The 57671-nt window shown below is 57.3% G+C and carries 51 protein-coding genes and 1 riboswitch; of the genes, 25 read left to right on the top strand and 26 right to left on the bottom strand.

Going from position 1 to position 57671, the window contains the following annotated elements:
* Both AB4Z24_RS00005 and AB4Z24_RS00010 read right to left on the bottom strand, forming a co-directional pair.
* Positions 1 to 257 (bottom strand): ArsR/SmtB family transcription factor (locus AB4Z24_RS00005; protein ID WP_441704859.1); only part of this gene is annotated, 257 nt, incomplete at its 3' end.
* A 166-nt stretch (positions 258 to 423) separates the two neighbouring features.
* Positions 424 to 984, bottom strand: a complete 561-nt coding sequence (locus tag AB4Z24_RS00010; RefSeq protein WP_441704860.1) for a manganese efflux pump MntP — start codon at positions 982 to 984, stop codon at positions 424 to 426.
* Between the two features lie 4 nt (positions 985 to 988).
* Positions 989 to 1157: riboswitch (yybP-ykoY riboswitch) on the bottom strand.
* Between the two features lie 242 nt (positions 1158 to 1399).
* Between AB4Z24_RS00010 and AB4Z24_RS00015 the strand changes: the two genes are divergently transcribed.
* The 9 genes from AB4Z24_RS00015 (at position 1400) to AB4Z24_RS00055 (ending at position 10890) form a co-directional block, all read left to right on the top strand.
* Positions 1400 to 1672 (top strand): metal/formaldehyde-sensitive transcriptional repressor, encoded by a 273-nt coding sequence (locus tag AB4Z24_RS00015; protein WP_441704862.1) that lies wholly within the window; start codon positions 1400 to 1402, stop codon positions 1670 to 1672.
* A gap of 17 nt (positions 1673 to 1689) precedes the next feature.
* The gene (gene dmeF / locus AB4Z24_RS00020) at positions 1690 to 2628 is read left to right on the top strand and encodes a CDF family Co(II)/Ni(II) efflux transporter DmeF (protein WP_441704864.1); all 939 of its coding nucleotides are present in this window, start codon (positions 1690 to 1692) and stop codon (positions 2626 to 2628) included.
* A gap of 190 nt (positions 2629 to 2818) precedes the next feature.
* A complete protein-coding gene (locus AB4Z24_RS00025) occupies positions 2819 to 3640 on the top strand; it encodes a chromate resistance protein ChrB domain-containing protein (RefSeq protein WP_441704866.1) in 822 nt (273 codons plus the stop codon).
* Positions 3640 to 4953, top strand: coding sequence for a chromate efflux transporter (gene chrA, locus AB4Z24_RS00030; RefSeq protein ID WP_441704867.1), 1314 nt, complete (start codon positions 3640 to 3642; stop codon positions 4951 to 4953). The genes AB4Z24_RS00025 and chrA overlap by 1 nt, the downstream gene beginning before the upstream one ends.
* Positions 4954 to 5051: 98 nt before the next feature.
* Positions 5052 to 5429, top strand: coding sequence for a hypothetical protein (locus AB4Z24_RS00035; RefSeq protein ID WP_441704869.1), 378 nt, complete (start codon positions 5052 to 5054; stop codon positions 5427 to 5429).
* 109 nt (positions 5430 to 5538) lie between these two features.
* Positions 5539 to 5934: a FixH family protein gene (locus AB4Z24_RS00040; RefSeq protein WP_441704870.1), complete on the top strand. Its 396-nt coding sequence runs from the start codon at positions 5539 to 5541 to the stop codon at positions 5932 to 5934.
* Between the two features lie 8 nt (positions 5935 to 5942).
* Positions 5943 to 7367, top strand: coding sequence for an efflux RND transporter periplasmic adaptor subunit (locus AB4Z24_RS00045; protein ID WP_441704872.1), 1425 nt, complete (start codon positions 5943 to 5945; stop codon positions 7365 to 7367).
* Positions 7364 to 10525, top strand: a complete 3162-nt coding sequence (locus tag AB4Z24_RS00050) for an efflux RND transporter permease subunit (RefSeq protein ID WP_441704874.1) — start codon at positions 7364 to 7366, stop codon at positions 10523 to 10525. The genes AB4Z24_RS00045 and AB4Z24_RS00050 overlap by 4 nt, the downstream gene beginning before the upstream one ends.
* Positions 10513 to 10890 (top strand): hypothetical protein, encoded by a 378-nt coding sequence (locus AB4Z24_RS00055; RefSeq protein ID WP_441704875.1) that lies wholly within the window; start codon positions 10513 to 10515, stop codon positions 10888 to 10890. The genes AB4Z24_RS00050 and AB4Z24_RS00055 overlap by 13 nt, the downstream gene beginning before the upstream one ends.
* A gap of 69 nt (positions 10891 to 10959) precedes the next feature.
* On the opposite strand, the gene AB4Z24_RS00060 is transcribed toward AB4Z24_RS00055, so the two are convergent.
* Positions 10960 to 11424, bottom strand: a complete 465-nt coding sequence (locus AB4Z24_RS00060) for an Lrp/AsnC family transcriptional regulator (RefSeq protein ID WP_441704877.1) — start codon at positions 11422 to 11424, stop codon at positions 10960 to 10962.
* Between the two features lie 129 nt (positions 11425 to 11553).
* On the opposite strand from AB4Z24_RS00060, the gene AB4Z24_RS00065 reads away from it, so the two are divergent.
* Together AB4Z24_RS00065 and AB4Z24_RS00070 are read left to right on the top strand one after the other, a co-directional pair.
* A complete protein-coding gene (locus AB4Z24_RS00065) occupies positions 11554 to 12294 on the top strand; it encodes an AzlC family ABC transporter permease (RefSeq protein ID WP_441704879.1) in 741 nt (246 codons plus the stop codon).
* The gene (locus AB4Z24_RS00070; RefSeq protein WP_441704880.1) at positions 12291 to 12590 is read left to right on the top strand and encodes an AzlD family protein; all 300 of its coding nucleotides are present in this window, start codon (positions 12291 to 12293) and stop codon (positions 12588 to 12590) included. Before AB4Z24_RS00065 ends, AB4Z24_RS00070 begins: the two co-directional genes overlap by 4 nt.
* 87 nt (positions 12591 to 12677) lie before the next feature.
* Here AB4Z24_RS00070 and AB4Z24_RS00075 read toward each other — a convergent pair whose 3' ends face one another.
* From AB4Z24_RS00075 to AB4Z24_RS00085, 3 genes are all read right to left on the bottom strand, one after another.
* Positions 12678 to 13379: a lysophospholipid acyltransferase family protein gene (locus AB4Z24_RS00075; protein ID WP_441704882.1), complete on the bottom strand. Its 702-nt coding sequence runs from the start codon at positions 13377 to 13379 to the stop codon at positions 12678 to 12680.
* Positions 13380 to 13383: 4 nt separating this feature from the next.
* Complete coding sequence (locus tag AB4Z24_RS00080) at positions 13384 to 14604, bottom strand: patatin-like phospholipase family protein (protein WP_441704884.1); 1221 nt, start codon at positions 14602 to 14604, stop codon at positions 13384 to 13386.
* Positions 14605 to 14798: 194 nt separating this feature from the next.
* Entirely contained in the window at positions 14799 to 15764 is a 966-nt protein-coding gene (locus AB4Z24_RS00085; protein ID WP_441704885.1) for a DUF3313 domain-containing protein, read from the bottom strand.
* 132 nt (positions 15765 to 15896) lie between these two features.
* Between AB4Z24_RS00085 and AB4Z24_RS00090 the strand changes: the two genes are divergently transcribed.
* The 3 genes from AB4Z24_RS00090 to AB4Z24_RS00100 all read left to right on the top strand — a co-directional run bounded on the left by AB4Z24_RS00090 (position 15897) and on the right by AB4Z24_RS00100 (position 18224).
* On the top strand, positions 15897 to 16541 hold the full coding sequence (locus AB4Z24_RS00090) for a TetR/AcrR family transcriptional regulator (RefSeq protein ID WP_441704887.1): 645 nt from the start codon (positions 15897 to 15899) through the stop codon (positions 16539 to 16541).
* A complete protein-coding gene (locus AB4Z24_RS00095; RefSeq protein WP_441704888.1) occupies positions 16531 to 16683 on the top strand; it encodes a hypothetical protein in 153 nt (50 codons plus the stop codon). Before AB4Z24_RS00090 ends, AB4Z24_RS00095 begins: the two co-directional genes overlap by 11 nt.
* Positions 16684 to 17153: 470 nt before the next feature.
* The gene (locus AB4Z24_RS00100; protein WP_441704889.1) at positions 17154 to 18224 is read left to right on the top strand and encodes a glycosyltransferase; all 1071 of its coding nucleotides are present in this window, start codon (positions 17154 to 17156) and stop codon (positions 18222 to 18224) included.
* 57 nt (positions 18225 to 18281) lie between these two features.
* Here AB4Z24_RS00100 and gmd read toward each other — a convergent pair whose 3' ends face one another.
* Together gmd and AB4Z24_RS00110 are read right to left on the bottom strand one after the other, a co-directional pair.
* Positions 18282 to 19352: a GDP-mannose 4,6-dehydratase gene (gene gmd, locus AB4Z24_RS00105; protein WP_441704891.1), complete on the bottom strand. Its 1071-nt coding sequence runs from the start codon at positions 19350 to 19352 to the stop codon at positions 18282 to 18284.
* A 73-nt stretch (positions 19353 to 19425) separates the two neighbouring features.
* Positions 19426 to 20358, bottom strand: coding sequence for an NAD-dependent epimerase/dehydratase family protein (locus AB4Z24_RS00110; RefSeq protein ID WP_441704893.1), 933 nt, complete (start codon positions 20356 to 20358; stop codon positions 19426 to 19428).
* 464 nt (positions 20359 to 20822) lie between these two features.
* On the opposite strand from AB4Z24_RS00110, the gene AB4Z24_RS00115 reads away from it, so the two are divergent.
* Positions 20823 to 22142 (top strand): hypothetical protein, encoded by a 1320-nt coding sequence (locus AB4Z24_RS00115; protein ID WP_441704894.1) that lies wholly within the window; start codon positions 20823 to 20825, stop codon positions 22140 to 22142.
* 327 nt (positions 22143 to 22469) lie between these two features.
* Here the strand turns inward: AB4Z24_RS00115 and AB4Z24_RS00120 are convergent, their stop codons facing one another.
* From AB4Z24_RS00120 to AB4Z24_RS00135, 4 genes are all read right to left on the bottom strand, one after another.
* Positions 22470 to 23891 carry an FGGY-family carbohydrate kinase gene (locus AB4Z24_RS00120; protein ID WP_441704896.1) on the bottom strand — a complete coding sequence of 474 codons (1422 nt, stop codon included), beginning with the start codon at positions 23889 to 23891 and terminating at the stop codon, positions 22470 to 22472.
* Positions 23882 to 25156, bottom strand: coding sequence for an NAD(P)/FAD-dependent oxidoreductase (locus tag AB4Z24_RS00125; RefSeq protein ID WP_441704898.1), 1275 nt, complete (start codon positions 25154 to 25156; stop codon positions 23882 to 23884). The genes AB4Z24_RS00120 and AB4Z24_RS00125 overlap by 10 nt, the downstream gene beginning before the upstream one ends.
* Positions 25156 to 26535, bottom strand: a complete 1380-nt coding sequence (locus AB4Z24_RS00130; RefSeq protein WP_441704900.1) for an NAD(P)/FAD-dependent oxidoreductase — start codon at positions 26533 to 26535, stop codon at positions 25156 to 25158. The genes AB4Z24_RS00125 and AB4Z24_RS00130 overlap by 1 nt, the downstream gene beginning before the upstream one ends.
* A gap of 102 nt (positions 26536 to 26637) precedes the next feature.
* The gene (locus AB4Z24_RS00135) at positions 26638 to 28221 is read right to left on the bottom strand and encodes an amino acid permease (protein ID WP_441704901.1); all 1584 of its coding nucleotides are present in this window, start codon (positions 28219 to 28221) and stop codon (positions 26638 to 26640) included.
* Between the two features lie 108 nt (positions 28222 to 28329).
* Between AB4Z24_RS00135 and AB4Z24_RS00140 the strand changes: the two genes are divergently transcribed.
* Positions 28330 to 29124, top strand: coding sequence for a DeoR/GlpR family DNA-binding transcription regulator (locus AB4Z24_RS00140; RefSeq protein WP_441704902.1), 795 nt, complete (start codon positions 28330 to 28332; stop codon positions 29122 to 29124).
* Positions 29125 to 29829: 705 nt separating this feature from the next.
* On the top strand, positions 29830 to 31884 hold the full coding sequence (locus AB4Z24_RS00145) for a TonB-dependent receptor (RefSeq protein ID WP_441706031.1): 2055 nt from the start codon (positions 29830 to 29832) through the stop codon (positions 31882 to 31884).
* A 48-nt stretch (positions 31885 to 31932) separates the two neighbouring features.
* On the opposite strand, the gene AB4Z24_RS00150 is transcribed toward AB4Z24_RS00145, so the two are convergent.
* The 3 genes from AB4Z24_RS00150 to AB4Z24_RS00160 form a co-directional block, all read right to left on the bottom strand.
* A complete protein-coding gene (locus tag AB4Z24_RS00150) occupies positions 31933 to 34056 on the bottom strand; it encodes a TonB-dependent receptor (RefSeq protein WP_441704904.1) in 2124 nt (707 codons plus the stop codon).
* Positions 34057 to 34398: 342 nt separating this feature from the next.
* Positions 34399 to 34713, bottom strand: coding sequence for a DUF2946 domain-containing protein (locus tag AB4Z24_RS00155; protein ID WP_441704905.1), 315 nt, complete (start codon positions 34711 to 34713; stop codon positions 34399 to 34401).
* Positions 34714 to 34913: 200 nt separating this feature from the next.
* Positions 34914 to 35369: a VOC family protein gene (locus AB4Z24_RS00160; RefSeq protein WP_441704907.1), complete on the bottom strand. Its 456-nt coding sequence runs from the start codon at positions 35367 to 35369 to the stop codon at positions 34914 to 34916.
* Positions 35370 to 35935: 566 nt separating this feature from the next.
* On the opposite strand from AB4Z24_RS00160, the gene AB4Z24_RS00165 reads away from it, so the two are divergent.
* Positions 35936 to 36538 (top strand): hypothetical protein, encoded by a 603-nt coding sequence (locus tag AB4Z24_RS00165; RefSeq protein WP_441704908.1) that lies wholly within the window; start codon positions 35936 to 35938, stop codon positions 36536 to 36538.
* Positions 36539 to 37125: 587 nt separating this feature from the next.
* Entirely contained in the window at positions 37126 to 39126 is a 2001-nt protein-coding gene (locus tag AB4Z24_RS00170; RefSeq protein WP_441704910.1) for a carbohydrate porin, read from the top strand.
* A 58-nt stretch (positions 39127 to 39184) separates the two neighbouring features.
* Here AB4Z24_RS00170 and AB4Z24_RS00175 read toward each other — a convergent pair whose 3' ends face one another.
* Entirely contained in the window at positions 39185 to 40777 is a 1593-nt protein-coding gene (locus AB4Z24_RS00175) for a sensor histidine kinase (RefSeq protein ID WP_441704912.1), read from the bottom strand.
* An 83-nt stretch (positions 40778 to 40860) separates the two neighbouring features.
* Here AB4Z24_RS00175 and AB4Z24_RS00180 point away from each other — a divergent pair, with 83 nt between their 5' ends.
* Complete coding sequence (locus AB4Z24_RS00180; protein ID WP_441704914.1) at positions 40861 to 41466, top strand: response regulator transcription factor; 606 nt, start codon at positions 40861 to 40863, stop codon at positions 41464 to 41466.
* A 471-nt stretch (positions 41467 to 41937) separates the two neighbouring features.
* Here the strand turns inward: AB4Z24_RS00180 and AB4Z24_RS00185 are convergent, their stop codons facing one another.
* Genes AB4Z24_RS00185 through AB4Z24_RS00195 form a run of 3 tightly spaced genes read right to left on the bottom strand, consistent with a single transcriptional unit; the run spans position 41938 to position 46970 of the window.
* The gene (locus AB4Z24_RS00185) at positions 41938 to 42645 is read right to left on the bottom strand and encodes a hypothetical protein (RefSeq protein WP_441704916.1); all 708 of its coding nucleotides are present in this window, start codon (positions 42643 to 42645) and stop codon (positions 41938 to 41940) included.
* A 15-nt stretch (positions 42646 to 42660) separates the two neighbouring features.
* Positions 42661 to 45879, bottom strand: coding sequence for an efflux RND transporter permease subunit (locus tag AB4Z24_RS00190; protein WP_441704918.1), 3219 nt, complete (start codon positions 45877 to 45879; stop codon positions 42661 to 42663).
* A 38-nt stretch (positions 45880 to 45917) separates the two neighbouring features.
* Complete coding sequence (locus AB4Z24_RS00195; RefSeq protein ID WP_441704920.1) at positions 45918 to 46970, bottom strand: efflux RND transporter periplasmic adaptor subunit; 1053 nt, start codon at positions 46968 to 46970, stop codon at positions 45918 to 45920.
* Between the two features lie 550 nt (positions 46971 to 47520).
* Here AB4Z24_RS00195 and AB4Z24_RS00200 point away from each other — a divergent pair.
* A complete protein-coding gene (locus AB4Z24_RS00200) occupies positions 47521 to 49449 on the top strand; it encodes an efflux transporter outer membrane subunit (RefSeq protein WP_441704922.1) in 1929 nt (642 codons plus the stop codon).
* Between the two features lie 725 nt (positions 49450 to 50174).
* On the opposite strand, the gene AB4Z24_RS00205 is transcribed toward AB4Z24_RS00200, so the two are convergent.
* Complete coding sequence (locus AB4Z24_RS00205; RefSeq protein ID WP_441704924.1) at positions 50175 to 51125, bottom strand: LysR family transcriptional regulator; 951 nt, start codon at positions 51123 to 51125, stop codon at positions 50175 to 50177.
* 96 nt (positions 51126 to 51221) lie between these two features.
* On the opposite strand from AB4Z24_RS00205, the gene AB4Z24_RS00210 reads away from it, so the two are divergent.
* The gene (locus AB4Z24_RS00210) at positions 51222 to 51875 is read left to right on the top strand and encodes an SDR family NAD(P)-dependent oxidoreductase (protein ID WP_441704926.1); all 654 of its coding nucleotides are present in this window, start codon (positions 51222 to 51224) and stop codon (positions 51873 to 51875) included.
* Between the two features lie 135 nt (positions 51876 to 52010).
* Here the strand turns inward: AB4Z24_RS00210 and AB4Z24_RS00215 are convergent, their stop codons facing one another.
* On the bottom strand, positions 52011 to 52505 hold the full coding sequence (locus AB4Z24_RS00215; protein WP_441704927.1) for a hypothetical protein: 495 nt from the start codon (positions 52503 to 52505) through the stop codon (positions 52011 to 52013).
* A 23-nt stretch (positions 52506 to 52528) separates the two neighbouring features.
* On the opposite strand from AB4Z24_RS00215, the gene AB4Z24_RS00220 reads away from it, so the two are divergent.
* The gene (locus AB4Z24_RS00220) at positions 52529 to 52705 is read left to right on the top strand and encodes a hypothetical protein (protein WP_441704929.1); all 177 of its coding nucleotides are present in this window, start codon (positions 52529 to 52531) and stop codon (positions 52703 to 52705) included.
* A gap of 93 nt (positions 52706 to 52798) precedes the next feature.
* Positions 52799 to 53098 carry a hypothetical protein gene (locus AB4Z24_RS00225; protein WP_441704931.1) on the top strand — a complete coding sequence of 100 codons (300 nt, stop codon included), beginning with the start codon at positions 52799 to 52801 and terminating at the stop codon, positions 53096 to 53098.
* A gap of 21 nt (positions 53099 to 53119) precedes the next feature.
* On the opposite strand, the gene AB4Z24_RS00230 is transcribed toward AB4Z24_RS00225, so the two are convergent.
* The 4 genes from AB4Z24_RS00230 to AB4Z24_RS00245 all read right to left on the bottom strand — a co-directional run bounded on the left by AB4Z24_RS00230 (position 53120) and on the right by AB4Z24_RS00245 (position 55938).
* Complete coding sequence (locus AB4Z24_RS00230; protein WP_441704933.1) at positions 53120 to 53416, bottom strand: hypothetical protein; 297 nt, start codon at positions 53414 to 53416, stop codon at positions 53120 to 53122.
* Between the two features lie 160 nt (positions 53417 to 53576).
* Positions 53577 to 53717 (bottom strand): hypothetical protein, encoded by a 141-nt coding sequence (locus AB4Z24_RS00235; protein ID WP_441704935.1) that lies wholly within the window; start codon positions 53715 to 53717, stop codon positions 53577 to 53579.
* A gap of 92 nt (positions 53718 to 53809) precedes the next feature.
* A complete protein-coding gene (locus AB4Z24_RS00240; RefSeq protein ID WP_441704937.1) occupies positions 53810 to 54622 on the bottom strand; it encodes a hypothetical protein in 813 nt (270 codons plus the stop codon).
* Between the two features lie 5 nt (positions 54623 to 54627).
* Positions 54628 to 55938, bottom strand: coding sequence for a hypothetical protein (locus AB4Z24_RS00245; RefSeq protein WP_441704939.1), 1311 nt, complete (start codon positions 55936 to 55938; stop codon positions 54628 to 54630).
* A gap of 229 nt (positions 55939 to 56167) precedes the next feature.
* Between AB4Z24_RS00245 and AB4Z24_RS00250 the strand changes: the two genes are divergently transcribed.
* Complete coding sequence (locus AB4Z24_RS00250; RefSeq protein WP_441704941.1) at positions 56168 to 56470, top strand: polyhydroxyalkanoic acid system family protein; 303 nt, start codon at positions 56168 to 56170, stop codon at positions 56468 to 56470.
* Between the two features lie 523 nt (positions 56471 to 56993).
* Here AB4Z24_RS00250 and AB4Z24_RS00255 read toward each other — a convergent pair.
* Entirely contained in the window at positions 56994 to 57647 is a 654-nt protein-coding gene (locus AB4Z24_RS00255) for a DUF1236 domain-containing protein (RefSeq protein ID WP_441704943.1), read from the bottom strand.
* Between the last annotated feature and the right edge of the window lie 24 nt (positions 57648 to 57671).

The following is a 57671-nucleotide window of genomic DNA, read 5'->3' on the forward strand; positions in this document are numbered from 1 at the left end:
AAGGTCAGAAGCTGGCGCACCTTGTCGAAGTGAACCGCGTAGCGGATGTAACGGCCGACCCGCGTGGCGTKGATGAGCCCCGCCCGATCCAGTTCCTTTAAATGAAATGACGCGCCTGTTGGCGTCGCTTCCACCGCATCGGCGATCTCTCCAGCAGGCAGGCCCGAGGGTCCCTCCCGCACCAGCAAGCGGAAGATGGCTAAGCGCTGGTCATGCGCCAGCGCGCCGAGGCAGGTGACGGCGTCTTTGCTGTTCATAAATCTATTCTACAAGGATTCTTGAAATATGCAATAATTGGGCGATGGTACGGTGACCGGGGGTCGGAGTTCAATCCGGGCCCAAACCATTAAGCCGATTGCCGCAGACTTTTACCCTCCGGCGCACCATGAATTTTGCGACAGGGCTTTTCCGCCCTCTGGATCGTCAGGCCGTCAGATGTTCGAACAGGATCGACGCGCCCAGCAGCACCAACGCGATTCCAGCGAGCGCTTCGGCGACGCGGCCCAGGCGCTCGCCAATCAGCCGACCTATCAACATGCCGCCAGACGACATCAAGAAGGTTGCAAGGCCGATGGCCACGGCAACGACGATGATGTTGACGTCTAGAAATGCCAGCGAGACGCCGACCGCCATGGCATCGAGGCTTGTACCAATAGCCGTCGCCAGAAGCACGGCTAAGGAACGGTCTGTGGCGGCGATATCCTCTTCCTTCTTACTAAGGGCCGAAAACAGCATGTGAACACCCACCGCCGCGAGCAACCCAAATGCGATCCAATGATCAATTGCTTCTACGAAGCCGCTGGCCGCGACACCTGCTGCCCAGCCGATGAGTGGGGTGATTGCCTCCACCACACCGAAGACCGCGCCCGTGCGCAGAGTCTCGGACAAATGTGGACGACCAATGGCGGCGCCGCGTCCAACGGAGACAGCAAAAGCGTCAATCGACATGCTGACTGCCAGCACAACGATGGCAAGTGGTGACATAGCGGGCACCCGAACGGACGAAGAGCCGGGCACGCATCACCTGTCCGATTAACGGTGACATGCACCACGGTCTTGCCTGGCCGATGCTCGGCTGAACGCGCCATGCGCTTCTGCGCAAGCTTGTTGACGCGCTCCCGTTTCTCAAACGGTGGCTACTCCCCGATGCGAAGGCGATAGCTGGCGAAGGAATTAAAGTCAACAATTACAGAGACTTGACCGCTTTTAATTGTCATTTGCAACTGGCAGAAAGCCCGATCGGCCAATTTGGAGCCTTCGCTGGCAGCGTTCGAACGAAAAGGCCCGCCCAGCGTCACCGCGCTGGCGGCCCATTTGTCTGGTTCCCGTGGATGTTGGCCGGCTGCGGCGCAAAGGATACGGTAGCCAACTCTCCCTATATAGGGTACACCCCTATGCTATGGGACACACGATCAAACAGAAAGCCAAACTCCAATCTCGCGTTCGCCGGCTTAAGGGCCAGCTTGAGGCTGTCGAACGAGCACTCGAAGCGGAACAACCTTGCGCGGAAGTTTTGAACCTAGTCGCATCTATACGCGGCGCCATCACCGGACTGACGGCTGAACTCATCGAAGATCACATTCGCGAACACGTCATCGCCGCAGCTGATACCCGGACCCGTTCAGCGGGCGCCGAGGAACTGATTGACGTCATAAGGACCTATTTCAAATGAGTGGCGTACACGAACAAATGGCTGGGCCCACAGGGCACTCCCACGTTTTCCTCGGCGACGATCACGAACGCAATGAGCGGCGAACCCGATTGGTCATCGCGTTGACCGTGACCATGATGGCCGGCGAGATCATCGCGGGCACGGTTTATGGGTCGATGGCGCTGGTGGCTGACGGTTGGCACATGGCCACTCACGCGTCGGCGATGCTGATTACCGCCTTTGCCTACTTTTATGCACGGCGCAACGCGCACAATCCGCGCTTCACGTTCGGCACGGGCAAAATGGGCGATCTTGCGGCGTTTGCCAGCGCAATCGTATTGGCGCTCATCGCGCTGATGATCGGGTGGCAAAGCCTTGTACGCCTCGAAAACCCTATCCCCATTCACTTCGCTGAAGCCATTGCGGTCGCGGTCCTCGGCCTCGTCGTCAATATCGCGAGCGCGTGGTTGCTGCGGGACGATCATGGTCATCACGGCCACGACCATCATCACGAGCATCACCACGACCACGATCACCACATTAAGGGGCGCGATCATAATCTACGCGCCGCCTATATCCACGTCATTGCCGACGCGCTGACCTCCGTACTTGCGATCATCGCACTGACGGCCGGAAGCCTCTACGGTTGGGTGTGGCTAGACCCCGCAATTGGCATCATCGGTGCGCTGGTCATCGCCAACTGGTCATGGGGTCTCATCCGCGATGCAGGTCGGATACTGCTGGATTACGTGCCGTCGAGCGAGGACCTCCCTGATGAGATCCGCGCTGCGGTGGAGACCGATAAGGATCGCATCACCGACCTGCACGTTTGGCAGCTCGGCCCGGGTCATCATGGAGCCATCGTTGCCATCGTATCCGATGCGCCGATATCGCCGTCCGGCTACCGGCAAAAGCTTGCCCACCTGCGGGAACTCTCCCACGTGACGATTGAGGTCGAACCGAAGAGAGCTGCTTAGCGCGAGCGCCATTATAACGGAGCGGAGCCGCCAAATTGCTGGCTCGCGCACGCCGAGTGCTCGTGGATCGGAGTTGACAACACGTCCCAGCCGCAGTGGAATAATCGTAAGGGGTCCCGCGACGTCCCCGTGAGGCGACAGCCCAAAGCTCGCGTCCGATCAACCTTCGTTATGAGGGGAAGGACGTGTCATGCCGTCACCCACAGAAATCACCGTTTCTCAACTTGCCCGCCTCGTCGGCCTGCCCAACAGTCCGCTGCTCGTCGACGTGCGGCCGGACGATGCTCTTGTCCATGATCCGCACCTTATACCGGGCTCTATTCCGCGACCGGAGGCTAAGACCGACCATTTGATCGCCGCTATCGGCAAAAGATCCGCCGTTGTCGTTTGTGCAGATGGCGGCGCCTTGAGCCAGGGCATCGCAGCTTGGCTGCGTCATGCTGGCGTCGTGGCTGAAACGCTCGAGGGCGGCTACGCCGCGTGGCAGAAGGCGGGCCAACCACTCGTCACCACCAAGAACTTGCCGCCGCGCGACGCTCAGGGACGCACCGTGTGGGTAACGCGTGCGCGCCCCAAGGTTGACCGCATCGCGTGCCCTTGGCTAATCCGGCGCTTCGTCGACCCAGAGGCAGTGTTTTTGTTCGTGGCGTCAAGTGAAGTGCTGGACGCTGCCAAGCGGTTCTCCGCCACGCCTTTCGATATTCCCGATGTGTTTTGGAGCCACCGCTGCGAGAGGTGTTCCTTCGACACGATGCTTGAGGAATTCGGACTCGCGATTCCGGCGCTCGACCGCGTTGCCACAATCGTGCGCGGGGCTGACACGGCAAGGCCAGACCTCGCGCCTGAAGCCGCCGGACTTTTGGCTGCGTCCTTGGGGTTTTCGCGCATGTACCGCGACGACCTCGAACAACTCACCGCCGCGATGGCGCTTTACGACGCGTTCTACCGCTGGGCCCGCGACGCCACCGAGGAAACTCACACATGGTCTGAGGCCACAGGAGCCAAGGCCTGATGGACAAGGTGGTTTCTGAACGCCCCGAAGCGGCATCCTCCCCGGATGTGAGCTTCAGAGAAGCCCTTTCGACGTTCGCGCGTATTGGCGTGCTGTCGTTCGGCGGCCCAACGGCGCAAATCGCCCTCATGCACAAGATCATCGTTGAGGAGAAGAAGTGGCTCGACGAGCAGCATTACCTCAATGCCCTGAGCTTCTGCATGTTGTTGCCGGGACCCGAAGCCATGCAGCTCGCGACTTACGTCGGCTGGCGGCTCCACGGTCTCAAAGGCGGCCTCACGGGGGGACTGCTGTTCGTGCTTCCGGGCGCCGCCGTGGTTCTGGCGTTGTCCATGATCTACGCCTACTTCGGCAATCTGCCTCTAGTCGATGCACTGTTCCTCGGCATCAAGGCGGCGGTGCTGGTCATCGTCGTCGAGGCATTGCTGCGGATCTCCAAACGCGCGCTGAAGCTCCCGGAGCACTGGCTGATTGCAGCGGTGTCCTTTGTCTCGATCTTTTTCCTGGCAGCGCCGTTTCCGCTGATCGTGTTTGCCGCTGCTCTCTTCGGCTACGTTCGCGCACAAGGGCAAGCGCAGCTGTATTCCATCTCCGTCGGGCCGGCGGACACCGCTAAGACCGTAGCCGTATGGGCGGTGGTGTGGTTTGCGCCATTGCTGGCGATCGCAGCATTCTTAGGCCGCGATCATGTGTTGTCTCAGCTCAGCGTCTTCTTTTCCAAGCTCGCCGTGGTGACATTCGGCGGTGCCTACGCGGTGCTCGCCTACATGGCGCAGGACGTGGTGACGCGTTACGGTTGGCTCGATGCCGGCGCGATGATGGACGGTCTCGGTCTCGCCGAGACAACTCCTGGTCCCTTGATTCTCGTGACCGAATTCGTCGGCTTTCTCACCGCATTCCGTCACGCGGGCGACCCCGCGTTGCTGCAAGGTTTGCTCGGCGCCTTCGTGGCGTTATGGGCGACCTTCACACCCTGCTTCCTCTGGATCTTTGCAGGCGCGCCTTACATCGTCTGGATGACGCATCAGCCGCGCCTCAAGGGCGCGCTCGCCGCCATCACTGCAGCGGTGGTTGGCGTCATCCTCAACCTCGCGATCTGGTTCGCGCTCCACGTCTTCTTTCACGACGTCAGCTTGCGCCACCTCGGGCCGGTTCAGCTATGGACGCCAACCTTGTCCTCCATCGATTGGCGGGTGGTCGCGTTGGCAAGCGTCTCCGCATACCCGCTGCTCCGCCGTCATTGGTCCATCGCCGCGACGCTGGCCATTGCTTCAGCAGGATCGCTGGCAATGCGGGCATTGGAACTCTGGTGAATCACGGGAAAGGGGGGCGTCAGTAAGACTCACGGGTTGCGACTGAACGGATTCCACGCCGTATTGCGATGCACGGTGAGGTATGGCAGGCTGGGTTCATGACGAAGCGGTTGTTCCAGCGCTGGTTTGCGGTTCTCGGCATGATCGCCATGCTGGGAGCGGTTATGGCCATGCCGCTTACAGCCACCTACGCCTTCGCCATGTCGGGCAAGTCGGAGACGTCGGCCAAGATGGCGATGACTGCCAAGGCCGATGCAATGCCTTGCCACAAGCCTATGAAGCATTGCCCGAGCTGTCCTCAAAAGGTCTGTCCGGAGATGGGCAGTTGTTTGGTCAAGTGTTTCCAAACACTGCAGCAGCCTGTCGCAGAAGCGTGGCTGCAGCGTGATGTCATCGACCAGCGTGTCATGCCTGCGCCGACGCGGGTTACGCCGGGTTCTCTGATCCCTCCTCTCCTTCGACCTCCGAGCGTCTGAACCAAGCCCCAAGAACGGGCGTAAGCGCGGTTGCGGCCAATGCCGCGGCCTCCTCATGCGTTGGCCATGGTGGCCCGCGCACGGTTCATGACATCTGGAGAAATCGAATATGCAGCGATCATCATCGCGCGCGGCCCTCGTAGCCGTTGCGTTGCTCACGGGTATGGCCGGTTCAGCACTTGCCGATGCCAAGGACTATGAATTCCAGCTCCTCGACAAGGAAGTAAAACAGGGTCAGGCCGTCATCTCGGTCAAGCTCGTGCACAAGCCCTCTGGCCGTTCCATCCCCGGCGCGGTGATCTTTGCCAAGCGCATCGACATGGGTCCTGAATCGATGGGAGAGATGACGGCGCCGTTAGAGGCGCAGCCGTCGACCGAGCCAGGCGTCTACCGTTTCAAGACCGAACTAACGATGGAAGGCCAATGGGCCTTATCGCTCGGCGCCAAAGTGCAGGGTGAGAGCGGGACGGTCGAGAGCAAACTTATCGTCAAGGCGCTGCCGTGAATCGCGGCGTGAGATACGTGGTCCCCGCCGCAGCCATTGTCGCTGCGGCGGGAGCCGGGCTGTTGGCGGGCCAGACGGGTCTGCTCCAGCTTCCATTGGGCACGCGATTGAACATCGCTACGTCGTCCAGCCCGGCAGCAACAGGCCGGATCATTTATTATCGCGATCCAGACGGCAAACAGCTCTTTTCGGATGTGCCGAAAAAAACTGAGACCGGCAAAGCCTATTTGCCGGTCCGTGAGGGTGAAGATGTGTCGTTTGACACCGCCGCTCGAGCCGAGCCCGCAGCTGCCGGCGGCGTGAAGAAAATCAAATTCTACCGCAACCCGATGGGGCTCCCCGACACATCGCCGACACCCAGAAAGGATCAGATGGGGATGGACTACATTCCCGTCTACGAGGGCGAAGACAGCGACGACAGCACAGTCAAGGTTTCGCCCGGTAAGATACAGCGCACCGGCGTCGAGACCACTTTCGTCGGAAAGCATCCTATCTCCCGCATCATCAAGGCGCCGGGCGTGGTGCAGATCGATGAAAGGCGCATTGTCGTCGTAGCACCGCGCTTTGATGGCTACGTGCAAAGCGTCGGGCCGGTGACGACCGGCACGCACGTGAAGAAAGGCGACGTACTCGCGAAAGTCTTTGGGCAGGAGGTGCTCAACGAAGCGGCCCGCTTGCTGATCGAGCGTGAGGACGAAACGTCCGTGCGCGGCGGTGTCAACGGACCTGTCGGAGTCATTGGAGCGACGCGACGCCTCCAAAACCTCGGCGTTCCCGAGGAATTCATGAAACAGGTGAAGAGCGAACGCAGCGTCCCCGATACCTTTGTTTATCGCGCGCCCATTGAGGGTGACGTGCTGGAACGGAATTGGAGCGATGGCCAAGGCTTCAAGGCCGGAGATGTCGGCTTTCGCATCGCCGACCACTCGGTCGTTTGGATGATGGCGGACGTGGCCGAGAGCGACATCGCCGCAGTCAAACCCGGAGAGAGGGTGAACGTTACCACGCGCGCTCATCCCGGCCGCACCTTCAATGGAACGGTTACGGTGGTCTATCCACACTTGATGAAAGAAACGCGCACGGTGCGGGTGCGCATCGAACTGCCCAACCCGGATATGGCGCTGTTGCCTGACATGTACGGCGACGTCGATATCGCTACCGGCTCGAAGGCCGACGTTGTGGCAATTCCCGCGAGCGCGGTGATCGACAGCGGCAGCCGTCAGATCGCGCTGGTCGACCTCGGTGATGGCCGTTACGACCCGCGTGAAGTCAAACTCGGCCGCGCCGGTGGCGGGTTTCGTGAGGTGCTGAGCGGCGTCTCGGAGGGCGACAAGGTCGTCGTCAACGGGAACTTCCTCATCGACGCGGAAAGTAATCTTCAGGCTGCACTAAAAGGCTTCTCGGCTCCCTCGACGACGGGGACCGGCCAATGATCGCCCGCCTCATCGCCTGGTCCGCTAAAAATTTGATGCTGGTGTTCATCGCCACCGCATTTGCGGTAGTGGCGGGAGTGTGGGCAGTGCGGACTCTTCCGCTCGACGCCATCCCCGACCTCTCTGATACTCAAGTCATCGTCTACACCGAATTCCCGGGTCAAGCGCCGCAGGTCGTCGAGGATCAGGTCACCTATCCGCTCACCACCGCCATGCTGACAGTGCCGCGCTCTAAGGTGGTGCGGGGCTTTTCTTTCTTCGGCGTATCCTTCGTCTACGTCATCTTCCAGGATGGCACAGACATCTATTGGGCGCGCTCCCGCGTACTAGAGTATCTCAACGCCGCCGCTAAGCGCTTACCGGTGGGCGTCACTCCGACGCTCGGCCCCGACGCCAGTGGTGTGGGCTGGGTTTACCAGTATGCGCTCCAATCCAAGAACAAGTCTCTCGCCGACCTCCGTTCGATGCAGGACTGGGAAGTGCGCTTTGGTCTTTCCAAAGCCGAGGGCGTCGCCGAGATCGCGAGCGTCGGCGGTTTCGTCAAACAATACAGTGTGGTGATCGATCCGAGCCGGCTCCGCAGTTTCAACATTTCCCTAAAGACCGTGCGCGACGCCATCCGCAACAACAACATGGACGTGGGCGGGCGCACCCTGGAACTGGCCGAGCACGAGTTCATGGTGCGCGGTCGCGGTTACCTCAAGGGCGTTCAGGACCTGGAGAACATCGTCGTCAAAGCCGACGGCGGCACGCCCGTTCTGTTGAAAGACGTCGCGAATGTCGAGATCGCCGGCGACGAACGACGCGGCATTGCCGAACTCAATGGCGAGGGCGAAGTGGCAAGTGGCATTGCCCTGCAACGCTACGGTGCCAATGCGCTCACCGTCATCGACAACGTCAAGGCGCGGATGAAAGAGATTACTCCATCGCTACCAGCGGGCACAGAAGTGGTGCCGGTCTATGACCGTTCGGAACTGATCCACCACGCTATCGAGACCTTGAAACACACGCTTGTCGAAGAAAGTCTCGTGGTCGCCGCTGTGTGCTTCATCTTCCTGCTGCACTTCCGCAGCGCACTGGTCGCCATCTTGATGCTGCCTGTCGGCATCCTGATGGCCTTCACGGCCATGCGGTTGCTCGGCATAGGCTCCAACATCATGAGTCTCGGCGGCATCGCCATCGCCATCGGCGCGATGATCGACGCGGCGATCGTCATGATCGAGAACGCGCACAAGCATCTGGAGCGGGCACCGAAGGACAAGCCGCGTCTTGAAATCTTGATCGAGGCGGCATCCGAAGTCGGTCCGGCATTGTTCTTCTCGTTGCTGATCATAACTGTGTCGTTCCTGCCGATCTTCACGCTCGAAGCTCAGGAGGGTCGTCTCTTCGGACCGTTGGCTTTCACCAAGACGTTCGCGATGGCCTCAGCCGCGCTGTTGTCCGTGACTCTGGTGCCGGCCCTGATGGTTATCTTCGTACGCGGCCAGATCATTCCCGAAGAGAAGAATCCAATTAACCGCGCGCTGATCGCCATTTACCGCCCGATCATCGAGGGTGTGCTCAAGGCAAAGACGCTGACCATCGTACTCGCCGCCATCATCCTTGCGGTGTCGATATGGCCGGTGACCAAGGTCGGCAGCGAGTTCATGCCCAACCTCAACGAAGGCACGCTGCTCTACATGCCGACCACGCTGCCAGGGCTTTCCATCACCAAGTCGGCGGAGCTGCTGCAAACTCAGGACCGCATCATCAAGTCGTTCCCCGAGGTGGCCTCGGTTTACGGCAAGGCCGGTCGCGCGCAGACCGCGACCGATCCGGCGCCCACGGAGATGTTCGAGACCATCATCAACCTCAAGCCCAAGGAGGAGTGGCGCCCCGGCGTCACCACCGACAGCCTGGTGACGGAGATGGACAAGGCCTTGCAGTTCCCGGGTGTCTCCAACGCCTGGACGATGCCGATCAAGGCGCGCATCGACATGTTGTCCACCGGCATCCGCACCCCGGTCGGCGTCAAGGTCATCGGCAACAATCTTGCCGATATCGATGGCGTTGCCCGGCAGGTGGAATCCGTCGTGAAATCGGTGCCGGGGACATCGAGCGCCTATGCCGAACGCGTCTTGGGCGGCTACTACCTGGAGATCGTTCCTAACCGCGAACGGCTGGCCCGCTACGGCCTGATGGTCTCGGACGTACAGGACGTCATCTCGATGGCACTCGGAGCCGAGCCCATCACGACAACGGTCGAGGGACGCGAGCGCTACACGGTGGCCGTGCGCTATCCGCGCGACCTCCGATCTGACCCGCAGACCATCGCCAGGGATGTCGTGGTGTCTTTGCCCAGCGGCGCCGGCACCGTGCCGTTGGGCGAAGTCGCCGACGTCAAGCTCACGCAGGGCCCGACGACCATCCGCACCGAAAACGCCAAGCTCGCTACCTACGTCTACGTCGACATCCGCGACCGCGACCTCGGCGGCTATATCGCCGACGCCAAGCAGGCCGTGGAAACGCATGTGAAGATGCCTATCGGTACCTACCTCGTGTGGTCCGGGCAGTTCGAGTACCTCGAACGCGCCGAGGCCCGCCTGCAGATGGTCGTGCCCGTCACCCTGATGATCATCTTCCTGCTGCTCTACCTCAACTTCCAGCGACTCACGGAGACGCTGATCGTGATGTTGTCGCTGCCGTTCGCGCTGGTGGGCGGCTTTTGGCTGATGTGGTGGCTTGGCTTCAATCTGTCGGTCGCGGTGGCCGTCGGCTTCATCGCGCTCGCTGGCGTCGCTGCCGAGACCGGCGTGGTGATGCTGATCTATCTCGACAACGCCAAGCGCGAGATCCAGGCCGAGTGTTTGCTCCAGAGGCGACCTTTCACTCGGGAAGACCTCCACCATGCCATCATGGTGGGCGCGGTGGAGCGCGTCAGACCGAAGATGATGACGGTGGTTGCGATTATGGCAGGCCTGCTGCCGATCCTCTGGAGTACGGGCGCCGGCTCCGAGGTGATGCAACGCATCGCCGTGCCGATGATCGGCGGCATGGTCTCGTCAACGCTCCTGACGCTGATCGTAATTCCTGTGATCTATGCGCTGCCGGAGGGCTGGCGACTTCCTCAGAGGGATCTGTTGGGCTGCCCTCAACATGAGAACGCGTGGCAGAACTGATCGACACGGGAGCTGATGAACGCCATATCAGACGAGCACGCCGACGCAACGCTGAGCGCCGCGCCACGCTGCTGCAGGCGTTGTCGGACAGCTTCGGCAAGGCCGTGACAGTCGAAGGCTCGGATGCGGGCCTGCATGTGGTCGTTTGGTTCAATGGCGTGTCGTCGGACCAGGAGGCGCGGCTCGCAGAGGCGGCGCAAGAAGCCGGTGTGGGCATCTATCCGATATCGCCCCTATACTCAGGCGCAAAACGACGTAAGCAGCGCGGGCTTGCTGGTTTCGTCGTAGGTTACGCGGCCCTTGATGGGCGCGCGATCCGGCGTGGTGTAACGCTCCTGGCCGAGGCGTTTCCTAAACGGCGGTGATTTTGTCGTCTGCTTTTGACCCTCAGCGGCACTTGGTGCCAGCCATTTGGCAAACAAGGCGGCTAGCGTTTACAGCGGCAATTCAGAAGACAACTTGATCTTCTGCATCGGCACTTCAGTCTTGAGGCTCTGGACGCCTTTGATGCGCGTCAGATGGTCCATTTGAAATCGACGATAGGAGTCGAGATCAGCGGCCACCACACGAAGCAGGAAGTCACAGTCGCCGGCCATCAGATGGCATTCGACAATTTGCGGCAGCCGCGCCACAGCCTTCGTGAATCGATCGACGGTCTCCGAATCCTGCCCCGTGAGCCACACGCGCGCAAATAGGGTCAGACCCATTCCGATTTTGGACGCGTCAAGCAGGGCAACATAGCGCTCTATCACTCCCTCTTCCTCAAGTATGCGCACGCGTCGCAAGCACGGCGACGGCGACAACCCCACCTCCTCGGCGAGTTCGACGTTTGTCATCCGGCTGTTGCGCTGAAGAGCCCGCAGGATGCGGCGGTCGATATCATCAAGCTTGATTGGCATGTTGCGTCTCGAATAGCAATTTCCGTAGTTGTCTATGCCAAGAAGTATGGCTCTACGGGATTATTCGCAAGATAATTTCGAGAGACGGGGTTCATAATGCCAATAATTCAAGGAAAATGAGATAAACTCATGAGCACGCTGGAATCCCGTGTCCACGAAACGCGACATCCGCAAACCCGCGTTGAGGTTCTGCGGGGCCTAAGAGCAGCATTGCCGATCATGATCGGTTTTGTGCCATTCGCGTTGGTTCTCGGCGCGCAAGCCTCCCAGAAGGGGCTGAGCTTTGTGGAAGTGCCACTGATGACCGGACTGAATTTCGGTGGCGGCTCCGAGCTCGCGGCCATCGAGCTTTGGACATCGCCCCCACACGTGCTCCTGATCGCGGCGATCACGTTTCTCATCAACAGCCGCCATCTTCTCATGGGTGCGGCTTTGGCTCCGCTTATTCAGCATCTGCCGAAGCGCCAAGCGTTGCCCGCTCTATTTTTCATGTGCGACGAAAGCTGGGCGATGGCATTGGCCGATGCGCGCAAACGGAAAGCGCTCGACGCGCGCCATGCCTTCAGTCTGCCTTACTACTTGGGCGTTTCGGCGGGGCTCTATCTGACCTGGGTAATCTTCACCACGATTGGTGCGGCGGTCGGACCGATGATTGGTAATGTCCAAACCTATGGGTTCGACATGGCGTTTCCGGCCGTCTTTCTCGTCTTACTCAAGGGGATGTGGAAAGACGTGCGCACCGCGCGTCCTTGGCTTGTTAGCCTCGTCGTTGCGGGATTGACGTACCTCACTGTGCCGGGCGCCTGGTACGTCGCAGCTGGCGCGCTCTCTGGAGTTCTTTCGGCATTTCTGTTGGCCGATAACAAATGATCAATTCCACCACGCTCTTGACCATCCTCCTGATGGCGTCCGTGACGTATGTGACGCGTGTCGCGGGCTACTTGGCATTGCGCAACCGCGTGATGAGTGCACGCGTCGTCGAGGTTATGGAGGCTGCCCCTGGCTGCGTCCTGATCTCGGTCATCGCGCCTGATTTTGTGTCGGACCGTCCGGCAGATCTCGTCGCGCTCGGAATCACCCTCGCCGCCGCAACACGGCTGACTATCCTCCCAACCGTTATCATTGGCGTCGCTTCGGCAGGACTACTGCGTTACCTCATTCAGTGACGCTATGGTCCGCGTTCCGATGTCGGATAGACTGACTGCTCCTGACCCAAAGCTGGCGCTTACTTCAAAGGGTCGCTTGGTCTGATTTCAAAATGGTGAGCGGACACGCGAATTGTGGATGAGCCGATCTGCGCGGTCGTGCAAACGATTTAAAGTGGATTCTACCTCCATGCGGGCGGCTTCGAGTTCACTGGTGTCTGCGCGCCGCGCGACGTGAATCGCAGGCGACCACAGAATTGCTCCGCGGCCGAACGGAAGCACGATTTGCGTCCGATCCCAGTTTCCGAGCTCGAAGTGATGACGCGTCGCGGCAGCAAAGCAGTAGATCGGTGCGCCGGAGATTTGCGCGAGTTTGACGGGACCAAGCCCGGCAATGCGCGCGATTTTAGGAATTTCCGCCGTCATGAGGACCGCTCTTTTGTCGTCGAGGTGCGAAATCATCGAGCGGAATGCCGGTACGCCTCGTTTCTTCCGGATCTTTGATGGTATGCGGGTGCCGGAACCTCTGATGATCTTGTATCCCGCGCCCTCGGCGACGGCGCCAATGAGTTCGCCGTCGCGATGTGGGGAAACGAGCAGAGAGCACCTCGTGTGCAGGCGAAGCGCGGCATGCCCCAGGAACTGTCGTCCGTGCCAGGTCAGTGCTATAAACCCCTCACCGGAACTCCAGGGCGGGCTTGAACCATCATCGACGGCCCATCGGGTCGTTTTCTCCACGAGCCCGAGGTACCATCTCAAGCTTGTCGCCATCAGGCTGCGACGGCTGGATTCAACTCTGTCTTGCCACATCGTGCTATGGTTTCTCGATGACCTGTTTGTCGCGAGCCCCGAGGCGTTCCGTGGGTCGTGCTCGCTCGATAAATGAACTCACTTTGGCCGGGGGGACTGCCTCGGCCGCTTCCGGAGGCGCCTTCAGCCATTTCGGGTCGCGAAATCCTTCGGCGTAGCCGACGTCGAACAGAGCCCGCATGTACTTCAAGTCGAAAGGCTCAGTGCTCTGCTCTGAAAAGCTCGGAGGAATCGCTGCCAAGTTGAAGTCGGCCCCATCCCGCTTTGAGAGGTAATAGAGCCGCATCAAGTCACCCGCTCCCTGACTTTTTATCAACGTGCTGAGCGAACGCTCTGCGATGGCAAAGGTCGTAGCCTCGGTTGGCTTCCATTCCGGAACGAGTTTGTTGTTTTCGACGATATAGAAGCGGTTGCGCGGCGGCGCGCTATGCAGCGGATCGAGCTGCCGGAGCGAAAACTGAAGCGGTGTGATGAAGACCTTCTGCGTCGTACCGCCATCAACATGCATTTCTTCGTGCATCTCTCCTCCAGCTTCCACATCGATGTGCACCGGGGGAAACAGTCCAGGTATCGCTGCCGAAGCGAGAATGACCTGGCGAAAGAGCTCGACCGCGCGTGGGTTGCGACTGACCGCTATTTCGCCCATGTTCCAAACGACCGGCCGCTGGGCGTCGAGGTTTGTCGTGCCGATCAGAAGAATGCGGCCTTTGCGATATTCCGCAGCGATCGCATCGAGGAAATCCCGGTCGACGTATTTTGCGATGAGCCAGGCCAGGGGTTGCGTGTCGGCCAAAGCAGGCCCGCCAATCAAACCCGAAAATGGTTGCTTAACTATGATGTCGTCGGTGCCGTAGCGCGTCCAAATCTCCCTCAGCTGCGGATCGTGCGAAGAACCGAGAAACGCGAACGGCGCTATAAGAGCACCAGCGCTTACTCCGGTGACGACCTCGAAACGCGGCCGACGGCCCGTCTTCGTCCAGCCAACAAGCAAGCCGGCAGCAAACGCACCGTCAGTCCCGCCGCTCGACAAAGCAAGATAGTTGACCACGGGGCGCCCGCCCGTTCCGGGCGCCTCTGCGAGCCGCGGCAGGTGTGGCATTCTGAGGTGGATCTGCGCTTCGGCATCTTCAGGAACCTCGTCGCCCCAATAGCGGACGTTTCCGAGATCTGGCACCCGAGCTTTAAGGGTGAGAGACTGAGGCACAGGATTACGGGGCATCGTCATCGAGCAACCGCTACAGACGGCTGCAAGAAAGAATAAGATACCGGCCGAGACAAATCGCGTGGCGATCACGTTTCCAGCGACATGCAAAGAAACGCGGATCGTCGATCGTGTTGCGGAGAGGCTCTTGCAGACAAAGTTCGGATGGTGCCTGAGAGCGAAGCGACAGGAAGACATTTTGCGCTACCGTTATCGTTTTAGCGCGGTTCGGTGACTTGATCGGAGACCTGCGCGGTTGCACTCGCGCCGTCGTCTGTCCATTCCGGCGGCAATCCAATCCCGTTTCCGAAGATTCGTGCGAGTCCCGGGTCACGACCGAAGGCATCGCATGCCGCGTATTTCGGCGCACCGCCGAAGCTTGCCCCGATGGCGGACATCGATGGGAGGGACGGCATGGTATTGAAGGGGCTCGCGCCCGTGACAATCAGGGTGCTGAAATCGGCGCCGTATTCCTTCGCGAGATCATACGCATCACCAACCTTTGAAGCCTTCGGTGAACTCGTGATGGCGTTGGCATCACGCGCCCAAAGCATCGCGGCCTCCTGAGCGCCGTTTTGATTGAGCGCTTCGGCCTCGATCGACAAGCCTCCAAGGCCGACCGGAATGCGCGGCACGGGGACCATGGCGCCAAAAGCAGCGGGCGCTAGCTGCGCAACTTTAGAGGCACCGGCGATATTCTCATCCGTGAGATCGATGCGGGTGATCACGGAATGGACCGTTATGTCTGCGGGTTCCGAGAGCGGGACGACGTGCAGCCGCTCGCTCAAGCCAATGCACAGCGCCCTGTCGGCCACATTGGCGACGAGTTTGCGTTGCCGCTCGGGTAAGTTCAACTTCAAGGCTTCGCCGGAGAACACCGTCGGTGCGATTCGCACGGTCTTCGCAGCTAGGACATTCGCTTTGTTCACGTGAAGCCGCGACTGCGTTAAAAGGCCGTTGGCAGGCGCCAAATTGTCGTACGACGCGAGCGATCCGGTAGGCTCTAGTCGCGGTGCTCCGCACCCGACCAATGCGAGGAGAGGAATGATCGTGCAGAGGAGCCGAAAGAGATGACGGGGACGAGCTTGGTGTGCTGCGAGCGCACGCCTAGAGAGAGGAGGACGTTCAAGCGTGTGCGCGTGTGCTTCCACTTGGCTAAAAGCCAAACTTATTCTACTCCGCATGGAGCTATCCCCCCGAATGGCCAGGTGCGTGGCGTGTTCGAATAATTAGATAGATAGTTCTATCTAATTAATGGGAAGTTTCTTTGCTGGTCAACTGTGATGAAATAATGACCCACACATACGGACGAGCGCATGGCACGGACCCTTGACGTCAACAAACACCAACAAAAGTCGCAGCAGATACTGGAAGCGGCCTGGCGATGCTTCGTTCGTGATGGCTTCAGGGGAGCGAGCACGACCGACATTTGTCGGGAGGCGAAGATCAGCCCGGGTCACCTCTATCATTACTTCCCGAGCAAGGAGGCGATCGTCGAGGCGTTGATCGAGGACAAATTGCAGAGCATCGCCTCGACGTTTGCCGCCATCGGTCAAGAGGACGACATCCTTGAAGCTCTTCTTTCGAGGATTCACGAGGGCTTCGCCAAGTCTTATCGACCGAGCGTGCTTTTCAACGTCGAGATGCTGGCAGAAGCCAGCCGCAATGCGTCGATTGCACGAATTCTTGAACGCTATACGCAACGCATGCGCGATCTCTTGGCTGATCGCCTCCGTGAAGGCCAAAAGCGTGGCCAGGTTAATCAACGGATTGACCCGACCGTCGCCGCGACGCTCCTGCTCGGGCTCGCTGATGGGGTGAGAGGTATGTCGATCAAAGATTCATCGCTCGACGCGGCCAAGACTGCCGAACTCGTGAAAGTGGTGATTACGCGTTTGGTGGCTCCTGATAAGGATGCGGCTCGAGACCGATCGAAAAGGTCCGTCCAAAATGTTCGTTGATGACGGCGGCGCCGCGACGTCTCCGTTTCTGGCCCATCGCGTTGAGCAACTGCTGAACACGATCCAACATGTCTCGCTCGATAACCCGGAGCGAGCCGATGCTGAATTCGGCGTGCAAGCCATGTACCGTCTCATCGTGTGACGGCGTTCGGAAAAGTTTGAAAGCCGGCTTTTGTTCTTCGGGCTGACGCGCGACTTCGGCGCTTGAATCTTTGATTTTGGTGTAGATCAATATCAGCGATCGACATTTGCTTGCTCGAGGATAGGCGGCGTCCCAACCGATGCCCCCCCCTGCACCCGAAGCCCCGCAGCCGCGAGTTGATCCCTCTGACGGCCGGCTCTATTCCGCCACCGGCCGTGTACCGAAAAAATTCCTCGACACGCAAGAGATGCGTGCAGACCTTTGAGCGAACAATTCAATGAAGGGGGCGAAAACGGATATCCGATTCCGGTTTATGTCAACGTCAATTGCTTGCCTGCAATGTGAGCAGAATAGCGAATGCAGTGAGATGATCTGTCCAATTGCTCGGTCACACCAAAAACTATTTATGTTGGGCGGAATAACCCAGTGGAACTGGGGATTTATACATTTTCGGCATATCGAATTCTCAGATGAATTCCAAAATGTTAGATAAGTGGCTGTCTCCTCGTTGGCACAAGCAAGCCAGAAGAAGAAGAAGGCGAATAAGAAAAGGAGAGGCCCTGGCACGAACTTTCGGAAAGAGATCTGCCGTTTTTGACCCTCATTCCCCACTCCGCTTCATCGGGGATGATCATTCAAGTAATGGTTTGTCGCGCGCCTACAAATACGAAATTGCTAAGTGGACTAACATATATCAATCGACGCCTCCCCCGAATAGAGCGGTACAAACTCTTATATTGGCGCAGCCGTGGGATTATCCTCGTCTTCTTGCCGAGCCTCCCGAATGGTTTCGTGACGCTTACAGGATAGGCTTATGGGTTTGGGAGCTTGATCAGTTTCCATCGGATTGGCGATTTGCTTTGGACATCGTCCACGAGATTTGGACGCCGTCCACGTTCAGTGCGACTGCCCTGCGCCATGGAACTGATTTGCCGATTAGAGTGGTTCCTCATGCCGTCGTCAACTCGACGAAATCACCGCTTCCACGGTCTCAGTTCGGCGTACGCGACGATCAATTCCTGGGCATGGCGATCATGGATCTTGCCGCTTGCCCGGATCGCAAAAACCCGGTGGCACACGCGCGCGCCTGGGCTCGCGCTTTTGGTAACGACTCTGACGTGCACCTCCTGATGAAGGTGCGCTTTAAAAAAGCCACCGAATTCGCTCGCAACGCTCTAGTGAAAGAAATTTCAGGCGCAAAGAATATTACACTCATTGAAGAGGATTTCACAGACTCCGACATGTCCGGCTTTCAGCGCATGGCCGACGTCTACCTATCATTGCACCGCGCCGAGGGATATGGTCTCAATATACATGAGATGCTGGAACTGGGGATACCGACGATCGCCACGGGGTGGTCTGGCAATATGGATTTTATGCCTAAGTATCCAATTGCTTTCCCCGTCCCCTTCACCATGGTCCCCTGCAAAGATCGGACTTTCGCATATGTAGGCGAAAATTTGTCTTGGGCGGAGCCCGACATAAATGTGGCGTCGGAGTTCTTGAGAGAGATTCAAAACAATTGGCGGAACAATAAATAGGGCAATGCATAAATTATTCCCAATCAAACCACGCAACGAGAAGCTCAACTGAATAAATCAAATAAATATTTCCAAGTTCAAATTATTGGCCTTTATCAGTTTCTGACGCGCCATATCCGCCATCACCATATCTTTTACCAATTCTGGGAATTGGCGTTCGTGACGCCACCCAAGACGATTGAGAGCCTTGCGAGGATCCCCCAGCAGCAAGTCCACTTCGGTGGGGCGAAAGAAGGAGGGATCAATTTTCACAACAATCTCACCACTGAGCGCATCCCTTCCGATCTCATTAGTGGCCGATCCGGACCATTCAATTTTCACGCCGATGGCATCAAATGCTAAATCGACAAATTCGCGAACGCTATGTACTTCCCCAGTGGCCAAAACATAATCATCGGGCTCCGCCTGCTGCACAATGAGATGCATGCCTCGAACATAATCTCGTGCATCGCCCCAATCCCGTTTAGCGTCAAGATTGCCGAGGAATAGAATACTCCGTTCCCCGAGAGCCCAACGGGCCGCCGCCTTTGAAATCTTGCGAGTTACAAAAATCTCGCCTCGCAATTCTCCCTCGTGATTGAACAAAATACCGTTTGAGGCATGCATTCCGTAGGCCTCGCGATAATTTACGGTGATCCAGTATCCGTAAAGCTTCGCAACCCCGTAGGGACTCCTCGGATAGAACGGCGTTCGTTCTGATTGAGGGGTTTCCACGACTTTGCCGTAGAGTTCCGAGGTCGAAGCTTGATAAAATCGCGTTTTTGAAGCGAGACCATTTTGTCGAATGGCCTCGAGCAACCGCAGGGCTCCCACGCCGTCGGCGTTCGCCGTATACTCAGGCGTTTCAAAGGAAACGAGGACATGACTCTGCGCTGCGAGATTATAAAGTTCGTCAGGCGCGACATGTCCGATGACGCGATTGAGCGAGCCAGCGTCAATTAAATCGCCATAGTTGAGTCGAAGTTGCCCGGAGTTCAATTCGTCACCGCAAATGCGTGAAAGGCGATGAATGTTCGGCGAACTGGCGCGCCGGACCAACCCATGCACTTCATACTGAAGATCGAGAAGGTAACGTGCGAGCCAAGCCCCGTCCTGGCCGGTGATGCCTGTAATAAGTGCAGTCTTCATCATTTCCCCGATAACGATGCTTGTCGCTCAACCCATATTCGGCGCAGAGCCGGCAAAATTCCCGACCAATTCATCATTCCGTGCGAATATTGTCCCAATGGGTTCGGATCCATTGAACAGTCTCTCGAATACCCATTTCCAAAGTATGCTGGGATTTAAAGCCAAGCTGGCTTAACCGCGCGATGTCATAGGAGCGGCATTTTTGACCGAGCGGCTTCGACGTGTCCCAGCGATATTCAATGTCGGGAAAATGCTGTGAGATTATAGAAACGAGTTCGCGAATTGTATGCACCTTGCCTGTGGCCAGGTTGTAGGCCCCGGAACCGTGTTCCAGCATTGTGCAGAGGCCTTGCGCAACGTCGCTCGCATATATGAAATCTCGTGTGGGAGACCCATCACCCCAGACTTCAACGACGCTTCCTGACTTTTCCGCATTCGCAAATTTCCAAATGAGCGACGGCACGACATGACCATAATTCGGATCGAAACGATCATACGGCCCATAAATGTTGGTTGAAATAGCGTAGGAAAAGTCGAGCCCAAACTGTCGTTGGTAACACTCTAATTGCACAAGCATGGCGCGCTTAGCATACGCATAAGCAAACTCAGAGCCATGTGGAACATCAACAAGGGCGTCACTTTCCTGGAAGGGATGTCGCACCCGGTCGGAATAGATCGCAGTGGTTCCCATGGCGACGATCTTGCGCGCGCCACACTTTCTCGAAGCGTCGATGACGTTTGTATTTATGAGCATGTTGCGGCGAAAAATATCGCCGGGGAAGGTTATGTTGCCTCCAAGCCCATAAACTGCTGCAGCCAGATGGATGACGCAATCCGGCCGAGCGTCGTTGAATGCGTCCTGTGTGTCGGACGCGTCCTCAAGATTGCAATGTTTTTGGCCGAGCAGCGCAACCACCTCGTAACCCGAAGTCCTGAGATGTTGTAGAAGCGCAGTGCCTACGACTCCCGTCGCCCCAGTTATCAAAATTCTTTTGGCATCGCTCATCAACAGAACCATACCGTGATCATGTTTTTGGTCTCTTGCCGCACGCTCAGGTCCCTATCCTTGCTGACCCGTTGGCAGCCGATCAGGTGGCGGCTGATATCACACTCTGATCAATCATCCAAACGACGATTGGTGGACTCTAATTCGTTTTACATTGATTGAGCGTCACCCCGGAGAGATGGTGACAAATCATCACGGACGTGGGTCGCCTGCGTTTTCAAAACAGGCAAAGTCGAAAACGACTTCGACCGTTTCCACACCGTTTTCACACCGTCTCCACACCGCCTCCACACCGTTTCCGAGTCTGACCAAAACGCGAATTAGAAACGGTGTGTCGAAGTCGTGGTGCCGCCGACTTGTCGCGGTGGGCCACCGCCCACTGTACTTGCGGCCTGTGTCCCGCTTGTCCTACTACGCGTTGGCCAGCTGCAGGGCGACGGCGGCAGAGGTTTTATTTTGGCCCTATGATCGCGATGAAGGCGGGCCAAGGGGGGGGTGTTTTGGTGGGACGGAAACGACTTGCTATTATCAGCAGTTATGACGAAGGCTGTGGCAATGCCTTCTATTCACATGCGTTGAAGCTTGCTTTCCAAGAGCATGTCGATGTCGAGGTGCTGGCACTCGATTTGAACCTTCTCCAAAAGCACGGCGCATTCGTGGAGCAGGCTGCGGACAGGCATATTTACGAACTCGCGTCTCGCCTGCAGAATTTTGACTATGTAAATATTCAATTTGAAGCAGGACTGTACGGCGTGAATCGTTCCAGCATGCTCAGGCGGTTCAAGGTGCTGGCCGACTCTGCACCAAACTTAATTGTAACAATGCATCGTGTGGATCCAGCAACGACCCTCAGGCGATCGCGGGTCAATCATCTTATTTCCGTAGCGACGTCTGGGAAATATCGGAAAGGCATTCGTCACAACGGATATGCTCAGCTTTATAAGGATGTCATAGATTATTGCATGACGCTGAGTACGCAGAAAAACACCTGGATTTGCGTCCACACCAAACGTGAACTACGCCTCATTTCAGAAACCTATAAGAATAGGTACTGCTTTGACTATCCACTGGCATTCCTTTTGCCGGAAACGAGAAAAAATCTTATTGAAAAGTCTGATTCAAAATCCTTTAAGGCCAAGCATGGCTTTGGCTCAGACCAGAAAGTATTGGGAGTATTCGGCTTCTTCGGGAGTTATAAGGGGATCGAGACTGCTATCCGCGCGCTATCGCTTTTGCCGGATGAATACGTCCTTGGTATTTTTGGCGGTCAGCACCCACAAACAATAATGCCTCATAAGGAAATTGATGACTACCTACGCTCAATACTAGAGCTAATGGGCTTCGGTCAGTTTTTTTCTCCCGCTTCCATTGTGGATTCCACCGGAGATCCGAAACACATCGAACGACTGCTGCGTCGGATAAGGTTTGTTGGCTCCCTTCCTGACCCAGAGTTTATGGAGGCGCTTAGGTGCTGTGACGGGGTTCTCTTACCGTACCGGGAGGTCGGTCAGAGCATGTCAGGCGTTCTTCCCTTGGCAATCGAAATGAAGGGGCGGCTATTTTGTGCAAATAACCTATCATTCTCGGAATCGATGAGATACTTCGGGAATGTTGGCGAGATGTTTGATATAGGTAATTTCGTCGAACTTGCACAGAAGATACTCTATTCGCACCGGAATTTTGAACCAGCGCAAGACGCCAGCTACGAACAGCATAATATTCGTAAATTGGCCGAAAGATATTTGCATCATTTTGAGGTAGGTGAGCAGCTAGATCGAACGTAGAGCTGCCGCGGGTGATGGCGATCCTCGGCGTGCCGAAGCTGCTTGGGGCGATGTGAGGCCTCAGCGACCTGGTCAGGATCCTACCGCCAAGCGGCAGCTCCTGCGTTCTCACACAGCCTCTCGGCTTTGCAGACCTAAATAATGACAGTGGCTGCGGATATTTTTGCGACCTTTCTTGGAATTGCACTTGGTCTCGCAAATTTTGATGCTGCAAACATCCAAGCTACATCGGATCTCGTCCGCACGGTGGAGAGCTCGGGCAGGCGCGTCCTTGCGTTTCCACTTGATGGGCGGAAAACCACTTCGGCCGCATAGATGAGTCAACGGCTAGCCCAAATCTCGCCAGCCCCTACAGCGCGATACGGCTTCACTAAAGCGTTGACGTATCGCGGTACTGTCACCGATACGCGGGGAAAAAGTGATGGGCACAGTCTTAGGCTCCGGCAACACAACGCCCGCCCCTAGCGCCGCAAGCGACGCCGTGCCAAACGCTGTACGCTCGTCGAAGTCCGTTGCGAGAACGTCGCGCCCGATCATGTCCGCCAGGAATTGCGCAAAGTATTTGCTGCGGGCGAGGCCGCCGTCGATAGCGATCGAGCGGCCGATCGGAACATGCGCATTCATCGCCCCCACGACGTCGGCGGCGCTTAGTGCGATTCCCTCGAGCATCGCCTGGCGAAGATCCTCCTTCGTCGTCGCTGCCGACATGCCAAGAAACAGGGATGCGGCGGTCCGGTCCCAATGAGGACATGCGAGACCCGATAGTGCGGGCACGAATACGACCCCTCGCTCAATCGCTGCCGGCATGTCGAACCAATCGAGGTCTGCGGTGAGATCCGAAACGAGTCCGATGCGACGCGCCCATTCGATCGCTGAGCCCGCGTCATAGACGCCGCCGTCCACCGCATAAGTCATGCGGCCGCCGATCGACCAGGCGACCGTTGGAAGCAAACCTTTTTCAGGCGCGCGCGTGATCTCTTCACCCGTCACGGCCAAAGCGAAGGCGCCGGTTCCAAACGTGATTTTGGCGTCGCCTGGCTTCCGGCAGCCATGGCCGAAAAGAGCGGCTTGCTGATCGACCACGGCGGCCGTCACTGGGACGCCGTCGATACTGCCGTAGTTGCAGACCGTCGGCCGGATTCCCGGAAGGCACGCGATAGGGACGCCGAAGAGCTCGCAGAGCTCGGCATCCCACTGGCCGGTCTCAAGGTTCATCAGCGATGTCCGAGAGGCCGTCGTGACGTCGGTTGCAAAGTGGCCGGCGAGACGATCAAGAAAGAAAGCATCTGTCGTACCGAGACGCAGATGACCGGCTTCAAGCGCTGTTTTCGCCGCCGGAATATTGTTGATGATCCAAGCGAGCTTGGATGCCGAGAAGTATGCGTCGAGCGGCAAACCCGCTCGCGCCAATGTCAAAGTTTCGGCGCCGCTGTCTTTCAGTCGCGCAACGGCATCGGCTGTGCGATTGTCCTGCCACACGATGACGGGGGAGACTGCCGCACCCGTTCGTGCATCCCAGGCAAGGCAGCTCTCGCCCTGATTATCGAGGCCGATCGCATCGACCTGCCCCGCGGCCTTGAGGCAATGGCGAATGTTCGCCAGCAGCTCTTCCGGATCGTGCTCAACCCATCCAGCGTGTGGGTGGTTTTGCTGATGTGTGACGGCGCAGGCAATCTCGATATTGCCGTTCGTATTGGCGACCAGAACCCGAGTCGAAGTTGTCCCCTGGTCGATCGCTGCTACACGCATGTTGCATCGCTCCGGGATGTCGCTGACCGAATGTCGTCTAAACTGAAGACGACCTCGCCAACGGCCCGATCGAATGCAGGAATGGTCGCTAGGATTCGCCGCTCCGGCCCGGACGTCAACGGTTGCGTCATGATGAGCTGCCCTCGACAACGTGCCGTTAGCGCACCGGAGACATCGTCCGCCACGCGCAATTGCAGATGTGTGAGACCGCCCTTTTCCGGAACAAGGCGTTGCGGCACGACATAGCGAACACCCTCACCCGGTGTCAGCTTGACGGTACGCGCTACCGCCGGCAGCTGCCCCGCGAGATCGGCCGCAACGAACTCAGCGATCCGCCGGCCCTCGCGCCACGACCATCCGGCAGTGTCCACAGGATGCAGAACGTTGCCGGCAGCGAAAATACGGGGCTCGCTCGTGCGCCCGAACTGATCAATCATCGGGCCACCCGTGCCGCGATCGATTGCTAGTCCTGCTGCACGGGCCAGTGTCGCTTCCGGCATAAAACGGCCGGTGAGGAGCACGCCGTCGCATTCCATATCTTTTATGGTGCCATCGGCGCGACGCAGCGTAACCGCCTCGACGCGCCGTTTACCTTTGATATCCGCGACGTGTGTTCCGTATCGCACCGGCACACCGAGCAGGCGGGGTAGCAGCATGGAAATCCGCCGCACCGTCGGTCTGTCGCGATCTTCAATCATGGCGACGGGCGCTGCGCCGATCTTGCGGCACGTCAATAACCCGGACAGCGCCACCAACTCCGTGCCGACGATGACGGGCCGGCGAAACGGCGCCATGTGCTGCAGATAAGCGTAGGACTGGAGAGCGCCGGTATTGAGAACGCCGAGCGGCCGATCGCCGGAAATCAGCCGCGCCGCCCGCGATGTTTCCCTGACGCCGGTCGCGAGAATAACGCGCTTGGCCCGGATCTCAATCGGTCCTCGACTGCTGGCACAGGTGACGACAATCCCGCCGATATGATCGATCCCAACCACGGAGCATCCGAGCAAAAGTTCAACACCGGCACGTTGCGCGCGCTCTGAGAGGCGCCGCGCGTAAACGGGGCCTGTCAATACGCGCCCGAATTCACGCATGCCGAAGGGAGGGTGTCCGCAGTGCCGAGGGATACCGCCGGCCTGCTGCTCGCGGTCGACGACAATGACATTTCGGACGCCAAGGCTCTTTAGCCGTGTCGCTGCAGCGAGACCCGCTGGACCCGCGCCGATAACGAGCACCTCAGCATTGGCGACGTCAAAGGGCGCCGACATCACGCTGCGTCCCCGATCGCCAGTGGGGATGCGAAATGATCCTTGGTCAGTTCGGCAAGTCGCGCGTTACAATAAAAGCCCTGGCACCGACCCATGCCGCACCGCGTGCGACGTTTGAGGCCCCCAAGATCACCGGCTGGCAACGGGCCCGACAGGGCCTGCTCGATTTCACGCAGAGTCACCATCTCGCAATGGCAGACGATCTCGCCGTAGCCAGACGATTGCCAATCCCGCGGGCGGTCTTCTGCCAGATTGGGCACGCGCGGAGTTGCCGGTTCTGCTACCGGCGAATGACGATGGCCCATTTCTTCATAGAGGTTGTAGACGTGACGGGCGATGCCGAGTGATGCGGTCATCCCCGTCGAGCGGATGCCTCCAACTGTGATCCAGTTGCGGTCTGGATAGGTAGAGATGCGATAGCCCTTCTCTTCGGTCGCGGGTCTAAGCCCGGCATAAACGGCAGTAACGTCGACATCGGCCAGCGCCGGCATCATTTCCACAGCGCGCGCGATCAAGGCGCGTAGCGCGTTTTCTTCGACGGTCGCACGTTCGCGATCTTCCTGCTCCTCCGCCGTCGGCCCGACGAGGACGTTTCCGAACGCGGTACGGGTTAGGACGACACCCTTTGTGCGTTCGGAAGGCACCGGCAGGATGATCGTCCTCAGCAGCTTCGCCGCCGCTTTGTCGAAGACGACGAACTGGCCTTTGCGGGGCTTGATCTGAAACGACGCCGCGCCGAGAAGGCGCGCGTCAAGCCGGTCGCCATAGAGGCCGGCGCTGTTAATGACGGTTCGCGCCCGCCGCTCGCCCATGCTGGTCCGGAGGGTCCAGACCTCGCCGTCGAAGGCGCCGGACAGAACTTCTGCCGCGAACGCAATCTCCGCGCCATGCATCTTGGCTTGGAGCAAATAAGCGAGAAATGGCGACCAGGGATCGATGACGTGTTCGCCCGGCACCAGAAGAGCTTCAAGTGCGCGCGGCGAGAGTTCCGGTTCACGACTGCGGATTTCCTCTGCCGTCAGGCGCCGGACATCGCCGACGCCGCTCGCCCGGGCTTGAGCTTCAATACCTTCGAGTGCGGCTCTCTCCGATTCCGACCAGGCGACGACCATCGCGCCCGTCTCTAAGAGAGGAAGATTGAAGCTTTCGCGGATCGCCAGATACTCGGAGTATCCAGCCTGCATGCAACTCAATTCGACGCTGCCTGTCGGCGCATCGAAACCCGTGTGGAGGATGGCGCTATTCGCCTTGCTCGCGCCCGAAAGCAGATCTGTTCCCCGCTCGAGAAGAACCACCTTGGCGCCTTCGAGGGTGAACCGTCTCGCCATGGCGCAGCCAACGACGCCCGCGCCAACGATCGCGACGTCCGCAACAGACATTTTCTTTTGTCCTTTGCCATTCGGCGCGCCGACACTCACGCGCCCTAACGGAAATAAAAAAGCCGCGGGCTTTGAAGCCCACGGCTTTCGCTAGTCTCATACTTAAGCGGACTCGCCGACGGCTTTCTCGGCTGCCGCGATTTCCGCTTGCCGTCTGGCGATTTCGGCGCCGATCGGCGGACCCTTGAAGCGACGAGATTCAAGTCCGAACCACAAGACGATCAGCAGCACGATCAAGCCGATCGCATAGTTGATCAGAATGTCGAACGGCGGCTGGATGCCTGCGTACGCCAGAATAAAAGTTCCGACCACCACCAGGAAGCCCATCGGCTTCGAAAAGACACCGAGGCGGAAAGGTCCGAACTCCGTCCACGTCCTGCCCTCCGCGAAGAGACCCGCCGCAATCGGCATCGCATAGGAAACATAGAGGAAGAGCGCGCACCCGGCCGCGAGGGCGGCAAAGGCCGGTGAGTAGAGCGTGGCGGCGACCGAGAGCACCGCGCCGAGCCAAATCGCCGGAACCGGCGTGCGCCATTGCGGACTGACACGACGCCATAGGCCCGACCCTGGCAGTCCGCCGTCACGAGCGAAAGCGTAGATCATCCGCGATGTCGATGTGAGGCCCGCAAGTGCGCAGATGAAGTTCGCCACGACGATCGAGATTGCAATGAGGTCCTTCAGCCATGTCGGCGCCGGCAGATTGTTGAACATGTTGAACCATGCGGCCGCTCCGTCCTTGGCGGTCGCCGCAAGATCTGGGCTCGCAACGACGAACGAGAGCGCCATCACAAAGCCGAACACCAGCGACCAGAACACCGAATGCAGCATACCCTTCGGCACGCTGCGGCGTGCGTCGTTGGTCTCTTCGGAAGTATGCGCTGAAGCGTCGAAGCCCGTGATCGTATAAAGCGGATAGAGAAGACCAACGAGAAATGCCACAACCGCCGTCCGCGCCGCGGGCACATAGCCGCCGCCCGCATCACCCGTATTGTTGGCAAAAGTGAATGCGTGCGAGAAATTGCCGGCCCCCCAGATGAAAAACATCGCCGTCAGCACGACAGCGACGACGAGGATCAGATAGCCGGAGAAGTCTGTCAGCAGCGTTGTGAGCTTGATACCGAAGTGATTGACGAGCGCTTGCACGGCAACGATGAGGGTCACCGCCGCGACCTGCACGTAGTAGGCGTTGTTATTGATGGCGTTGACTTGGTCAAGCGTCATTCCCGCCGGAAGAGGATCGGTCGATTGTACCGTCCAATTCGTGACGTCGACATGGAACACGCCCGACACAACGAGGTCGCGGAATAGCTGCCACACGCCGACGTCAACCGACGCGACGACGAAGATCAGACCGAGCAGATTGATCCAAGCCGTTGCCCAGCCCCACCCTCGACCGCCGAGGATCGAAGACCAGTGGTAGAGCGCCCCTGCTGTCGGATAGGCCGAGGCGATCTGACCGAGACACGCCGCAACGAGAAGAGCGAATAAGCCGCCGACGATCCAACCAAAGGTCGCTTCGAAGCCGCCGCCCGTCGCCATGGCCAGTGGGAAAGACGTGATGCCACCCGCAAGAATGCAGATGATCGAAAACGAGATCGCAAAATTCGAGAACGCACCCATGCGCCGCGACAGTTCCTGCGCGTAGCCCATGGAGTGGAGGACTTTGGTGTCTTCATCGTGACCCATGCTCAACCCCCAATTGTTGACTTCGGTCGTGATTTATCGACAAATTTCGCCCAAGCGGGCACGATATCTGGCATATGCTCTGCTAGAATGACCGAACAGTCAAATAGAATGACCGAACGAACAGTGGGTATGCGCCCGGAAGCTCGCCGCGAGCGAATTGAACACATGGTCCGCGAACGCGAGCGCGTGACTGTCGATCTCTTGGCCGAACTGCTTGGAACGTCAAAGGAAACGGTCCGCCGCGACCTCACGGATCTGGCGGAGCGCGGTCGCATCCGCAAGATTCACGGCGGTGCAACACTGATCGACCCGCGCCCTCCCGAGACAGACGTAGAAGGCCCCTTTCAAGGCCGTCTTTTGCAAAATGCGGAAGCCAAGCGCGCTATCGCTCGGCGTGCCATCGAGCTTTTCGAGCCGGGCGACACCATGTTTGTCGATACCGGTACGACGACATTGCTGTTCGCGGAACAGTTGGCCTCGGCAAGCGGGTTGACCGTCATCACGAATTCCGCGGCCATCGCTGCACTCGCGGCGCGCGGCTCTTCCAACGCGACGTTTCTGATAGGCGGTGAATATCGCGCCGACGGGACGGAAAACCTCGGCCCGCTTGCGATCGAGCAGATCGGCCATTTTCATGCCACCCATGCCGTGCTGGCCGTCGGTTCGATCGAGACGGTGGGCATTCTCGATTTTGATGTGAGAGAAGCGGACGTTGCACGAGCGATGATTGCACAAGCTCGTTCGATCACGGTTCTTGCCGACGCTTCGAAGTTTGGCCGCGGCGGCTTAATAAAAGTCGCTTCGCTCGATGCCGTGAGCCGCGTCGTCACCGAAGGAGAGCCGCCTCAAGAAATCGCCGGCGCTTTGAGCGACGCCGGTGTGTCAATCGTCAAAGCTGCCTAGTCGCGATCTATGGGAGCAGTGTCTCCCTGTTTCCGAACCTTTTCCTGAATCCATCTTCGCAATTCAGGTTCTAAAGTCCGCTCGCAAAGTTCAAGCTCGTATTCATGCTGGTCATGTCCGCAGCGAGCAGCGGGCGTCTCTGCGAGGCCAAGAAGGCTCGCCGCGCGTGGCTTGGATTGCGTTGGCTTCCATCAACTCAACGACCACCGCCATTTCCCGGGCGACGTCCGAAGCTCTAGGCCATGAGGCCGATACCACATTTGTTTACTTCTACAGTATTGTTCCTCGTGGATCTGTCGGAGTTAGACCGGGGGGCCTAAGCCGACGTCTAAGTTCGAAAAGCTGGGGGCATCTATGTCGCGTTCTTGTGCGGCGCCGTCGCGCCGGACTGTGAGTATCTTTTTTGCGCTTTGCATAAATTCGTCAGCAGGCGTCCTCGCCACAAACGTGGCCGCTGAAGAGCCAAAGCCGACCGAATTGCCACCGGTTTCCGTCGACGTCGGCGATCAAGACAACAAGTCGAATGCCAAAACTGCCCGCAAACCATCTGCAGCCAAAGCGAGGAAAGCGGCGACCGCTAAATCTGCTCGGCCCGCTGACAAAGCCTCACAAGTCGGGACGGCAAACAGTGCGGCTCCCGGTATCAACGACCTCGGAGGGGCTTACGACTCCGTCGACGGAGGCGCGTCACGCGGCTTGAACCAAGTGCCCACACTCGGAAAGACCGGAACAGCGCTCGGTGACCTGCCCGCAAGCGTGCAGGTCATTCCAAAAAAGGTCCTAAACGAGCAAGGCGCGGCAACGCTTCAGCAGGCCGTGACCAACGCCAGCGGTATCAATGCCGGAGGCCAAGACTCACTAGGCTATTTCGACCACTTTCTCATCCGCGGCCTCAACGCTCAGGTCTACAGTGACGGCTTTTCCGATGGCGATCAGTTAGGAGGCCTCTCCCACTCGCTCAATGGCGTGCAAGGAATAGAAATTCAGGAGGGCCCGGGCTCCGCGCTGTTCGGGAGCGGGCCGCCCGGTGGCACCATCAACATCGTACATTACAAGCCGTCATCAGAGTTCCACTACGGCGACAGCTTGCAGGTCGGATCTTTCGGAACCATCACCAATAATTTCTTTGTGACCGGCCCTTCGACTGTTCCTGGTCTCGACTATCGGATCGACGCTACGGTTTCTCATTCGGACGGGTTTCGCGATCTGGAAAGTCAGGACTACGAGATCAGGCCGGACTTCATCTGGCACTTCGGTGATCATACGTTTGAGTTTGCGCTTGATGCCCGTCATCTCGAGCAGACGCCCGATTCCTACGGGCTCATCTATTTCAAGGGCTCGCCGATAACGGGGGTTCCCGTCGATGCGAAGTACTCGACGCCATTTGCCGACGCCACCCAGGACTTCCTTCGCCCCACGTTCACGGACACCTGGAAGGTCAACGACTTCCTCACCATCAACAACCGCTTTTCTTATCTTTATCGTACGCTTGATGCCGTCCGGAACGGCGATAGCACGAGAACTTTCGTGTGCACGAACCCCGCTACACAGAAAGACCCGGTGACCGGGAAAGCGTGCATATTGAATCAAGTGGTCGGCCGACAGCTTCGCCAACAGGACGACACCGATAATGATCTCGACTATCAATTCGAGCCGGTCTGGAAGTTTGCAACGGGTTCAGTGGGCCATACGTTGCTGACTGGGTTCGAGGTTCAGCATGAGAGACTTTCCACGAGCCGGTCGACAGCCGATCTTCCGAACATCGCCGACGCGTTTGCGCCAGTGCCTCCGGAAACATCCGCGAGCGGTCTTACGTTCAAATGCGATGCCTCGCATTCGTGCGACGATGATCACCTCGAGGCGACCTATCTTAGCGTTTACGCGACCGATCAGATCGATGTCACTGATCGGTGGAAGATCCGCGCCGGTGTTCGCAAAGACTGGTGGGATACGTCACTGGATCCGCAGATTACAGTGCCTGGCCGCTTCACGAGCGAAGGGACGCCCCTCGTCGCAGGCGTAACACAAGACAGGGACGACGCGCCGGTAAGTTGGAACGTCGGCACCCTGTACAAACTACTCCCTGGCGTGTCGCCGTATTTTGGCGTCTCGGAAAGCCATCTCACGAACTTCAACTCCGAGAATACGCAGAACGGCATCGGCGCTCCGGAATCGGCGTTCCAATACGAGGCGGGAATCAAATTCTCGATGTCAGATGACAGGGTCGTGCTGAATACCGCAGCCTTCACAATCTCTCGTGACAACGTCGCAACGGCCACCGTTATCAACGGCGTCGAAGGCGTCGTGTTCGACAGTCAAAGGACAAAAGGCGTCGAAGCGTCCCTGGACGCCAGAGTCACGGACCAATGGCACATCCTGGCAAACGTGACTGCACAGGATGCGGTCATCACCAACAATCCTCAAGGTATCACATCAGTCGGCAATCATCCTCAAGGCGTGCCGGCATACATGGCCAATCTTTGGACCACGTACCAATTCTCCATTGCTGGCGTGCGAGGCTTCCAGATTGGTGCCGGGCTGAACTACCGAGACGTGACATTCAGCGACATCACGAACAAAAACTCTGTGCCTTCCTATGTGATCGGCAATGCGATGCTCGGCTACGAGGCGCAGACTTGGGGCGTTACCCTCAACGTCGATAACATCACCGACGAACGGTATTTCGTTGCCGCTAACGGCGCCGGGGCGTTCGTCGGCAATCCATTGAGCGCCTTCGTCAACATCCACTTCAAGAGATGAAAAGCGTGGCCGACTCATTTCGATCTCCAGCCACGCTTCAACTGCTCTTCAGAATGTAATGGTTACACCCGCGTTGAACGAGCGTCCTTGCCCCGGCACCGGCGAGATCAGACCGACCTGTCCCCCCGCCGCATAGTCGGCCCAGTCGACACCGCCGAGTGGCGGGTAATAGAGCTTGTCGAATAGGTTCGCGATACCGAAGTCAAAGCGCACGTTCTGCCATTGATAGCTGGATCGCAAATCGACGAGCGCGTAGCCTGGCGTCGTCGGCTCATGACGCAACGCGTTGACGTCATCTTTGTCTTTGACGAGCGTCAGCTGCACTGCATTCGACCAGTTGCCGAGCTGGTGATTGAGCGTCAATTGCGCATTGAGCGGCATCATGTGATAGAGCGCGTCACCCGTATCGAGGTTCTCGCCGTTGACATAGCCGATAATGCCGGAGAGGCCGAACTGGCCGTATACTGGGCTTTCCCAAAGATTGAGACTTCCCGAAACGTTGACGCCATAAAGCTGCACGGCATGATTGGCAAACTCAAGGGTCACGAACTCGGATGACGGCATATCCATCATGCCCATCCCGCCCATGTCCATGCCGCCGCCCATGCTGGACTGCGACTTCAGGAAGTTCGCATCGATATAGTCCTGCACGTAGGTGTAATACGGCGTGACCTTGATCTCCCATGTGCGACGTGCGCGGTCATGCCAGCCAGCGGTGAAGCTGACCGTATTTCCGATCTCCGGTTTGAGATCGAGATTGCCGACATAGCCGTTGGCATCGCCGTACCAGCCGATCATATCTGCTGCCATGGCTCCCGTGCTCCAGGCGTACCGTTCGTAGAGGTTGGGCGAGCGAGTTTTACGGGCATAGCCGATTTCATATGTCTCGTTGGCCGACGGTTCATAGCGGGTGAGCGCCGTAACGTCGAAGTTGGCGTCGGTGCGCGCATGGCTCCGCGCGTTGAATGCCGCCGCGTCAGCTGCGTACATCGAGCTGTATCCGGTCACGTCGCCGGTATCCATCCACACCATGTCGTTGCGGACCCCGATAAGCGTGCTCCACGCGCGGTCCCAACGGTGTTCCCACTCGGCGAAGGTTCCGAGGCGCTGGCGGGTGCCATGATTGATATCGACAAACGTGTTAGGCCCCATCATTGGATCCATGCCTGCCACCGGCGGCCACCAGTCATTCAGCGTTTGGCGATGGAACTCATTGCCGATCCGCAGGACATCCACAGTCGTCAAAGGTATTTCGGCTTTTACCGAATAACCCGCGTCAGTCCCATCGACGCTCATCGGCATCGCGCCGGATTTGTCTGCCAGCATGTCCATCCGATGCTTCGTCTGATGATAGTAGGCGCGAAAGTCGAGCGTGCCCCAATCGAAGTGCGTCAGGTAACGAGTGTTGAAAAGCCAGGCGTCATTATCAACCATATCCATGCGCTGGTTGACGAACCCCTGATAGGGAACGGAGGCATAGACGCCTTGGAAGGTGAAGAGGTCGGCGCCGTTCTTAATTCCCAACGTCAAGGCATGATTGTAGGCCTGATAGAGAGTCGACCGGACGATGGGGCCGTTATCCCCTCGCGCATAATCATCGGCCTTAGCCCACGCGCCCGTATACCCTAGGCTGATGTTGTGCGTCGCGGCTTCCGCGTGCGCTGACGTCGCAATGCCGTCGCCGTTGCTGCGATAGAATGCAGAGATGCTGCCCGACGTCCGGACGCCTTCACCAAGATCGGCAAATTGCGGAGGGCGCGACTCGACGTTGATCGTCCCGCCAAGGCTGTCGCCGCCTTTGCTGACTGGTGTCACGCCCGCAATCACGTCCGCCGTGCCGATCTGAGACGGATCGATATAGGAGAGCGGTGGATTCATTTGATTGGTGCAGGCTGGCGAGATGACCATGCCGTTGACCAAAACCTTGACCCTGTCGCCGTTGAGGCCATTGATCGCCGGCAGGCTCGAAATCCCACCCGAAGAGTAGACGCTGACGCCCGGCACTTGGGTAAGAAGTTGCGCCGAGTCGCTGGTATTGGGCCGCTGCGACTGGATTGCCTGTCCGGAAAGGCGGGTGGTCGTTAGGGGTACCGCGAGCCCCTTCGCTCCAACGCCGGCAGTCGCGGATTCCGGAGATGCGTCCAGCGGTGTGGATGAAGGAGCTGCCGGCACGGCATTTTCGAAATCCGCATTCGAAGGTCCAGAAGACTGGATTTTTTTCTTAGCCGCCTTTTTGGGAGCTTGGCTTTCGTTTTCTTGTTGAACCACGACGGGTGGCAAAGGTTTGCTTGAAGTCTCTTGCGCCGCCACCGCTCTGCTTTGAAGGCCTAAGGCAACGACAGTCGTCGCAGCTGCGCCAAGCAGCTGAGTTCGCCGGTTACGATACATAGTGCATTTCCCCACGTGACCGCGATCAGCGCGCGCGAATGTATCGGGACGCCGTTTGGTCAGTTCTTGGATGATTTGATTGAGATGTACCGGATCATCCGCAGAAGCAAACGATCCAAATCGTCATCAAGCGCGCGAAGGGGGACCGCGATTTCGCGCCTTTACAAGGAAGACGATTGCTAAAAGCGCTGCTTCGCTCGCATCGATCTTCTGACCAAGCGCGGATAGCGGATTGACCGTTGGCGAGGCTGCGGTGATTGCAAGCTGAAACGCGGCAAGGCCTTTGCAGAAGGGACAATTCGATGTTTTGCCGCCCGGCTGCTCAGAGCGGGATTTGCCGCTCTCGCAGATGACATCGGCGAAACCGCCGAAATCCGCGACAAAGAGAAAGTGCCTTAGCTCGGAAATAAGATGGTTCGGAAGAAGCGCAGCAAAGTTCACGACGCCCAGCAGCGCGAACGCCGCCCAAGCGACACGAAGGTCTCTCTTTCTCCAGGTCCCCACCATAAAAAAACGGTAAGGTGAGATATGGAGGGCGTCAACCGGTTTTAATTTGATGCCATGGCGCTAAACCAACGGCTGCAAAGCCATCGGTGCAATACGCTGATCGAACTTTCACTCGGTGCTGTGCCTCGTGCAGTTTAGCCGTAAAGCACACCCGGCTTGCTTTGCCCGACTTCTATAATGTAGCCATCGGGATCACGAATGTAGCAGCGTATCTCGCCGTATTTGTCTTTCGGCTCCGTGATAAAATGAGCTCCGCGACTTCGCCATAGTTCATAGCACGCTTGAATATCTGCAACGCGGATATTCATAAAGCTGCTGAGTGAATCGGGATCAGGGGGCACGCTGAGAGTCACCGATGGCTTATCCGGTGTGGGGCCGCCCCCGACATTGACAAGGAGCCACATGTTCGCGATCTGGATGTATCCCGGCGCTCCCTTCTCATCTCCTCTGCTCAGAATGCGGCCTCCAAAGACCGTCTCATAAAATCGGGCCGATCGGTCAATATCGGCGACTGTGAGAAAGTATGCGACGGTAAAGCCTTCCTGCGGCGGCATTTGAAAGCTTTGCTGCTCGACTTGCACTTGGGTCATGGATGACTCCAATTCGGATATCCCATTCCCCCGCTCCTCAAAATATGTCGCGCAGTACACGTTTGCAATGAACCGGCATGAACTCGTGCCATGTTTCCGAACGGAATAACTTTTGAAAATTTGTCCGGATCTTGCGCATCCGGGCAAAGGGCATGACCTCCGCCGGTCAAAGCTGTTACCCGCGCGACAGCCCGATTTCTAAATTCCAAGCAAGATTTGGCTAACAGAAGTGCAGACAATGCCATAGCTTTCCAGCTTGCATTCACGCACGCGGGCAACATCAGAACTACGGCTGTAGCGAGGGTCCCTTGTCGAATTTCATCTTTCGGAATTGGCGCGGCGAAAGTCCTTTCTGGACGAGCTTTCTTGCTTGGACGATTGCTCTTCCTCTGCTCATTTTTTTCGTTGTGACCCTTTGGTTGACGCAATGGTCGATGCAAGACACGCCCGTTTCAAGGATGCTGCAGGGAGCCGTTGGATTCCTACTCATCGGGATTGTCAGCATCTGGCAACTTGTTGGCATGTGGCGCGCGAGCGCGCCGGATAGAAGCGCCGGCAGGTGGTGGATGACTCGCTGGCTTGCTCGTACAGTCTCGGTGATCGTGGGAATAGCGGGCCTGCTTATGCTCACGCCTTTTTCGAGCGGCATGGTATCGCTCTATCAAGAAGCGACAGACCAGGATTGGATCGGCCAGCAGGGTCACACCGTCTCGGTGGACGACACCAATCTTCAGATCAACGGTTACTTGGCCTGGGGTGTTCTTGGCGAGGTTTCGCGTGCGCTCGCATCCAACCCCGCCATTCAAACGGTTGTTCTGAATAGTCCAGGCGGTCATGTCGGCGTTGGTACGCGTCTATATGACGAAATTAGATCGCGCAACCTGGACACCTACGCCGAGGAGTTGTGTGCGAGCGCCTGCACGCTCGCCTTTCTCGGTGGTGCGCATCGTTACGTGCGCATCGGCGCCAAGCTCGGTTTTCACGCGGTCGGCGGCGAGGGTGCCAATTCCATCGGCGCCGGAACCGATAAAATCCGATCGTTATTCCAGGAGATCGACGTCCCGGAGACATTCGTCGAGCACGTATTCGCGACGCCATCCGACAGTGTCTGGTACCCAAGTCGAAAGGAACTGCTTGGTGCACACATTGTAACGGACGTCATAAATTGAAGTGCGATGTCTGCCGAGGTCGATCTGTAGTCTGAATGTAATCGGCAGAGGTCACCGCTGACGCGTCAAAGAATCCTCGCGAAGGCCGGCGCTCCGAGCGAAGCCTCCGCAGTCTCAGCCGGGGCTTTGACGGCACGTCGCCTCGGCTGACCCTGGTGTCACGCAAAACGCCGGATCATTGATGGCAGGCACAATGCCGGCGCATGTAGCCTCTCGCCGAGCCCAACATGGCAAATTCCACACGTCCCAAGCGAAATCCAACGATGAAACAGTTATGATCTCGAGTCGCAGCACGAGCTTTAGGCGGAGTGATTCTTTCCGACGCGAATCCAGCTACAAACACATTAGTCTGGCCGCACTAGGCGATCCAGCCGAGTAGTTTACGACAACTGTAAACATAATGAGTTGCGAAGAGGTCAGATGGCGTTGATCCATCTGGTATTTTGGGGCGACTTCTCTCGGGGAAATATTCGGTGCGCACAAGCAATTGTGTCTCGCGGGAGATATTGCGCTGCTTCACGACGAGGCACGCGCTTGCTGAACGGTTGGCAAGCAGTGCCACGGTTTGCCTACTGATTGTAGGGCCTTTGAGTGGGCAGGCTTATGCTCAGTCGGCAGATACCAAATCTCCCGGCTGGAATGGCTTTTACGCAGGCGCCTACATCGGGCAGGCTTGGGGCAAAACCGATTGGAATGCTTCAGCAGGGGCAAGCGGACCCGCGGAATCAGGATCCTTCGGCCTATATAACGCTTTCGATGCGTTCAACGAGACGGGAAGCTGGTTCGAAGGACTAGAAATCGGCTTCAATCACAATCTTGGGAACCAGATGGTGGTTGGCATCGAGGCCGACATGACCGCCCCCGCTTTTCCGAACGTCAATGGCATTTCCATCGGTGGAAGCTCTACCTTCCCCCTTTCCGGTGCGGGCAACGCGACGTATAGCGAGAGCACGCTCTGGGCCGGCAGTCTTCGCGGACGCATCGGCTACACGCTGTCCGATTGGCTCTTCTACGGCACCGGCGGGTTTGCTTGGACCTATAACCAGACGACACTCGCAACCGACTCGGGCACGAACGAACGGCACACTGTATGGCGGCCCGGATGGACGGTGGGCGGCGGCGTCGAAGTGCCGCTTTTGCCCTCTTGGACGGGCAAGATCGAATATCTCTACACCAGCTTCGACAAATCGGACGCTACCTTCTCATCTATCGGACAGCGTGTGGAAGCGAGCTCGGCAGTCCAGCAAGTTCGCGTCGGTTTGAACTATCAATTTGGTGATCTCTCGGGAACATCGGATAAAAAGTTGCAACCGCCGCCGCTCTTGGATTCGGATAACTTTTCGATCCACGGCCAAACGACGTATGTCGAGCAATTTCATCCGGGGTTCCATTCGGCCTTTTCAGGGCCCAACAGCATTCTCGGCGTCGCCGATGCAGAAGAGACTTGGGACGCTGGATTTTTTATCGGCGCTCGGTTGTGGAAAGGCGCGGAGCTCTGGTTCGACCCGGAAATCAATCAGGGCTTCGGCTTTGCCAATACGCACGGTGCCGCGGGTTTTTCGAGTGCAGAGGCCTTCAAGCAGGGACATGCCGAGCCCTATGCTCGAATACAGCGCCTGTTCGTTCGTCAAAACATTGATCTCGGAGGAGAGTCCGAAAAGGTCGACGCCGACATCAATCAATTTGCAGGCACGCATACTGCGAACCGGCTTGTGCTTACATTCGGAAAATTCTCCATTGCCGACATCTTTGATACCAACAGCTACGCGAACAATCCAAAAAGCGATTTCCTGAACTGGTCAGTCGTAAATGCTGGCACGTTCGACTACGCTAGCGACGGTTGGGGCTTCACGTATGGCGCCGCTGCCGAATGGTATTGGGACCGCTGGACACTGCGCGGCGGCATTTTCGATCTTTCCGTTACTCCGGCCGGCGGCAACAGCCCGTTTGGAGGTGATCTCGATCCGAATTTCAGCCAATTACAATACGTGGCCGAGCTTGAGGAACGCCATAAGCTCTGGGGCCAACCTGGCAAGCTGAAGGTCACGGCATTTTTAAGCAATGGCAAGGCCGGGCGCTTCGCCGACGCGATTGCTTTATCTGAAGCGACAGGGCAACCCGCGGACATAGGAGCCGTCCGCCATGATTTTACCAACCGTCCGGGCGTAAGCGTCAATTTCGAACAACAAATCAGCGACACTGTGGGGATGTTTGCGCGTGCGGGATGGGCGGACGGAAACATCGAACCCTGGGATTTCACCGATATCGATACGACCTTTTCCGGCGGCGTTCAGGTTGTCGGCAAGGCTTGGGGCCGGCCCAACGATACGTTTGGCTTGGCTGGTGTCATCAACGACATCTCAGGGATCCATCAGGAATTCCTCAATGATGGTGGCCTCGGCATCCTCGTTGGAGACGGGCAACTGCCGCATCCTTCTTGGGAAAAGATTCTGGAGACCTACTATAGCTACGCGGTTTGCACATCCACGAAGCTCTCCGCCGATTATCAGTTCATCGCCGATCCCGCCTATAACAGCGACCGCGGTCCGATCTCCGTATTCTCCGGCAGGGTCCACACTCAGTTCTGAAGTAGACCAACAATAGAAAGCGGTGATTCCGATCTGCACGGGCAACGCCGGAATCGGCTCAACTTTGATGTGGCGGCGCTAACAAAATTTCTCCAGCAGCCGTCGGCGGATCAGCTCCGAGAGCCTTCGGAAGATTGACCACCACTTTCGTACCCTTGCCAACTTCGCTTTCCACCTCGACGGTGCCGCCGTGGCGATCCACGACCATTTTGACGAGATACAAACCGACGCCAGTGCCAACTATGCCCGAGACATTGCTTCCGCGATGATAGCGTTCGAATAACCGCTTTTGATCCGGCTCTGGAATCCCGATGCCCTCATCGACCACGATTATTTGCACGTGATCATTAAGGTCTTTCGCAGCGACGTTGACCGCCGAACCATCCGGGGAATACTTCACTGAATTGGAGATGATGTTGCTGAACACCTGATGCAGCAATCGCTCGTCTCCAATAATATTGACGTGAGCAACTGCAAAACTTTCGCTGATGGGTGTGTACGAGCTCACCTCTCGATGGAGTTGGCAGACGTCGTGCAGCAGCGAGATAATATCGAATTCGCTGGGCTCGAATGGGGGTGATGCCTCGGCGAGACGCGCAGACTCGAGCAGATTTTGAGTAACATAAGACATCCTCCGCACCGCCGATCGAATCTTCGAAAGTCGGTCGATGAGCTCTTCCCCCGAAATCTTGCCTTTCATCTTCTCCAATCGCCGCGCATGACCATCAATGATCGTCAGCGGCGTTCTAAATTCGTGTGACGCCATTGAGACGAAATTTCTTTGTGAAATGGCAAGTTGTTGCTCATGGGCCAACTGCTCCTCAAGCTTGTTTGCTTGATCGGCGAGCAGGGCTTTACTACGCATGAGATCGACGGCGTTGTTTTGGAAAACGACCGCTGCACGCGCCATTTTACTGATCTCGGTCCTGTGCGAAATGTTGCCGATCTCCACGTCGACGTCGTTGGCCGCGAGGCGGAGCATGGAATCCGTCAAATGCGCAAGGGGCTTGGAAACGGAGTGTCTGATATAGACGAGCGCCACCGCCACAAGCATGCCGGCAATCGATATCGCGGCGCAAATGAGCCAGAATGCATTTGTGTACGCATCGGCCAAACGGTTTTTTGCCGTCTGAGCACTCGAGACGATCTGGTCGGTCAGCGCTCCGAGCGTGTCGCTCGCGGCATCATAGGACATTCGCGAGCTATTTTTGTAATTCATGACAGCAGTCCCCGTGTCGCCACGTTCAACCAACCCCATATGGCGGTCGACAATCTCCCGATAGCCAATCCATTGCCGTTTGAAGTCGGCATAGAGTTTCGCCTCTTTGGAGTTATGACGTATGGCCTCGAACCGGGTTTCGGCTTCGGAAATCGAGCGGTCTAACCCTTCCATCTCCTTGAGGATCGGATCGATCTCGGAAGAACTTGTCGCGAGCAGATAACTGCCTTCGATTGCTCGAAAATCTGAAGTAAAGTTGTTTAGGTCGCCGATCACACGCGTGCTTGGCAGCCAAACATCAGAAACGTCAGCGGAGAGATCATTGAAACCGCTGAGTCGCCAAATGCTGAACGAACCGACAAGCACGACAAGGAAAAGTATGCATAGGAAAATGAAGGTGAGCTGAAAACGAATGGAGTCTCGCCAGTGCATCAGTGAGCTGCCACGCAGAGGTTTTGCCGCATTTTCATTGACTTATCGTTGGTAGCTATCGCTGAAAGCAGTATAATCCTTCAATGTCCGATACCCGCAAGAGAATCCTTTGTGTCGAAGATGATCGCGAAACGGCGGTGCTGATCGCCGAGGAACTTCGCGATTTGGGCTACGAGGTCGAACTGGCCTACGACGGTCATCAGGCCTTCGCGTCTATCTTGCGAGACCCTCCCGATCTCGTCCTATCGGATATCAACATGCCCGTAATGTCGGGCTTTGAGCTATTGGAGAAGCTCGTCGGGCTGACGTCTCGGTTTTCCGAAATGCCTGTTATCTTTCTTACCGCCCTGGCGGACCGCGCGAATGAACTCAAAGGACGTCAGCTTGGCGCCGACGATTATGTCACCAAACCCATCGACTATGAAATACTTCAGACCATCTTGACTGCCCGTCTCGCTGGCATCGCGCGCAAGGCCTATTGGCCTCAGAACGTCGTCTTGAGCGACCGGGAAAGCGAGATTCTGACGTGGATCGCGCGAGGCAAGACGTCGGCAGAAATTGCCTCCATTCTCGGCCTCACGAAACGCACGATCGATTTTCACGCGGATAGTGCGCGAACGAAACTCGGCGTCGCCACCCGGACCGAAGCGGCCGTCAGGGCGGTTGCTGAAAAGCTTATAAAGACGTGAGGCCTTGGCCCGACGCCTCAGATTGGCTTGCAGGCGTTTGTAATCCTACCACACAGCAAGAATGCATATGATCGCAAACGGAAGGACGATCATTCCCAAATAGACCCACGTCCGGCATGCCTCGTTGTTCGGCGCCCCCACGAACATTTGGGCGCCAACAAATATGCATACGGACATTCCAAGAACGAGCCGCAAGAGATCCAAGGGCGCTTCGTACGCGGACCACAGTGTCTTGCTTTGTGGAGCGCTAACCCGGGCGGTAAGGACGAGCAACGCCAAAATGATCAGAAAACGTAAGCCCAGCCCCACGATGCGTACACCCGGGGAAACCGGCCGTCCTACCTGGTTTACCTCACGGAAGAGAGCCATACTCCCAACCTCAGAGCCAAGAATACACAAACAAAAATAATCTTGTCGTCGCGATCCCGCAATACCGGCGCGTCGAAAGCACGACGATTTAGATGGTAAATTTTATCGGAATTTGCGGCGCATCTGGGTTCCGTTGATCGCCGCCTGCGTGTGCGGAATGGCTCCGGTCACGATTGCCGGGCCCCGCCCGAGTTCTTTCTGTCTGGAAATCTGCGGATTTGGAGCGTTGAGCTTTGTCGCCGGACGAACTTGGACGTGCTGGGGCGCGGTCGGTCCACCTGGAATGCGAACGCCGATGGTATTTCTGGTGCCATCGATGGGAGTTCGGCGAAGAGCGGGAGATGCCGATGAGTTGTTGACCGCCGGTTTTTTCGATCGGCCGATCGCACCTGCGAGATCATCGATGCGCTTTCGAACGAGCGTCTCATCCTCCTTCAGCATGTGGTCAACTCCTGGCACCCCATCTCCCTGCGGCGGTTGGGAGACAACGTTCTTGTCATTGTCCACTTTGTCATTGTCCACTTTGCCTTTGGCGTCCACATTGCCCTTGGCGGGCTCCGGCGTCTCCGCCTTGCCGGACGGATTAGGGCGCCTCAAGAAGATGCGAGTCTGCGCGGGCTTTGCGCGGTCGGAATTGTCGGTTCCGTCCGGCGCCTGCGTTCTTGGCCGGCCCTTCGATTGTGGCGCCGCCTTCCCAATTTCGGACGGCTTTTCAGACGATTTCGCCTGCGACCCCTCCGCCGCCCAAACCGCATGCAAGGGGCAGGCAGCAAGCAACACGAACATCGAAAGGCGGCGTCTGAACGTCATCAGATCCTCCCATCGTCAAGTTGAACCTTCGCCCGTAGCTGGCGGCTCATCCCTCTCGAGGAAGAATGTCAGAACGGCCGGCACCGCAATGAGTAGAACGATGGGGCCGATGAACATTCCACCCACCACTACCGTCGCTAGAGGACGCTGGACCTGGCTACCGATACCGGTCGAAATGGCGGCAGGCAAAAGGCCGATGCAGGCGGAAAGCGCCGTCATCAACATTGGGCGCATGCGCTGCTCAGCGGCGTGGAACATCGCGTCGATAGTCCTCATACCGCTGTCTCTCACTTCGTGGAAGTAAGTCATGATCAATATTCCGTTCATCACCGACACGCCGAAAAGCGATACGAACCCGACCGCGGCTGAAACGCTGAAAGCAAGTCCGCTGAAATAGAGCGCGAGGATGCCGCCGCAAGCCGCGAAGGGGATTCCGGCAAGCACCAAAAGGCTATCTCTGAGTGAATTGAACAAGCCGTAGAGGAGAACCAAGATCAGCAAGACACTGAGCGGGACTATGATTTCGAGACGCCGCTTAGCAACTTGGAGCTCCTCGAACTCGCCCGCCCAAACGACACGATAGCCTTGTGGCAGTTTAACGTGCTCTGCGATCCGTTGTTGAGCCTCCGCGACGGTGCTGCCGAGATCTCTTCCGCGAATGCTGAATTTGACGGGGATGTATCGCTGCGTCGCCTCGCGATAAATGAATGAGGCCCCGCTCTCGATTTTAACATCAGCAAGCTCGCTCAACGGAACATAGGCGTTCCTGCCCGAGGGCGTCATGTAGCCGACTTTGATCCTCTTGATCGCTTCCAAATCGCTCCGGTCGGCCGAAGCGAGACGAACGACAACACCGAATTGACGATCTGCTTCGAGAAGTGTCGTAGCTTGGGTGCCGCCCAACGCCGCCTGCACGACAGTATTGACGTCGCCGACGTTCAGGCCATAACGCGCAGCACGTTGCCGATCAATTTTTATGTTCAGGTTCGGCTGTCCAAGAACCCAGAAGACCGCGAGGTCTTCGATACCTTGGACCTGCTCCAGTTCATGCTGCACTTGTCTTGCAAGCGTCTCCAGCACCTGCTGGTCACGGCCAATTATCTTGACAGAATTTTCGCCTTTCACACCCGACAGCGCTTCCTCAACGTTGTCTTGGATGTATTGCGAAAAATTGAATGTCACACCGGGCATCACAGCAGCGAATTCCTGCTGAAGTTGATTGACGAGAGTATCCTTCGTTAGGCCGGCAGGCCACTGGTCGAACGGCTTAAGCGGCGCGAAAAGCTCGACGTTGGAGAACGGCGAAGCATCGCTTCCGTCGTCAGGCCGGCCGTGCTGCGAGACCACAGTTATGATTTCAGGGTGTCGAAGCAGAATTTCGCGCATCTTTCGAACCATTGGCTCGCCGGCCTCGAGCGCTATCGTCGGAGGCATTGAGGCGCGGATCCAGAGGTTGCCCTCCTCGAGATGAGGCAAGAACTCACTTCCCAGTTTTGATGCAATGAACCCGCTTCCAGCGAGGAATGCGAACGCTACTGCAGCCATCAGCCGGCGATGACGAAGCGACCATCGCAACATGGGAGTATACATTCTGCGGAGAATGCGAACGGTAATGGTCTCGACCTCCCGGACTCTCTCGGGCAACAGGTAAGATGCGAGGGCCGGCGTAACCGTGAAGGTTGCTATCAACGCACCTATTAGTGCGTAGCCGTAGGTTCGGGCCATGGGACCGAAGATCTGTCCCTCGACGCCTTGCATCGTAAACAGCGGAACGAACGCCGCAACCGTAATGGCTGCCGAGAAGAACACGGGCTCACCGACCTGCAATCCGCTCGCAAGGATGATCCGCAAGCGATCCGTCCATGCGCCAGCGCCTCTAACGGGGTGAGTGGGATCCGCTCCAAAACGTCCCTCCGTCAGTTGATCGATGATCTGTTGGCGAGTCTCGGCACTGCCCTGAAGATTACGGAAAATATTCTCGACGAGGATCACGGCCGAGTCGACGATTATCCCAAAATCGACCGCACCGACGGATAACAGGTTCGCGTCTTCTCCGGTAAGAACCAGAATAATGACGCTGAAAAATAGTGCGAACGGGATATTTGTTCCGACAATAATCGCACTGCGCAGGTCCCCTAAAAAAACCCACTGAATTAAGAAAACAAGGAGGCACCCGAAGACGAGGTTATGAAGGACGGTGTGGGTGGTGACGTCCACGAGCGTTATGCGATCATAATAAGGGACGAGCTTGACGCCTGCCGGCAGGCTTCCGTCGGTGTTTAATTTCTCAACTTCCGCTTTGATGAGAGGCACGACTTCGTTGGTGTGATAGGTGCGTCCCATGACGACAATGGCCAATGCCGCATCATCGTCGAGATCGCGCCCCGCTATGCCCAGGCGCGGCCTATAACCCACCGCAACCTTCGCCACGTCCTTGACCTGAACCGGAACGCCATTGACCTGCGACAGCACGACATTTTCGATGTCGCTGACTTTAACGCCCTCGGTCAAATTCTTTTCACCACCGCTATCGAACAATCCAATTCCGCGAATATTCACGGACTGTTGGCCAATAGCGATTTCACGGCCGCCGACATTGATATTTGCATTGCCGAGCGCACTGATAATTTGCGGTATAGTTACGTCGTAGGCATCGAGCTTGTTGAGGCTCACATCGACGTCGAATTGCTTTGTCGTACCGCCCCATGAGTTGATCGCAACGACACCGGGGATAGTCGAGAGGCGGCGGCTCACGATCCAATCCTGAACCGTTCGCAAATTTGTGAGCCCGAAATTCGGAGGACCAACGAGCTGATACCGATAGACCTCGCCCACCAAACTCGAGCCTTGAATGGTAGGAACGACGCTGTTCGGTAGGCTTACATTTTGTTGAAGGTTGAGGGCCGCCCGCGTGTAGGCTGTATAATAGTCGACCCCCCAAGCGAACGTGACCCGCACGAATGACAATCCGTAGAACGACGTCGATCGGATGTTGACGACTCCTGGCGTCGAATAGAGACCGACTTCCATCGGTATCGTGTAATAGCGCTCCATCTCTTCAGCCGAGAGACCGGGCGCTTGAGCGGTAATCTCAAGAATCACCGGGGCCGGATTCGGATAGGCTTCAATATTGAGCCTCGAAAAGGCGAAAAGGCCTGCGGCAAGAAAAACAAACAAGCTCAAGAGAACGATTGGCCGGCGAACAAGCGCGAAGGCTAGGATGTCTTTAAGCATGCCCCGCTCCCGCTACGCCTCTTTGCGATTCATTCCTGTCAGTCGGCATGGCCGGCTATCAACATATTGCTCAGAAAGATCGCGCCTTCGGTAGCGATGAGCTCGCCAGCTTCTACACCCGATAAAATCTGCCAATAGCCTTTGTGTTCGAGACCGACCTGGACTGTACGCTTCGTGAAGCGCCGGCGGTCTGAAGTGACCCAGACGCTCGTCGTGCCGTCACCCTCGCGAACCACGCCGTCGAGCGGCACAGCGAGAGCATGAATTGGGTCGCCAATTTGAATATTGAAGTCCGCGAACATTCCGGAAAGCAGTTCATGCGTCGGATTGCTAATATCGGATCTTACAAGAACGCGCCGCGTATTTGGATCGACTACCGGAGTGATCGCAGTGATCTTGCCCTCGAACGTTCGATTGGGAAACGCGGCAATGGTGACAGTGACGGCTTGTCCGATTTGAAAGGCCGGACTATCGGCCTCCGACACATTGGCCAGCATCCACATCGTGTCGATGTTCGCTACCGAATATGGGGCCGGCACGCTACCGGGCTGCACGAAGAGCCCTGGCGCCGCGTTCCGCGCCGTAATTTGACCATCTATGGGGCTCGGAACGACAAGTATGGGATCGGCTGCGCGCCCGGAGATAATGCGATCAATATCAGCTTCGCTCTTGCCAAAGAGCCGGACAGTATCGCGTCCCGCACGCAACACCCCCTCGGCGGCTTGCTGATCCGAAGTAGCCTGCTCAAGGTCTCTTTGCGCAACCGCGTGAGATTTAAAAAGTTCTTTGAGGCGAGCCAAATTGCGATTTGTGAGGTCCAGAACGCCCGCCGCTGAAATCAGGTTGGATTCTGCTTGCAAAAGATCAGGGCTATCGATCGTAAATAGCGTCTGCCCCTTTCGCACGTTATCCCCCAATTTGCCGTAGAGATTGACGATCCGGCCCGAATACGGGGAAAAAACCTGCACCGATAATTCCTCATTGAAGTCGATGCTGCCAATGGCCTCCTTTTCTTGGGGGAAATCGCGCATTTGGACTGCAGCAACTTTGACGGCATTCAATTGAGAGACTTCAAGGTCAACGGTATTCACTCCGCCTTTTGGTATGGCGGCACGTTCTTCTTCTGCCGCGTTGGCGGCAATCGTCAAACCGACGTCCTGCCCTGGTGTCCAACACCAAGAGCCGGATTCAGCGGCGACAATTAACGCCGATATAGCCAGAACTCTTTTTAGCTTTGCCGCTATGCATTCCATGAATGGCCACAAGGTCGAGGATCCGTCGGCTCATGCGAAATCTAACGAATAATTCGCAGGCCCCGGTCAACTGTAACAAGTCGCAGTTTCCCCCCGCCCCGCATTGATTAATAAACAGTGAAGGTTTAACTATTGGGGTTTTCGGGGGAAGGGGCGTCCACTGCATCGCGCGCAAGCACGGGCATTCTCCCTATTACGGGCAGTGAATCCAAAACTTTCGGAAACAGGTTATCGGCCTCGAAGGAGGCGGGTCCCATTCGCTCGCGATCTGCGAGCACTGGATATCGATGTTGTAGGGGTAGACCTCGATCTGCTTGACGACGCGGCCAGCGCGAAAGGCAATTAACGCCCCCTCACGCACGAAGAGAACGTTGGGTAGGCGCTCGGGATGTGGTTCATAACCAAAACACTGAACACCGTTGCGTTCCAACCGCACGACATCAGCGGGGCCCGTTATTCGCTCGACCTCTTGCTGCGTCATCCCGAGTTCAAGTGCGAGGCCGCCGTTTGCAAGAGCAGACGGCGCCGCAAACATCAGTACAGAAATCAAGCAAGTGATTCGGCGCATGACCGTACCCCTAACCCAATTGGCTATATTCTACGAAAGATTCGCCGTCAAAGGCTTCGACAAACGTGCCGGCGCAAAAAATACGCGGAGCGCGTGACAGATATCCCGCGCCGCCAACGTTTTGATGACGCGGCATTGCCGACTAATGCCGAATCTGGCCCATACTGCATTTGTCGTTTGACCGCACCGGGCGGCCAACAAGGAAGCGTTGCTCCGATGCAGATGCCTCGCGATTGCAGCGGCCTCATGAAACGGTCTTTCGCAGTTCAGGCATTGGCGCCATTCGCGCTCGCGTCGACGTTACTGGGCATCTCGGGCTGCGCCGTCGGCCCCAACTTCCAGCCACCCCAACTGCCTCCGGTCAGTTCCGTGACCTCGCAAGCGTTGAAGGCGCCTGGAACTGCCGCAGGGGAGCATCAAGCATTTACTCACGGCGAAGATATCCCGGCCGATTGGTGGACCTTATATCGTTCTCAGCCACTCAACAGCCTGATCGTAAGAGCCTTAAGGGATAACAGCGATCTTACTGCGGCACAGGCCGCGTTACGCGCAGCCAATGCCACGTCCAATGCGCAAAGGGGTTTTTTCTTTCCCACGATCGACGCCAACTATTCGCCGACTCGTCAGAAAGTCAGTAGCAGCGTACTCGTCCCGTCCACACCAACGCAGACGCCATACTTCACTCTGCAAACAGCACAGCTCACCGTCACATATGCGCCAGACGTTTTCGGCGGCAATCGACGCCAGGTCGAAGCGTTACAGGCTCAGGCTGACGTTCAGAGATTTCAACTCGAAGCGACGTATCTAACGCTCACGTCGAATATCGTCCTCGGCGCAATTCAAGAAGCGTCGCTGCGCGAGCAGATCGCTGCCACACACAAGATCATCAAGATTGAACGGGACCTTTTGGAACTCGTCCAACGCCGGTACAATGCGGGTCAGATCGGGATGCTCGACCTGGCCGCACAAAAGGCGGCATTGGCACAAGCCGAGCAAACAATTCCACCCCTCGAAAATGCCTTGGTGCGACAACGCGATGCGCTCATTGCTCTTTCCGGCCACTTTTCGGGTGAAGGGCTACCCGAGCGTTTCGAATTCAGCTCGCTTCGGCTGCCCACGAAACTCCCTGTGAGTTTACCGTCGGCGATAATTCAGCAACGCCCCGACGTGCGCGCCGCCGAAGCCAACTGGCACGCTGCAACCGCCCATGTTGGAGTGGCTATTGCAAACCGGTTGCCTCAATTCAACATCAACGGCACGAATATCGGGAGGCAATCGGCATCTTTCGTAGATTTCTTCGTATGTGGACCCACATGCACATTCTGGACCATAGCGGGCAGCGCCACTGAACGGATATTCGATGGGTTCACGCTTGAGCAACAACAGCGCGCTGCCGAGGCAGGCCTGGATCAAGCCGCCGCACAATATCGAAGCACTGCCATTGGAGCATTTCAGAACGTAGCCGACGCACTTCAAGTTCTTGAAGGTGATGCAAAAGCGCTGCGTGCTGCAGAGGCTGCTGCCACCGCAGCCGAGTTGAGTCTTACGCTCACGAAGCGACAGCTCGAGCTCGGCCAAGTGAGCGTGTTGGAAGTACTCACTGTACAAAACACCTATCAGCAAGCGATCATTTCTAAAATTCTGGCCAAGGCAAATCGCTACGCCGATACGGCTGCGTTGTTCCAAGCTTCGGGCGGCGGCTGGTGGAATCGCTCCGATGTCAATGCCGACGAAGGTAGTGGCTGGTAGTCGCCAGACGGATCGTCACCGCAAAAATTGCAGCATCGGCATGTGGGGCATCTCGCAGCGCATCACGTTCCCTTGGGGCCTGCAACCACTGTGATTAGTCTCAGTATACGCGACCCCGCAACCAGCTCTAAATACAATTGGGAATAGGCTCTGGATTCGGCACCGCCCGGGTCAAATGGAATGGGCCATTCCTTGATATATCGTCATTCGCACTCCGTAGTCCGAATAGAGACGTTGAACCTGGAATTTGCGCGAAGGCAAATTCCAGATGCGAATCATGAACCGTCGAATGAGGCGCACATCCGCAAAGGCACGTCACTCCGCCTCAGCGTTTCCCAATTGAACAATTCAAAAAGCAATAAAGGGAAATTCAAATGATCTCGATACGAGGAACAGCCTTAGTGCTTGGCATATTTTGCATCTCCGCGACTGCCGATGACGCGTCAGCTCGCCCGCCGCCTTATCCCAGTGTTGGCCACTGGGTTTGCAGTGCGTACGGTTATAGTTCATCCCCGACGAGATGGCACACGGTCAGCGGATCGCCTGCCTACTCACAAGATGGCGCCATGCAAAGCGCCAACGAGAAATGTCGGAGCATGGGAATGCACGCCTGCGAACGAAGCGGATGCACGAGGTACTAGAGCGCTTCAGCATGATGTATCCGAAATCAGGGCTGCGGCCTCGAATGGCAAGTACGAGACTCGCCCAGGATACGGAGCTGCCCATCATGGCGTGGCGGAGCGCTTGAGTGGAGTGCGTTGCCAATTTCGAGCAACTCTCAGTTCCGCCGTCAGGTAATCGACGAAGGCCCGGCTCTTCTTCGGGATGAACCGCCCGGTAGGAAGCACCGTGTAGATGCCGCCCTCGCCTTTGACCGTCCATCCCCGCAAAATTTCAATCAGGCGACCTTCACGAAGCGAAGGTCCCGCCAACCAGTCAGGGACAAGCACGATGCCGGCACCGTCTAATGCCGCAGCAAGAGCAGCCTCAGAGTTATCGGTGACGTATCTGCATACCGGCTTGATCAGCTTTCGCTTCGAGTTGAACTGCAATTGCCAATCCGGCCATGACGAATTGCCCGTAAAGCCAATACAGTCGAAATTGGGAAGATCCTCGGGCTTTTTCGGAGTTCCCGCAGCTCTCAGATAGGATAGCGAAGCAGCCAATAGCATTCGGTGACCGCCAATTTTTCGCGAATGAAGGGAGCTACTAGGAAGCACGCCCACTCTCACCGCAACGTCGAAGCCTTCTGCAACGAGATCGACAATTCTATCCGAAAAGCGCAAATCGAGGCGAATGTGCTCGTGCTGCTTCAGAAACCCCGCAACCAGCGGTGCGAGCCACACCCGACCGAATGTCATGGGTGCCGAAACCCGGAGCAGTCCGCGAGGTTCCGACGCCTTCTCCGCAACCTCGACATTTGCCGCCGCGAGTTCCTCGAGAATGTTCTGTACCCGCCTTAAATAAATCTCTCCCGCCTCGGTGAGGGCCACCCGCCTCGTCGTGCGAGCCAACAATCGCACTCCGAGCCTAGCCTCCAACTGACTGACGCGTCGCGAAATAACCGACGCATCGCGTTCGATCCTGTTCGCCGCCGCGGAAAACCCGCCGAGTTCAGCAACAGCCACGAAGGCCTCTATTTCTTCTAGCTCCGTTCGGCCCGTCAATTCCTGCATATTTCACACGAGTTAAATGGATAGGAACCGGATTATCTCGATCGCAGTAGGCCTTATCTTCGGCTGGGTCAAACACGATGACATATGAGGCACATCATGAAGACGTTAGTTTCTATAGGGGCCGGCCCAGGAATGGGCTTTGCAACGGCGGAGCGCTTCGCCAGCGAAGGGTACGTGGTCGTTTTAGCTGCACGAAGCGCCGATAAGGTACGCGACCTCGCTGCAAACCTGATTGCGAAAGGCTACAAAGCCGAAACCGCAACAGTCGACGCATCGATCGGCGCGAACGTCGAGGCGCTGATCGACGACGTTAAGCGGCGGCACGGATCAGTGGATGTGATCCACTACAATGCCGCGTCGATGCGGCAAGCCAAGATTGGCGACCAGCCGACGGACACTTTCGTTTCCGATCTTGCTGTCAATATCGGCGGAGCAGAGGCAGCAGCCAAGGCCGCCGAAAAGGTGATGAGCGCGGAGCGAGCAGGAAGCCTTCTGCTCACCGGCGGCGGATTCTCGCTGGCTCCCTCACCTGACTACATCTCCTTGAGCATTGGCAAAGCAGGCATCCGCGCACTGGCCATTGGCTTATTCGACGACTTCAAAGCGAAGGGTATTCACGTCGCCACCGTGACCGTCGCAGCAATGGTTGAGCCCGGATCAGAGCACGCCACGGCCGTCGCTGAACACTTTTGGAAGCTCCACAACGAGAAACCTGGAACGTGGACCAACGAGGTCCGGTTTTCGGGTTAGTTGAATGGCCTCGCCGAGCGGCCCATTGAAGGGCGGCTCGGTGAGATTTCGCATCTCCGAAGCGCCGCCAATTTTCTAATTATTTTATGCAGTTTCCATCTCCATCACCTCGGAACGCGAACGCGACGCAACCCTTCACCATTTTAGCTGGTTCCTACAGAAATCAGAGTGGAATGGAGGTTGCTTGCGATGCAAGAGCTCAGCACCGAAATGCGGGCGTGCGCCGACCTTTGCCAGATCTGCGCCACCACTTGCTTCAACGAAGCCATGAACCATTGCCTTGAATCGGGAGGCAAACACACCGAGCCCGATCATTTTCGATTGATGATCGCTTGTTCGGAAATCTGCAACGCATCTGCTGCGATATTGCTGACCGGAATTCCCGAGCATGTCTTCGTCTGCCGTGCCTGCGCCCAAATCTGCCGCGCTTGTGCCGAGAGTTGCGAGAAAGTCGGAGACATGCAGGATTGTGTAGATGCCTGCAGTACCTGCGGTGACAGTTGCGAAGCGATGAGCGCGACACTGCAAAAGGCAGCGTAGGAAGCATCCAGCTGATTGTGGTCGAAGGCGAAACACGACTTCCATCAGCACGTCAGGCGCGGAACCTAAAGCCGAGCAATGACGTTTCATGCTGGGTTTTGCGAGGGTGCCGAATGAAGTCGTTTGTGGCAGGGCTTTCCGTATTGTTCATATCTTTCATGGCGCTGAGCGCTTATTCGCTCACCGCCGATTTGCAATCGCCGTCCATGAGCGGAGGCGTAGCCACGAGCAACGCGGATGCCGCCATGACTCCCGATTCAGGCACGTCAGGTGTCGGCTACGCGCCATAATTCTTCGAGAATTGCTGATATTTTCCGAGCATCGAACTAGGCCGTTCGGCTTCTGGAACAAATCGCCTCCATCCCGAGTCTGACAGGTAGAGAGTGGAGGAAGCGATGCGTGAGAGCAGCAGTCCGCCAACACGTGGCGACATGGCATGGTTGGAGTACTGCTGCGAAGAAGCCCTCGACGCCTATAGCCTTTATGACGCTTTGATGTGGCACAAGGAAATCGCGAGCGAACTCACGCGAAGGATCGCACTCGTTTCAGAAGCGAATTGGCCGACCGATATTAAAACGCGAACGCTGTTTGATCTTATGCATCGGCGCGCAATACACAGCGCCTGCATCCATCATGCAGAAGCAGCGCTGCGCCGGAATGAAAACATTAAATGGAAAGCATGACCACGCCCTGATCTCCAGCGATCAAGACGCGGGCTTCAAGGCGATCCGGGCATAGCCGACCGTATCGCCCGCGCGGAACTTCCGGGCGCCGAGGCTGACAGCAGCTTCATCGAACTTCTGGAGAAAATTGGCTGCCGGCAACGGCTGCACATCCTTAGCCCCGCACCAGCAAAAATAATCAGCCCAAAGTACATTTGGCGACAGCCAACTGTCAGGATCGGACCGCAGCCGCTCTAGCGCGAAGATGCCAACCCGCCAGGAAATATCGTCGGCGTGGGTCGTCGGCGACGTGACACGGCGCAGCGCTTGTCGGATCATTCCAAGGCCTCCTCATGCTTGCGAGGCGCCTAGGCTTCTTGCAAAAACCCGCCTTAAAAGGGGCAGCTCATCTCGCCGCGCCATCTTTACGGTGGACGACATGTTGAAAACGCCGATCGGTGCCCAACCCGCATGTGGAAAAATCCGGCCGTCAAAATTTCTATCCGTGAGCCGCCTTTTTCTTGAAGAACTGAACCTGCTTTTCGCGCTTCTGAGCGCCGGCTTTGCTCTTATACGTTCCGAGATTTTTGCCCTTCTTCGATACCAGGCGGTAGCCCGATTTCACTTTTCGAATGGTCATGAACTTAACTCCCGTTTCCAACTTAGGAAGAACCCGCAGCCCATGCTTTTTGTTGCACTGTCGCTTCGCCGGTCCGCGAAGGGCCGCTTCTCTCAAGTCTTCGCCAATCCCGTCGTGATTTTCAGCGACTGGAGCTCTTCTGACCTGAAAATATAAAGGCGTTCCTTCGGCGTCTGCATGCCCTTGATCCAGCTCTCGGGATCGACGCCCATGCTGACGAGGTATTCGACGCAACGCGCCGAAATCTGTTGCGCGGCCGAAATGCCGTCGCCCCAGGATTCGGTCCCTTTCGCCATCGCCGAAACCTGATGGACACCAATCAAGGCATGTTTACCAGCTAGCCGTTGAACACCTCCGGCAAAAGCCAGCGGACACGAGGAGGCGCAATATCCGCCATTGGCAACCATCGTATCGAGACGGCGCTTGCGCACGGAGCGACCCATGCTTATCGCGTCGGGAACAGAGCCGCCCGGCGATAGCAACCAGATCGTCTTCGCGCTTCGCCCGTCGTGATCGAGAAACTTTTCGAAATCGGCTGCGCTGCCCGGCTCAATTCTCCCGATCGCAGAAACGTCGCCGTTGGATCCGAGGTAAAATGACATCCGGTTTGCGATCATCTCCGGCGTTGGCTTCTCCGCTAGTCCCGGCATCCTCGGACTTTCCGCGCCGGAGATGACGGGCATGGCCTTCGGAAAATACGGGCGCTCCTGATCGGTCCGCGATGGCGGCTGAATGACGACGCGCGTAACCTGTTCTCCGCCCTCATCCCAAGCCCGGTTCATCTCTTCACGAAAATCCAACGCCAGGATGCTTCCGCTTGCCGTCAGGAGAAACAGAAAAATCGTTCGAATGATCGAGCCCTCGATACCACCCCCTTTTCCCGGAGAAATGGATTGGTCGGCCATGGGCGTCAGCGGGTGAACCCGATAACAGGGTTGATGGACGAGACGTTTCCTGGCGGCCTATCGGGTCCGCTGGCAACCGGCATTTCCGCCGCGGCGGCTCTTTCATCGGGAGAAGTCGCCATCGCCATTTCTGGCCGCGTCTCCATTGCGTGCAGATTGTTATAGATTTTGAGTGCGCGCATGATTTCACCCGCGGTCACCCCATCTTCCTCACGCGCGCCACCTTCGTCCCTACGGATCGCCTCGAAGACGATCGAATGGATGAAAATCAACACAGCCGGCATGAGGTCGAGCGAGATGGCACCGGCCCAGCTCGGCAAAAAGTCGGTGCCATATTGAATCACGGCTTCGGCTCTCGACAATGGCACGAACCTGATGGGCTTCGCCTCGGGTCGCGAAAGGATCTCGTCAGCCGCGGCAGACAATGCCTGCGATTGCGCTTTGATCGACTGCTCGACCTTCCCTACGACCTGGTTCTGCCGGTCGACTAGGCTCGCAGTCCGTCCACCGGCCGCCGGCGCAATGAAGCTTTTCGACAGAGCATCGGCAGTTCGCTTCACCGCCGGAGCGATCGACGTCCGCTGCAGGTCGGCAATGATACCGGTCAGGGTCACGGTCTCGGCGGCAAAATCGTTCGTGCGGTCCTCGATTGGCGCCGTTCCTGACGTGAGCTGACGCATTTTCTCGAGCGTACTGCTTCCCGACTCAAAGAGCGTCTTTATCCGATCTCGCGATGCCTCTATTTCACTCGCGAGCGCATCGAGCTGTGTCGACATTTGCGCGGTGAGTTGAACCACAGTTCCGCTGCCCGAAGTGCCGGTGAGCGCACCTGATTGGCGTTCTTGACCAGAAAGGATCAAAAACCGCTTTGCTGCGATCTGAACGTCCGGAAGAAGGCCCTGCGCCGCGAGCGCGTTGCCGTGCGCCATATCCAAGCTTTGCTGATACTGGTCGGTTGCGCTCGCCATATGCTGTTCGAGAGCGGCAGACCCCGCCAACGCAGCGGCATTGAGCCAAGCCGACATTGCAACGATCATGACGCTGCCGATGAACATGGCGATATACATCAGCCGCCGCGACGACGCCTGTCGGACGTGCGGAAGAAATCGCATCAAATACGTCCAAAATGCAAATATCGCCACGGAAACCGCTGCCGAATAGACGATCGCAGCGAGAAGCACCTCTATCGGGGGACCTTCGAGCAGGCTTCGCACGCCGATGTAGGTATAGATTCCGCTGGCGAGCGCCAGCGTCGCGAGCGTGAACTTTGTCATCACTTCGAGGCGAGCTACGCCACCTCTAAGCACCTGAGACATAAATTCATCCTTCGACGGTCTTTCCGCATACGGAGTTGTGAAAGCTACACGCGCAGCGTTTAAAGTGGGCTCAATATTTGCCCGAAAAATAAGACCAAATCCGATGACTTCGCGCCGATGATAGAACACTTGGCACCGCGGCTGGATCGGGGCGCCGTTGCCGAACGTTTATAGGCTGGGCAGCAATGCGCAGATTTGACTGTCGCTATGCAAATCGAGGAACAGTTCAGTGTCAGACCCCGTCGTCATCACCATTCCGCACCGCTTGGGAAAGGACGAGGCCATTCGCCGTTTGAAGAGCGGCTTGGCATCCGTACATCTTCCATTCGTGACGATCGAACGCGAGATTTGGAATGGGGATCTTTTGGAATTCAGCCTGAGCGGAATGGGGCATAAAGCAAGCGGAACTGTTCTGGTCAGTAATGACGCCGTTCGGCTCGAACTTGTCTTGCCATGGCTCCTTCAACGCTTCGCTGAACTCACCGCCAGTGCGTTGGCATCTCGCGCCAAATTGCTTTTGGAGAAGAAATAGAAGGAATTTCAATATTTACCTTGAAGAACGGCGTTCATAGATAAGATCTGCATACTGTTGAAAACCAAGACTTTCACTCTTGCGCCGAATCGCGGGTCACGCGACGGTTGGGGCCTCTCACCCTCATTGGCAAATCTGGGAGAGACCCCGCACCCCGACAGCAACCCTCGCTCGTCGGGGTGTTTCTTTAATATCCGTGGCGGTCGCAACGCATGCGACCGCCACTTTGGATTTTTAGAATCCAATCCAGATACCGTTGCGCCAGTATCCGCGTCCCTCGTGTTCGCGCCAGCGATATCTTCGGGCGTCAGCGTCGGCCCACCTCCAGTTGTCCGGATAAACGCGCACGCCAAATTCTGGACGATACACATGACGTTCTCGAACGTGCCAGCAATCGCCCTCGCCATTGCAGACGATCTCAGCGGATGCAGTCGTTGCCGAGACTGCAAGCAAACTGCCGGCAGCAAGAACGCACTTGGTTAGAGTCTTCATAGCGGTCTCCTCTCTCTCGATTCATTTTCGCTTAGGTGATGATGATGATGTCGACGACTTCGAACGTTGCGGGATCCACGATGGCAACGCGATTGTCCTCGAGCAGAATGTATTCGTATCCGCGATACTCAGGGATGATTGTCACGATTTCTGCTGGAACCGGATAAAGGTGCACTGAATGCGGTAGCGCGACGCCGATATTGACCGACACATTAAGACCTCGTGCCGGTTCGACGTGGTGTTGCGTAAAGACCGATTTGACTTTCGCTCTCTGCTCTTCGGTTACACCGGTGATGGAAGTCTTGCCGCCGGCATGGCCTGCAGCACCCTCACTCGCGCCGGTCGATTCGTTGCCCTTGCCAGCCTCGGCCCGAGGCGTATCGCCTTTTGCCTTGTCAGAGCGCTGCGATTTGTCGTTATCGGCTTTTCGATTACCGCTCTCGTCCGAACGCGATGCCGAATTTTCTTTGAGCTTCGAAGGCGACGTCTCCTTGGCCGAGCTTCCTTCCCTCTTGCGCTGTGCCGGCGCGAGGTCTTTGGATGATCCGCCTTCCTTCATTTGACCGGGAGCGTGTTCAGCCGCGGAGTTTGCGTCCACTCCCTTGTCACCGCGATCCATCTGTTCAGCTGCCGCAAGCGGACTTGCAGCGAGAAGGGCCGCGATTGCAATCGAATATTTCAACATCGAAATCTCCGTCGTTTCCACGCC

It is taken from the genome of Hyphomicrobium sp. 2TAF46, from assembly GCF_052114865.1.
Lineage (GTDB): Bacteria > Pseudomonadota > Alphaproteobacteria > Rhizobiales > Hyphomicrobiaceae > Hyphomicrobium_B.

Bases quoted from the DNA above. Each gene is read 5' to 3' on its own strand.
- AB4Z24_RS00050 (WP_441704874.1), top strand. From the start codon at position 7,364: ATGATCGCCCGCCTCATCGCCTGGTCCGCTAAAAATTTGATGCTGGTG.
- AB4Z24_RS00205 (WP_441704924.1), bottom strand. From the start codon at position 51,125: ATGCAGGAATTGACGGGCCGAACGGAGCTAGAAGAAATAGAGGCCTTC.
- AB4Z24_RS00065 (WP_441704879.1), top strand. From the start codon at position 11,554: ATGAGCACGCTGGAATCCCGTGTCCACGAAACGCGACATCCGCAAACC.
- AB4Z24_RS00125 (WP_441704898.1), bottom strand. From the start codon at position 25,156: ATGTCGGCGCCCTTTGACGTCGCCAATGCTGAGGTGCTCGTTATCGGC.
- AB4Z24_RS00190 (WP_441704918.1), bottom strand. From the start codon at position 45,879: ATGCTTAAAGACATCCTAGCCTTCGCGCTTGTTCGCCGGCCAATCGTT.
- AB4Z24_RS00025 (WP_441704866.1), top strand. From the start codon at position 2,819: ATGCCGTCACCCACAGAAATCACCGTTTCTCAACTTGCCCGCCTCGTC.
- AB4Z24_RS00095 (WP_441704888.1), top strand. From the start codon at position 16,531: ATGTTCGTTGATGACGGCGGCGCCGCGACGTCTCCGTTTCTGGCCCAT.
- AB4Z24_RS00210 (WP_441704926.1), top strand. From the start codon at position 51,222: ATGAAGACGTTAGTTTCTATAGGGGCCGGCCCAGGAATGGGCTTTGCA.
- AB4Z24_RS00115 (WP_441704894.1), top strand. From the start codon at position 20,823: ATGATCGCGATGAAGGCGGGCCAAGGGGGGGGTGTTTTGGTGGGACGG.
- AB4Z24_RS00085 (WP_441704885.1), bottom strand. From the start codon at position 15,764: ATGCGGAGTAGAATAAGTTTGGCTTTTAGCCAAGTGGAAGCACACGCG.
- AB4Z24_RS00120 (WP_441704896.1), bottom strand. From the start codon at position 23,891: ATGCGTGTAGCAGCGATCGACCAGGGGACAACTTCGACTCGGGTTCTG.
- AB4Z24_RS00040 (WP_441704870.1), top strand. From the start codon at position 5,539: ATGCAGCGATCATCATCGCGCGCGGCCCTCGTAGCCGTTGCGTTGCTC.
- AB4Z24_RS00240 (WP_441704937.1), bottom strand. From the start codon at position 54,622: ATGGCCGACCAATCCATTTCTCCGGGAAAAGGGGGTGGTATCGAGGGC.
- AB4Z24_RS00235 (WP_441704935.1), bottom strand. From the start codon at position 53,717: ATGACCATTCGAAAAGTGAAATCGGGCTACCGCCTGGTATCGAAGAAG.
- AB4Z24_RS00130 (WP_441704900.1), bottom strand. From the start codon at position 26,535: ATGTCTGTTGCGGACGTCGCGATCGTTGGCGCGGGCGTCGTTGGCTGC.
- AB4Z24_RS00160 (WP_441704907.1), bottom strand. From the start codon at position 35,369: ATGACCCAAGTGCAAGTCGAGCAGCAAAGCTTTCAAATGCCGCCGCAG.
- AB4Z24_RS00185 (WP_441704916.1), bottom strand. From the start codon at position 42,645: ATGACGTTCAGACGCCGCCTTTCGATGTTCGTGTTGCTTGCTGCCTGC.
- AB4Z24_RS00090 (WP_441704887.1), top strand. From the start codon at position 15,897: ATGGCACGGACCCTTGACGTCAACAAACACCAACAAAAGTCGCAGCAG.
- AB4Z24_RS00255 (WP_441704943.1), bottom strand. From the start codon at position 57,647: ATGTTGAAATATTCGATTGCAATCGCGGCCCTTCTCGCTGCAAGTCCG.
- dmeF (WP_441704864.1), top strand. From the start codon at position 1,690: ATGGCTGGGCCCACAGGGCACTCCCACGTTTTCCTCGGCGACGATCAC.
- AB4Z24_RS00110 (WP_441704893.1), bottom strand. From the start codon at position 20,358: ATGAGCGATGCCAAAAGAATTTTGATAACTGGGGCGACGGGAGTCGTA.
- AB4Z24_RS00015 (WP_441704862.1), top strand. From the start codon at position 1,400: ATGGGACACACGATCAAACAGAAAGCCAAACTCCAATCTCGCGTTCGC.
- AB4Z24_RS00175 (WP_441704912.1), bottom strand. From the start codon at position 40,777: ATGCACTGGCGAGACTCCATTCGTTTTCAGCTCACCTTCATTTTCCTA.
- AB4Z24_RS00075 (WP_441704882.1), bottom strand. From the start codon at position 13,379: ATGTGGCAAGACAGAGTTGAATCCAGCCGTCGCAGCCTGATGGCGACA.
- AB4Z24_RS00215 (WP_441704927.1), bottom strand. From the start codon at position 52,505: ATGAAACGTCATTGCTCGGCTTTAGGTTCCGCGCCTGACGTGCTGATG.
- gmd (WP_441704891.1), bottom strand. From the start codon at position 19,352: ATGAAGACTGCACTTATTACAGGCATCACCGGCCAGGACGGGGCTTGG.
- AB4Z24_RS00010 (WP_441704860.1), bottom strand. From the start codon at position 984: ATGTCACCACTTGCCATCGTTGTGCTGGCAGTCAGCATGTCGATTGAC.
- AB4Z24_RS00135 (WP_441704901.1), bottom strand. From the start codon at position 28,221: ATGGGTCACGATGAAGACACCAAAGTCCTCCACTCCATGGGCTACGCG.
- AB4Z24_RS00180 (WP_441704914.1), top strand. From the start codon at position 40,861: ATGTCCGATACCCGCAAGAGAATCCTTTGTGTCGAAGATGATCGCGAA.
- AB4Z24_RS00140 (WP_441704902.1), top strand. From the start codon at position 28,330: ATGACCGAACGAACAGTGGGTATGCGCCCGGAAGCTCGCCGCGAGCGA.
- AB4Z24_RS00060 (WP_441704877.1), bottom strand. From the start codon at position 11,424: ATGCCAATCAAGCTTGATGATATCGACCGCCGCATCCTGCGGGCTCTT.
- AB4Z24_RS00230 (WP_441704933.1), bottom strand. From the start codon at position 53,416: ATGATCCGACAAGCGCTGCGCCGTGTCACGTCGCCGACGACCCACGCC.
- chrA (WP_441704867.1), top strand. From the start codon at position 3,640: ATGGACAAGGTGGTTTCTGAACGCCCCGAAGCGGCATCCTCCCCGGAT.
- AB4Z24_RS00070 (WP_441704880.1), top strand. From the start codon at position 12,291: ATGATCAATTCCACCACGCTCTTGACCATCCTCCTGATGGCGTCCGTG.
- AB4Z24_RS00245 (WP_441704939.1), bottom strand. From the start codon at position 55,938: ATGTCTCAGGTGCTTAGAGGTGGCGTAGCTCGCCTCGAAGTGATGACA.
- AB4Z24_RS00220 (WP_441704929.1), top strand. From the start codon at position 52,529: ATGAAGTCGTTTGTGGCAGGGCTTTCCGTATTGTTCATATCTTTCATG.
- AB4Z24_RS00200 (WP_441704922.1), top strand. From the start codon at position 47,521: ATGTGGTTCATAACCAAAACACTGAACACCGTTGCGTTCCAACCGCAC.
- AB4Z24_RS00080 (WP_441704884.1), bottom strand. From the start codon at position 14,604: ATGACGATGCCCCGTAATCCTGTGCCTCAGTCTCTCACCCTTAAAGCT.
- AB4Z24_RS00165 (WP_441704908.1), top strand. From the start codon at position 35,936: ATGACTCGCTGGCTTGCTCGTACAGTCTCGGTGATCGTGGGAATAGCG.
- AB4Z24_RS00100 (WP_441704889.1), top strand. From the start codon at position 17,154: ATGAATTCCAAAATGTTAGATAAGTGGCTGTCTCCTCGTTGGCACAAG.
- AB4Z24_RS00035 (WP_441704869.1), top strand. From the start codon at position 5,052: ATGACGAAGCGGTTGTTCCAGCGCTGGTTTGCGGTTCTCGGCATGATC.